This window comes from Streptomyces sp. IBSNAI002 (assembly GCF_052244475.1).
Taxonomy (GTDB): Bacteria; Actinomycetota; Actinomycetes; order Streptomycetales; family Streptomycetaceae; genus Streptomyces.
This window is the reverse complement of the sequence record NZ_JBQPXG010000002.1, coordinates 507,135-563,496: the sequence shown is the minus strand read 5'-3', so window position 1 is coordinate 563,496 and position 56,362 is coordinate 507,135. Positions and strand designations below refer to the sequence as shown.

The 56,362-nt window shown below is 73.4% G+C and carries 50 protein-coding genes and 1 pseudogene (2 of these 51 only partly in view); 21 read left to right on the top strand and 30 right to left on the bottom strand.

From position 1 onward, the window contains the following. The 4 genes from ACTVZO_RS02930 to ACTVZO_RS02915 form a co-directional block, all read right to left on the bottom strand. Positions 1-732 carry the 5' portion of an ABC transporter permease gene (locus tag ACTVZO_RS02930; protein ID WP_443296820.1) on the bottom strand. 318 nt of this gene lie to the left of the window's left edge, so 732 of the gene's 1,050 nt are visible here — the first part of the coding sequence; its start codon is at positions 730-732; its stop codon lies beyond the left edge, outside the window. Continuing rightward, positions 729-2,291 (bottom strand): sugar ABC transporter ATP-binding protein, encoded by a 1,563-nt coding sequence (locus ACTVZO_RS02925; protein WP_443296819.1) that lies wholly within the window; start codon positions 2,289-2,291, stop codon positions 729-731. Before ACTVZO_RS02925 ends, ACTVZO_RS02930 begins: the two co-directional genes overlap by 4 nt. Before the next feature lie 105 nt (positions 2,292-2,396). Then, positions 2,397-5,204, bottom strand: a complete 2,808-nt coding sequence (locus tag ACTVZO_RS02920) for a SpoIIE family protein phosphatase (protein ID WP_443296818.1) — start codon at positions 5,202-5,204, stop codon at positions 2,397-2,399. Between the two features lie 79 nt (positions 5,205-5,283). Further along, positions 5,284-6,267 carry a cyclase family protein gene (locus ACTVZO_RS02915; RefSeq protein WP_443296817.1) on the bottom strand — a complete coding sequence of 328 codons (984 nt, stop codon included), beginning with the start codon at positions 6,265-6,267 and terminating at the stop codon, positions 5,284-5,286. 292 nt (positions 6,268-6,559) lie between these two features. Between ACTVZO_RS02915 and ACTVZO_RS02910 the strand changes: the two genes are divergently transcribed. Next, positions 6,560-7,912 carry a phytase gene (locus ACTVZO_RS02910; protein ID WP_443296816.1) on the top strand — a complete coding sequence of 451 codons (1,353 nt, stop codon included), beginning with the start codon at positions 6,560-6,562 and terminating at the stop codon, positions 7,910-7,912. 34 nt (positions 7,913-7,946) lie between these two features. On the opposite strand, the gene ACTVZO_RS02905 is transcribed toward ACTVZO_RS02910, so the two are convergent. Beyond that, positions 7,947-9,410: an MFS transporter gene (locus ACTVZO_RS02905; RefSeq protein WP_443296815.1), complete on the bottom strand. Its 1,464-nt coding sequence runs from the start codon at positions 9,408-9,410 to the stop codon at positions 7,947-7,949. A 225-nt stretch (positions 9,411-9,635) separates the two neighbouring features. Between ACTVZO_RS02905 and ACTVZO_RS02900 the strand changes: the two genes are divergently transcribed. After that, on the top strand, positions 9,636-10,892 hold the full coding sequence (locus ACTVZO_RS02900) for a serine hydrolase domain-containing protein (RefSeq protein ID WP_443296814.1): 1,257 nt from the start codon (positions 9,636-9,638) through the stop codon (positions 10,890-10,892). Positions 10,893-10,905: 13 nt separating this feature from the next. On the opposite strand, the gene ACTVZO_RS02895 is transcribed toward ACTVZO_RS02900, so the two are convergent. The 4 genes from ACTVZO_RS02895 to ACTVZO_RS02880 form a co-directional block, all read right to left on the bottom strand. Beyond that, positions 10,906-11,625, bottom strand: coding sequence for a hypothetical protein (locus ACTVZO_RS02895; protein WP_443296813.1), 720 nt, complete (start codon positions 11,623-11,625; stop codon positions 10,906-10,908). After that, on the bottom strand, positions 11,622-13,886 hold the full coding sequence (locus tag ACTVZO_RS02890) for an MMPL family transporter (RefSeq protein ID WP_443296812.1): 2,265 nt from the start codon (positions 13,884-13,886) through the stop codon (positions 11,622-11,624). The genes ACTVZO_RS02895 and ACTVZO_RS02890 overlap by 4 nt, the downstream gene beginning before the upstream one ends. A gap of 99 nt (positions 13,887-13,985) precedes the next feature. Further along, positions 13,986-15,374 carry a HAMP domain-containing sensor histidine kinase gene (locus tag ACTVZO_RS02885; protein ID WP_443296811.1) on the bottom strand — a complete coding sequence of 463 codons (1,389 nt, stop codon included), beginning with the start codon at positions 15,372-15,374 and terminating at the stop codon, positions 13,986-13,988. Further along, positions 15,371-16,081 carry a response regulator transcription factor gene (locus tag ACTVZO_RS02880; RefSeq protein WP_443296810.1) on the bottom strand — a complete coding sequence of 237 codons (711 nt, stop codon included), beginning with the start codon at positions 16,079-16,081 and terminating at the stop codon, positions 15,371-15,373. The genes ACTVZO_RS02885 and ACTVZO_RS02880 overlap by 4 nt, the downstream gene beginning before the upstream one ends. Positions 16,082-16,279: 198 nt before the next feature. Between ACTVZO_RS02880 and ACTVZO_RS02875 the strand changes: the two genes are divergently transcribed. Genes ACTVZO_RS02875 through ACTVZO_RS02865 form a run of 3 tightly spaced genes read left to right on the top strand, consistent with a single transcriptional unit; the run spans position 16,280 to position 20,187 of the window. Beyond that, a complete protein-coding gene (locus tag ACTVZO_RS02875; protein WP_443296809.1) occupies positions 16,280-17,140 on the top strand; it encodes an ABC transporter ATP-binding protein in 861 nt (286 codons plus the stop codon). Continuing rightward, on the top strand, positions 17,137-18,117 hold the full coding sequence (locus ACTVZO_RS02870) for an iron-siderophore ABC transporter substrate-binding protein (RefSeq protein ID WP_443296808.1): 981 nt from the start codon (positions 17,137-17,139) through the stop codon (positions 18,115-18,117). The genes ACTVZO_RS02875 and ACTVZO_RS02870 overlap by 4 nt, the downstream gene beginning before the upstream one ends. A gap of 3 nt (positions 18,118-18,120) precedes the next feature. Further along, the gene (locus tag ACTVZO_RS02865; protein WP_443296807.1) at positions 18,121-20,187 is read left to right on the top strand and encodes an iron ABC transporter permease; all 2,067 of its coding nucleotides are present in this window, start codon (positions 18,121-18,123) and stop codon (positions 20,185-20,187) included. Between the two features lie 100 nt (positions 20,188-20,287). Here the strand turns inward: ACTVZO_RS02865 and ACTVZO_RS02860 are convergent, their stop codons facing one another. Further along, positions 20,288-20,611, bottom strand: coding sequence for a putative quinol monooxygenase (locus ACTVZO_RS02860; RefSeq protein WP_443296806.1), 324 nt, complete (start codon positions 20,609-20,611; stop codon positions 20,288-20,290). A 282-nt stretch (positions 20,612-20,893) separates the two neighbouring features. Between ACTVZO_RS02860 and ACTVZO_RS02855 the strand changes: the two genes are divergently transcribed. Beyond that, on the top strand, positions 20,894-22,108 hold the full coding sequence (locus tag ACTVZO_RS02855) for a S8 family serine peptidase (protein WP_443296805.1): 1,215 nt from the start codon (positions 20,894-20,896) through the stop codon (positions 22,106-22,108). Positions 22,109-22,183: 75 nt separating this feature from the next. Here ACTVZO_RS02855 and ACTVZO_RS02850 read toward each other — a convergent pair whose 3' ends face one another. The 6 genes from ACTVZO_RS02850 to ACTVZO_RS02825 all read right to left on the bottom strand — a co-directional run bounded on the left by ACTVZO_RS02850 (position 22,184) and on the right by ACTVZO_RS02825 (position 31,065). Beyond that, the gene (locus tag ACTVZO_RS02850; protein WP_443296804.1) at positions 22,184-23,164 is read right to left on the bottom strand and encodes an ABC transporter substrate-binding protein; all 981 of its coding nucleotides are present in this window, start codon (positions 23,162-23,164) and stop codon (positions 22,184-22,186) included. A 1-nt stretch (position 23,165) separates the two neighbouring features. Then, positions 23,166-25,244, bottom strand: coding sequence for an ABC transporter permease subunit (locus ACTVZO_RS02845; protein WP_443296803.1), 2,079 nt, complete (start codon positions 25,242-25,244; stop codon positions 23,166-23,168). A gap of 58 nt (positions 25,245-25,302) precedes the next feature. Continuing rightward, positions 25,303-26,445, bottom strand: a complete 1,143-nt coding sequence (locus ACTVZO_RS02840) for a quaternary amine ABC transporter ATP-binding protein (protein WP_443296802.1) — start codon at positions 26,443-26,445, stop codon at positions 25,303-25,305. After that, on the bottom strand, positions 26,442-28,001 hold the full coding sequence (locus ACTVZO_RS02835) for a GMC family oxidoreductase (RefSeq protein ID WP_443296801.1): 1,560 nt from the start codon (positions 27,999-28,001) through the stop codon (positions 26,442-26,444). Before ACTVZO_RS02835 ends, ACTVZO_RS02840 begins: the two co-directional genes overlap by 4 nt. Before the next feature lie 15 nt (positions 28,002-28,016). Continuing rightward, a complete protein-coding gene (locus tag ACTVZO_RS02830; protein WP_443296800.1) occupies positions 28,017-29,501 on the bottom strand; it encodes an aldehyde dehydrogenase family protein in 1,485 nt (494 codons plus the stop codon). Positions 29,502-29,748: 247 nt separating this feature from the next. Next, on the bottom strand, positions 29,749-31,065 hold the full coding sequence (locus ACTVZO_RS02825) for a ClC family H(+)/Cl(-) exchange transporter (protein WP_443296799.1): 1,317 nt from the start codon (positions 31,063-31,065) through the stop codon (positions 29,749-29,751). A 311-nt stretch (positions 31,066-31,376) separates the two neighbouring features. On the opposite strand from ACTVZO_RS02825, the gene ACTVZO_RS02820 reads away from it, so the two are divergent. After that, positions 31,377-32,483, top strand: coding sequence for a sugar ABC transporter substrate-binding protein (locus tag ACTVZO_RS02820; protein WP_443296798.1), 1,107 nt, complete (start codon positions 31,377-31,379; stop codon positions 32,481-32,483). A gap of 29 nt (positions 32,484-32,512) precedes the next feature. On the opposite strand, the gene ACTVZO_RS02815 is transcribed toward ACTVZO_RS02820, so the two are convergent. Next, positions 32,513-33,019, bottom strand: coding sequence for a DinB family protein (locus ACTVZO_RS02815; protein WP_443296797.1), 507 nt, complete (start codon positions 33,017-33,019; stop codon positions 32,513-32,515). A gap of 42 nt (positions 33,020-33,061) precedes the next feature. After that, entirely contained in the window at positions 33,062-33,676 is a 615-nt protein-coding gene (locus ACTVZO_RS02810; RefSeq protein ID WP_443296796.1) for a TetR/AcrR family transcriptional regulator, read from the bottom strand. Between the two features lie 167 nt (positions 33,677-33,843). Here ACTVZO_RS02810 and ACTVZO_RS02805 point away from each other — a divergent pair. Next, a pseudogene (locus ACTVZO_RS02805) lies at positions 33,844-35,302 on the top strand (amidase). Positions 35,303-35,551: 249 nt separating this feature from the next. Here ACTVZO_RS02805 and ACTVZO_RS02800 read toward each other — a convergent pair. Continuing rightward, positions 35,552-36,049, bottom strand: a complete 498-nt coding sequence (locus tag ACTVZO_RS02800) for a DUF5990 family protein (RefSeq protein WP_443296795.1) — start codon at positions 36,047-36,049, stop codon at positions 35,552-35,554. A gap of 196 nt (positions 36,050-36,245) precedes the next feature. Here ACTVZO_RS02800 and cseB point away from each other — a divergent pair, with 196 nt between their 5' ends. The 6 genes from cseB (at position 36,246) to ACTVZO_RS02770 (ending at position 43,784) form a co-directional block, all read left to right on the top strand. Next, on the top strand, positions 36,246-37,001 hold the full coding sequence (gene cseB / locus ACTVZO_RS02795; RefSeq protein WP_443296794.1) for a two-component system response regulator CseB: 756 nt from the start codon (positions 36,246-36,248) through the stop codon (positions 36,999-37,001). Continuing rightward, positions 36,998-38,332, top strand: a complete 1,335-nt coding sequence (locus ACTVZO_RS02790) for a sensor histidine kinase (RefSeq protein ID WP_443296793.1) — start codon at positions 36,998-37,000, stop codon at positions 38,330-38,332. The genes cseB and ACTVZO_RS02790 overlap by 4 nt, the downstream gene beginning before the upstream one ends. Positions 38,333-38,498: 166 nt before the next feature. Further along, on the top strand, positions 38,499-39,281 hold the full coding sequence (locus tag ACTVZO_RS02785; RefSeq protein WP_443303029.1) for an ABC transporter ATP-binding protein: 783 nt from the start codon (positions 38,499-38,501) through the stop codon (positions 39,279-39,281). A gap of 126 nt (positions 39,282-39,407) precedes the next feature. Then, positions 39,408-41,954, top strand: a complete 2,547-nt coding sequence (locus ACTVZO_RS02780; RefSeq protein ID WP_443296792.1) for an ABC transporter permease — start codon at positions 39,408-39,410, stop codon at positions 41,952-41,954. 69 nt (positions 41,955-42,023) lie between these two features. Further along, positions 42,024-42,536 (top strand): hypothetical protein, encoded by a 513-nt coding sequence (locus ACTVZO_RS02775; RefSeq protein WP_443296791.1) that lies wholly within the window; start codon positions 42,024-42,026, stop codon positions 42,534-42,536. Positions 42,537-42,701: 165 nt separating this feature from the next. Further along, entirely contained in the window at positions 42,702-43,784 is a 1,083-nt protein-coding gene (locus ACTVZO_RS02770; protein WP_443296790.1) for a DUF5954 family protein, read from the top strand. Here the strand turns inward: ACTVZO_RS02770 and ACTVZO_RS02765 are convergent. Beyond that, on the bottom strand, positions 43,768-44,592 hold the full coding sequence (locus ACTVZO_RS02765) for a DUF817 domain-containing protein (protein WP_443296789.1): 825 nt from the start codon (positions 44,590-44,592) through the stop codon (positions 43,768-43,770). The genes ACTVZO_RS02770 and ACTVZO_RS02765 overlap by 17 nt on opposite strands. A 150-nt stretch (positions 44,593-44,742) precedes the next feature. On the opposite strand from ACTVZO_RS02765, the gene ACTVZO_RS02760 reads away from it, so the two are divergent. Beyond that, on the top strand, positions 44,743-44,928 hold the full coding sequence (locus ACTVZO_RS02760; protein ID WP_443296788.1) for a hypothetical protein: 186 nt from the start codon (positions 44,743-44,745) through the stop codon (positions 44,926-44,928). A gap of 154 nt (positions 44,929-45,082) precedes the next feature. After that, complete coding sequence (locus ACTVZO_RS02755) at positions 45,083-45,730, top strand: DUF4232 domain-containing protein (protein WP_443296787.1); 648 nt, start codon at positions 45,083-45,085, stop codon at positions 45,728-45,730. A gap of 29 nt (positions 45,731-45,759) precedes the next feature. Here ACTVZO_RS02755 and ACTVZO_RS02750 read toward each other — a convergent pair whose 3' ends face one another. Together ACTVZO_RS02750 and ACTVZO_RS02745 are read right to left on the bottom strand one after the other, a co-directional pair. Next, entirely contained in the window at positions 45,760-46,491 is a 732-nt protein-coding gene (locus tag ACTVZO_RS02750) for a dioxygenase family protein (RefSeq protein ID WP_443296786.1), read from the bottom strand. A 197-nt stretch (positions 46,492-46,688) separates the two neighbouring features. Continuing rightward, on the bottom strand, positions 46,689-46,874 hold the full coding sequence (locus ACTVZO_RS02745; protein ID WP_443296785.1) for a CsbD family protein: 186 nt from the start codon (positions 46,872-46,874) through the stop codon (positions 46,689-46,691). A gap of 171 nt (positions 46,875-47,045) precedes the next feature. Here ACTVZO_RS02745 and ACTVZO_RS02740 point away from each other — a divergent pair, with 171 nt between their 5' ends. Genes ACTVZO_RS02740 through ACTVZO_RS02730 form a run of 3 tightly spaced genes read left to right on the top strand, consistent with a single transcriptional unit; the run spans position 47,046 to position 48,976 of the window. Then, positions 47,046-47,201: a DUF6131 family protein gene (locus ACTVZO_RS02740; protein WP_443296784.1), complete on the top strand. Its 156-nt coding sequence runs from the start codon at positions 47,046-47,048 to the stop codon at positions 47,199-47,201. Between the two features lie 22 nt (positions 47,202-47,223). Continuing rightward, positions 47,224-48,510 carry a PP2C family protein-serine/threonine phosphatase gene (locus ACTVZO_RS02735; protein WP_443296783.1) on the top strand — a complete coding sequence of 429 codons (1,287 nt, stop codon included), beginning with the start codon at positions 47,224-47,226 and terminating at the stop codon, positions 48,508-48,510. A 43-nt stretch (positions 48,511-48,553) separates the two neighbouring features. After that, positions 48,554-48,976 carry a CBS domain-containing protein gene (locus ACTVZO_RS02730; protein WP_443296782.1) on the top strand — a complete coding sequence of 141 codons (423 nt, stop codon included), beginning with the start codon at positions 48,554-48,556 and terminating at the stop codon, positions 48,974-48,976. A 42-nt stretch (positions 48,977-49,018) separates the two neighbouring features. Here the strand turns inward: ACTVZO_RS02730 and ACTVZO_RS02725 are convergent, their stop codons facing one another. From ACTVZO_RS02725 to ACTVZO_RS02700, 6 genes are all read right to left on the bottom strand, one after another. Further along, entirely contained in the window at positions 49,019-49,390 is a 372-nt protein-coding gene (locus ACTVZO_RS02725) for a low affinity iron permease family protein (RefSeq protein ID WP_443296781.1), read from the bottom strand. Between the two features lie 39 nt (positions 49,391-49,429). After that, positions 49,430-49,969, bottom strand: coding sequence for a hypothetical protein (locus tag ACTVZO_RS02720; RefSeq protein ID WP_443296780.1), 540 nt, complete (start codon positions 49,967-49,969; stop codon positions 49,430-49,432). A gap of 6 nt (positions 49,970-49,975) precedes the next feature. Next, on the bottom strand, positions 49,976-50,512 hold the full coding sequence (locus tag ACTVZO_RS02715; RefSeq protein ID WP_443296779.1) for a hypothetical protein: 537 nt from the start codon (positions 50,510-50,512) through the stop codon (positions 49,976-49,978). A 70-nt stretch (positions 50,513-50,582) separates the two neighbouring features. Continuing rightward, entirely contained in the window at positions 50,583-51,314 is a 732-nt protein-coding gene (locus ACTVZO_RS02710) for a metallophosphoesterase family protein (RefSeq protein WP_443296778.1), read from the bottom strand. Beyond that, the gene (locus ACTVZO_RS02705; protein ID WP_443296777.1) at positions 51,311-51,574 is read right to left on the bottom strand and encodes a hypothetical protein; all 264 of its coding nucleotides are present in this window, start codon (positions 51,572-51,574) and stop codon (positions 51,311-51,313) included. Before ACTVZO_RS02705 ends, ACTVZO_RS02710 begins: the two co-directional genes overlap by 4 nt. Further along, a complete protein-coding gene (locus ACTVZO_RS02700; RefSeq protein WP_443296776.1) occupies positions 51,571-52,221 on the bottom strand; it encodes a nucleotidyltransferase family protein in 651 nt (216 codons plus the stop codon). Before ACTVZO_RS02700 ends, ACTVZO_RS02705 begins: the two co-directional genes overlap by 4 nt. A gap of 241 nt (positions 52,222-52,462) precedes the next feature. Here ACTVZO_RS02700 and ACTVZO_RS02695 point away from each other — a divergent pair, with 241 nt between their 5' ends. Together ACTVZO_RS02695 and ACTVZO_RS02690 are read left to right on the top strand one after the other, a co-directional pair. Beyond that, positions 52,463-53,155, top strand: a complete 693-nt coding sequence (locus ACTVZO_RS02695) for an HAD family hydrolase (protein WP_443303028.1) — start codon at positions 52,463-52,465, stop codon at positions 53,153-53,155. After that, positions 53,152-54,774 carry a phospholipase D family protein gene (locus ACTVZO_RS02690; protein WP_443296775.1) on the top strand — a complete coding sequence of 541 codons (1,623 nt, stop codon included), beginning with the start codon at positions 53,152-53,154 and terminating at the stop codon, positions 54,772-54,774. The genes ACTVZO_RS02695 and ACTVZO_RS02690 overlap by 4 nt, the downstream gene beginning before the upstream one ends. 49 nt (positions 54,775-54,823) lie before the next feature. On the opposite strand, the gene ACTVZO_RS02685 is transcribed toward ACTVZO_RS02690, so the two are convergent. After that, positions 54,824-55,327 carry a hemerythrin domain-containing protein gene (locus ACTVZO_RS02685; RefSeq protein WP_443296774.1) on the bottom strand — a complete coding sequence of 168 codons (504 nt, stop codon included), beginning with the start codon at positions 55,325-55,327 and terminating at the stop codon, positions 54,824-54,826. Between the two features lie 115 nt (positions 55,328-55,442). Next, positions 55,443-56,362: the end of a catalase/peroxidase HPI gene (gene katG / locus ACTVZO_RS02680; RefSeq protein WP_443296773.1), read on the bottom strand. The gene runs 1,270 nt beyond the window's last position; the window shows 920 of its 2,190 coding nt (coding positions 1,271-2,190); its start codon lies beyond the right edge, outside the window; it ends in the stop codon at positions 55,443-55,445.

The window sequence follows — 56,362 nt, the reverse complement described above, 5'->3', positions numbered from 1 at the left end:
GCCGACGACCAGGCCCGATCCGGCGAAGGCGTAGACGGAGTAGGTACGGGTGGGGATGCCGATGATGCCGGCGGCGCGCGGGTTGGAGCCGATGACGTACAGGTACCGGCCGAGCGGCAGCCGTTCCAGTACCAGCCACAGCACCCCGGCGACGGCGAGCACGTAGAAGGCGGGCACCGGGAGGCCGAGGAAGCGGGAGTCGTACAGCCCGGTGAAGGCGGCGGGCAGCCCGTCCGGACCGGGCACGATCCGGCTGCCGTCGGTGATCCAGCCGGTGACGGCGTACATCATGCTGCCGGTGCCGAGCGTGGCGATGAAGGAGGTGATCTGCCCGAACTCGACGATCACGCCGTTGAGCGCGCCGGCCAACGCCCCTCCGCACACCACCACGAGGCAGGCGAGCGGCCAGGACCAGCCTTCGTTCACGATCAGTTGCAGCACCAGGACGTGCGCCAGGCCCAGACCGTAGCCGAGGGACAGGTCGAACCGGCCGGTGGCGATCGGGATGGTCGCGGCGAGCGCCAGGATCGCGGGGATCGCCTGGTTGGAGAGGATCGAGGAGACGTTGTCCCGGGTGGGGAAGGTCTGCGGCAGGGCGAGGGAGAACACCAGGAAGAGCAGGGCGCCGAGCACCGGGAGACCGTAGGCGCCGATGTGGTGCCCGCGGAGGCCGCCCGGGAGGGACCGGGGCGCGCGGGAGGGCGGAGGTGAGGGGGAGGGGGAGGGGGTCATCGGCTCGTCGCAGCTCCGGTGATGGGGGGCATGGCCGAGGCGGTCCGGGTGAGTTCGGCGACGGTCAGGGCGGCCCCGGACAGCTCGGCGGCCACGGTCCCGCGGACGAACACCAGGGCGCGGTGGCACAGGCCCGCGACCTCTTCGAAGTCGGTGGACAGCAGCAGGACCGCCAGGCCGGAGGCCACCGCCTCGTCGAGCAGCCGGTGGATCGTGGCCTTGGCTCCGACGTCCACGCTGGCGGTCGGCTCCTCGAGGACGAGCAGGCGCAGTCTCCCCCCGAGGCCCCCGAGCCACCGTCCGACCATGACCTTCTGCTGGTTGCCGCCCGACAGGGTGGCGATCGGCACCTCGCCGTCGCGGGGGTGTACGGAGAACCGGTCGATCAGGGCCGCGGCCTCGGCGCGCTCGCGCCCCGGCCTGATCCACTGCCATGCCGGCAGACCGGCCGCCCGGGGGTTGGCCAGGAAGTTCTCCCGTACGGTCAGTTCGGCGGCGCACCCCTCTTCCTGACGGTTGCCCGCCACGAAGCCGACGCCGGAGCCGAGAGCATCGGCGACCGTGTGCGGGCGGTACGGGCGCCCGTCCAGCAGTGCCCGCCCGGAGAGGACCGGCCGGGCGCCGGCGAGCGCGCGGCCCAGCTCCATGTGTCCGGCGCCGGTCAGTCCGACCATGCCGAGGATCTCGCCCCCGCGCAGTTCCAGGCCGACCGGTCCGGTGGATCCGGTCCGCACCCCGTCGAGGCTCAGAAGGGGCGGGCCGCCGGCCGGGGGCGGCGCGCCCGGCGCCCGGGCGGCCGGTTCGTGGCCGACGATGGCGTGCACCAGACGGGCCGGGCTGTGACCGGCGAGTGGACCCCGGTCGGCGATGCGGCCGTCGCGCAGGACGGCGAAGGTGTCCGCGACCTCGTACACCTCGTCGAGGCGGTGGCTGACGTAGAGGATGCCGTGCCCCCGGTCGCGCAGGGCGTGCAGGACGCCGAACAGCCGGGCGCAGTCCGCGGCGGGGAGGGTGGCGGTCGGCTCGTCGAGGACGATGAGCTCGGCCCGTGTCGCGAGCGCGCGGGCGATGGCGACGAGTGAGCGCTCGGCGGGGGCGAGGTCGGCGATGCGGGCGTCGGCGTCCAGATGGCCGGCGACGGTCTCCAGGGCCCCGGCGCAGCGCTGCCGGGTCCGCCGCCAGGAGATCAGCCCGGAGCGGCGCGGGTAGCCGGTGCCCAGGGCGATGTTCTCGGCGACCGTCATCCATTCGACGAGACCGAGGTCCTGGTGGATGAAGGACATGTTCCGGGTGGCGGCGTGGGAGCCGAGCGGGTGCCCGTCCACCGTCACCTCGCCCTCGTCGGCGTGGTGGACCCCTGCGAGCACCTTGATGAGGGTGGACTTTCCGGCGCCGTTGGGACCGAGCAGGGCGAGGACGCCACCCCGGTGGATGTCGAGGTCGACCGAGGCCAGGGCGCGGGTGCCGCCGAACCGTTTGCCCAGACCGCGGATGCGGACGAGGGGTTCCGTGCCGGAGCGGGAGGCCGGACCCGTCGAGGTGTCGGGAGCGTCATGCACAGACTTCTCCGGGGGTCGGCCTCCGAGTTCTTCCCGACGGCATGGGGGATTCTACGGCGGCGTACGGCGCATTTCCGGTATATCGGTCGGAGGCGCCGGTCCAGGTCACGCCGCAGCGAGGGCGCACTCGGCCCAGATGACCTTGCCCTCGTCGGTGTAGCGGGTGCCCCAGGCCTGGGCGAGCTGCGCGACGAGGAACAGGCCGCGGCCGCCCTCGTCGGTGATGGCCGCATGGCGCATGCGCGGGGCCGTGCTGCTGGTGTCGAACACCTCGCAGATCAGGGTGCGGTCGTGGATGAGACGGACCCGGATGGGCCCGGCGCCGTAGCGGACCGCGTTGGTGACCAGCTCGCTGAGCAGCAGTTCCATGGCGAACGCGGCCTCGTCCAGGCCCCACCGGCCCAGTTGGTCCACGGCGGCGTTGCGCACCTCGGAGACCCGGGCCGGGTCGGCGGGCAGGTCCCAGGCGGCGATCCGGTCGGGGCGTACGGCGTGGGTGCGGGCCACGAGGAGCGCGATGTCGTCCGCGGGGTGCTCGGGGGCCATGGCGTCGACGACCGCCTGGCAGGTGTCCTCGGGGGCGCGGTCCGGGTGGGCCAGGATGCGCCGCAGTTCGTCGAGGGCCACGTCGATGTCCCGGTGGCGGTCTTCGACGAGCCCGTCGGTGAACAGGACCAGCTGGCTGCCCTCGGGGAGGTGGAAGGAGACCGATTCGAAGGGCAGGCCGCCGAGGCCGAGCGGGGGTCCGGCGGGCAGCTCGAGGAAGGTCACGGTGCCGTCGGACCGGACCAGCGCGGGCGGCGGGTGGCCGGCGCGCGCCATGGTGCACTCCTGCGAGGTCGGGTCGTAGATGGCGTACAGGAAGGTGGCGCCGACGATGCCGGTGCTGCCGGCGCCGGCCCGGTCCCCGCCCTCCTCGCGGTCGAGGCGCACCATCAGGTTGTCCAGGTGGGTGAGGAGTTCGTCGGGGGCGAGTTCGAGTTCGGCGAAGTTGCGGGCGGCGGTGCGCAGCCGGCCCATGGTGGCGGCGGCGTGCAGTCCGTGGCCGACGACATCGCCGACGAGCAGGGCGACGCGGGTGCCGGCGAGGGGGATGACGTCGAACCAGTCGCCGCCCACCCCGTGCTCCGCGGGCAGATAGCGGTGGGCGACCTCGACGGCGTCCTGTTCGGGGAGGCCCCGCGGCAGCAGACTGCGTTGCAGGGACAGGGCGAGGGTGTGTTCACGGGTGTAGCGGCGGGCGTTGTCGATGCACAGGGCGGCGCGGGCGGCGAGTTCCTGGGCCAGGGAGCGGTCGTCGTCCCCGTACGGGGCGGGGTCCTGCGCACGGTAGAAGGCGGCGATGCCCAGGAGGACGCCGCGGGAGAGCAGGGGGACGGTGACGAGGGAGTGGATGCCGTGGGCGAGCAGCAGCTCGGCGTGCTCGGGGTCCTGCGCGATCCAGCCGAAGGCGGCCTTCAGGTCGGGTTCCAGCACGGGCTGACCGGTGCTCAGACAGCGCATGTGGGGGGTGGTCGGGCGGAGGCTGACCTGCTCGCCCACCGGGTAGAAGGGGCAGTCCTCGCGGATGCCGTGGACCACCGTGCGGTGCATCTCGGTGGTGGGGTTGGCGGACTCCTCGCCTCGCAGCACCGCCTCGGGCATGTCGATGGTGACGAAGTCGGCCAGGCGCGGCACCGCGATCTCGGCGAGCTCCCATGCGGTGCGGCCCACGTCCAGGGTGGTGCCGATGAGGTTGCTGGCCTCGGCGAGCAGCTCCAGGCGGCGCCGTGCCGCGACGGCGTACTTGCCCACCTCCGGCTCGCCCACCAGCACCAGGCCCCGGACCATGCCGCCCGCGGAGCCGTCGGTACCGGGTGCGGGGGGTGGTGCGGCGGCAGCGGTGGCCGGGGCCGCTCCCGGGCCCGCGGCGCGGGGCGCGGCGTCGGCGTGGGCGTGGGGAGGGGCGTGGGGATGGGGAGGGGCGTGGGGAGGGGCGGGGGCGTGCCGCTCCGACTCGTCGGGGAGGAGCACCTCGATGACGATGCCCTCCACCCCGGTCGTGCTCGTCACGGGCCGGCTCACGAGGGTGACCGAGCGGCCGCGGGACAGCGGTACCTCGGTGGCGGCCCGCCGGGCCGAGGACATCAGCTCCGTGGCCCGCTCCTTGAGCGTCATCTGGTCGCTCTGCTCCAGCTCGCTCTGGAGCAGCTCGTCCATGCCGATCGGGTACCCGTTCCGGGCGTCATCGCCGCTCCGGGCGCGGCTCTCGGCGTCCAGGTAGGCGTGCAGCAGCCCGCGCTCGCGCGCCGAACTCTGGTCCATCAGCCGTCTTTCGATGGCCTCGGCCGCCTTGCGCACCACGGGGACCAGGGCCGGGTCGGCGTCGGTGTAGGGATAGCCGAGGCACAGGACTCCCTCGATGTGCCCGTTGAGCTGGTCGCGCAGGGGGATCGCGGTACACGCGCTCGACTGGGAGCGCTCGGCGAAGTGCTCGGCGCCGTAGACCTGGCAGAGCTGCCGCTCCGCCAGGGTGAGCCCGATGCCGTTCGTCCCCGCGTACTGCTCGGCGAAGACGAAACCGGGGACGCTCTGGATCGCGGACAGGTGCCTGAGCATCGACTTGTCGCCGAAGCGGCGTTCGAGCACGGTGCCGAACCCGTCGGCGAGGCAGATGTTCATCTGGCTGCCCGAGAAGATGGACGCGAGCCGGTCGAGCACGGGCCGGGCGGCGCGGACGAGCCTGCTCTCGGGGTCGAAGTCCTGGGTGAAGGGGAGCTCGGACTGGTCCGGCGACAGGCCCAGCAGACGGCTGCGCTGCCAGGAGCTCAGGATGGGGCTCCGCACGCTCCCCTCGACCGCTTCGACCGACTCGCCGTGCAGGAACCGGTCACGGGAACCTGCGGGGCCGATGCGGTCGCCGACGACCCCCATCTACACCACTTCCCCTCACCGGAACGCTCTCGATCGCCCGATTTGAGTATATTCCTCACCTTTGTGGGTGTGGGCGGCCTCATAGGACCGCCACCGGGTTGACGGGCGAGCCCGTACCGCCCGGGACGTCCAGCGGCGTCACGACGAGCAGGAACGCGTACCGGCCCGCCCCGGCGCAGGCTGCGGAGAGCCGCTCGAGGTCGAGGTTGTCCAGCAGCGGCACGCCCATCGCGGCGATCGCCAGTGCGTGGACGGGGGAGTGCAGGCCCTCGACCGGTGACGGCCGTACGTCGCTGTCCCCGTCCCCGCCGAGCAGGGCGATGCCCCGCTCCGCCAGCAGAGGTACGGCGTCCACGTGCCAGCCCGCGCTCGCCGCCGAGGGGTCCCAGGGCCCGGTCTCCCGGCGGCGCCGGCAGGCACCGGAGCGCAGCAGGACCGCGTCGCCCTCCCCGATCGTCACGCCGAGGGCCCGCTCCGCGGCGAGGAGGTCCGGCGCGTGCACCGCGTGCCCCGGCTCGAGCCACGGGAGCCCGAGGACGGCGGGCAGGTCCAGGAGCACCCCCCTGGTGACCAGGGGGCCGAGCTCAGACACCGCGCCGAAGCGGGCGCCCGCGGCATCCACGGCCTCGCGCGCCGCGTGCCCGTCGAACAGGCGCCCTCGGTAGGCGACGTGTGACAGCGCGTCCAGGTGGCTCACGCCCTTGCCGTGGTAGTCGACGGCGAGGAAGTCCTTGTAGACGGAGGGCTCCGGGGCCTCCACGTCACCGAGCTCCGACATGTAGTGCAAGGCGGGCTTCGCGTTGTCCGGCCCGGGACGGGTGTCCCAGGGCCGCCCCATCGGGACGACCGTGCCGGACCGGACCAGGGCGGTGGCCCTCCGTACGTGGTCCGCCGTCACCCTGTTCCAGGCGCCGCGGCCGGCCGCGGCCCACCGGCCCCAGCCGCGGACCGACGCGAAGAGCGCGTCGAACTCCTCGCGCGAGACGGCGGCCCCGGGCGCGGGACCGGCCGGCGGGCCGGCAGCCGGCGGGGGAGTGGGGACACCGGCGGGGCTGTCCGTCATGTCTGCTCAGCGCTCCAAGGTTCGTCGGCAGGCCGGCCGGGCCGCCGGGGCGCGCCGCGGCTCCCGGCGCAGCATCCTGCAAGGGTGACGTCGCAGCATCCTGCCGGGTGCCGCCGCCGCGCCCGGCACGTCCGCGGTTCGGCGCGCCGGTCCTCCGGATGCCGTCCTCCCACGGGGGTTCACCGCCTGCTCATACGGTCGTCATATCGCCTCCATGTCGACTACCCGCGAGTAGGCCAGGGTGGCGGCGGCCCGCCGGCCCTTCGGCCCGACTCCATGACCAGGAGGCAGCATGAGCGTGAGTGTGAGCGTGACCCGGAGCAGGAGGACCCCCTTCATCGCCGCGGCGACGATCGCGGCCCTCGGAATGATCGCCGTACCGGCGCAGGCACACGCGGACCGGGGCGCGGCCCCGGCGCTGCCCGAGGTGTCCGCCTCGGCCGAGACGCCGTCGCTCTTCGACGACGAGGCGGGCGGCAACGCCAACGCCGACGACCCGGCGATCTGGCGGAACGCCTCCGACCCCGACCGCAGCCTGGTCATCGCCACCGCCAAGGAGGGCGGCCTGCGGGTGTACGACCTGGACGGCCGCCAGGTCCAGAGCCTGCCCGCGCCGCCGCCCCCGCGGGACGGGGACAAGCCCGGCCGTTTCAACAACGTCGACCTGGTCACCGGGCTGCGCTTCCCCGACGGCCGCCACGACGTGGCCGTCGTCTCCGACCGGGGCCGCGACCAGCTGCGGTTCTACCGGATCGACCCCGGGCGCCGCGCCGGGCCGCTCGTCGACGTCACCGACGAGGCGGCCGCCCCGCTGGTCTTCTCCTCCGGCCAGGACGAGGTCGGCGAGCAGCGCACCGCATACGGCCTGGCCGCCTACACCGACCGGCGGGGCGGCCGCTCGTTCGCGGTCACCAGCCGGCGTCACGACACCCGGCTCGCGCTCGCCGAACTCGCGCCGGACGCGCGCGGAAAGGTCGGCTACCGCCTCGTCCGGACCCTCACCCTGCCCTCCTCCTTCACCCTGCCCGACGGCGCCCGGTGGACCCCGTGCGGTGAACCCGGTGAGCTTCCCCAGGTGGAGGGCATGGTCGTCGACCCCGACAGCGGCGACCTGTACGCGGGCCAGGAGGACGTGGGCATCTGGAAGCTCGACGCCGACCTGCGCTCCCCGGCCCGCCTGATCGAGAAGGTCCGCTCCTACGGCGTGCCCGGCACCTGGAACCCGGAGACTGAGGAGTGCGACGCGGGCACCGACCCGGGCTTCGGCGGCCGGCACCTCAGCGCCGACGTGGAGGGCCTGACGATCTGGCGCGACCCCGAGGACCCCCGCCGCGACGGCTACCTCATCGCCTCCGGCCAGGGCGACGACACCTTCGCCGTCTTCGACCGCGGCCACCGCAACGCCTTCGTCCGCGGGTTCCGGGTCACCGCGGGCGCCGCGCCCGGCGCACCGGACGGCTCCGAGGTCTGTGACGGCGCCGCCGTCACCAGCGCCCCGCTGGGACGGAGGTTCCCGAACGGCCTGCTGGTCGTCCAGGACGGTTCCAACACCCCGGAATCCGCCGGACCCGACGGGCAGCCCCGTACGGACACCGACTTCAAGTTCGTCGACTGGGGCAGGCTCCAGCGCGCCGCGCGCCTCTGACCCCGGCTGACCGGCCGTCCGGCTGACCGGCCCGTCAGCAGCGGCGCGTCTGGTAGGGAACGGGCGCGGGCGGCGGGCCGGACGGCGTCGGGCACCGGCGCAGGGCGAACAGGAAGGTCAGCGCGATCCCGCCCGCCACGAAGAAGAGCGCGGCCGAGATCCCGTCGGCGGTGGCGGTGCGGAGCGGCTCGCCGGTCAGCCCGTCGAGGCCTGCCGTCGCGATCAGGACGAGGACGGCCAGGCCGACCGCCGCCCCCGCTCCCGATCCGGTCGAGGCAATGCCGGAGGCGATGCCCTGCTGCCGGTCGGGGACACCGGTGGCGGCCGCGATGAACATGGTGGTGAAGACCACCCCGTCACCGATGCCGAGCGCCACCAGCCCGGGGAGGAGTCCGGTGTAGGTGCCGTCCGGCGTGACGGCGAGGCCCAGTCCGACGGCACCGAGCGCGCCGACGGCCAGGGCCGCGGCCAGGGTCGGCCGCAGGCCGAACCGCGTCACGAGCCGGCCCGCGGTGGCCGAGCCGGCCACCACCACCGCCGTGGGGATGAGGAATCCGGCGCCCGTCCGCAGGGCGTCGTACCCCAGCACCTCCTGGAAGTAGACCGACAGGAAGTAGAGCACCGAGCCGAAGGTCGCCATGAACATGAACGCGATGACGACGCCGGTGACCAGATGCGGGTTGGCGAGCAGTCCCGGCGGCATGAGCGGGTCGCTGCTGCGCCGCTCGATGCAGACGAACGCCGCGATCAGCACCGGGCCCGCCACCGCGCTCGCCAGGACGCCGGGCGAAAGCCAGCCCAGTCCGGGGCCCTGCACGAGGGCGAACACGATGAGCGTGACACCGAGCGTCACGCTGAGCGCACCGGGCAGGTCGAAGGTGCGGCCCTTCTCTCGTGCGCCGTCCCGGGGGATCAGCACGAAGGCGAGCAGCAGCGCCGGGACGGCCAGGGCGACGTTGAACAGGAAGACCGCCTCCCAGCCGAAGGCCTGGGTCAGCAGACCGCCGAGCAGCACACCGATGACGAGGCCGGCCGCGCCCGCTCCTCCCCAGATCCCCAGGGCGCGGTTGCGGGCCGGTCCTTCGGCGAAGGCGGTGTTGATGAGGGCCAGGGTGGTGGGGAAGACGAGGGCGCCGCCCAGACCCTGGAACGCGCGGGCGGTCAGGAGCAGTCCGGGCCCGGTGGCGAGGGCGCCCGCGAGGGAGGCCCCGGCGTACAGGGCGAGGCCGGTGACCAGGATCCGGCGCCGCCCGAGCAGGTCGGCGGCGCGCCCCCCGAACAGCAGGAAGCCGGCCGAGGCGACCGCGTAGGCGCTGATGACCGACTGGAGCGTCCGCGCGGAATAGCCGAGGTCGCGGGCGATGTCGGGCAGGGCCACGACCACGATGTACTGGTCGAGGGAGACGATCAGCATCGCGAAGGACAGCAGCGCGAGCATCGCCGTCTCACGGTTCCGGCCGAGGCGGCCGGGCGCGGACGAGCTGTCTGAGGGTCGCACGGCAGAACTCCTGACGATCGCTCACGTCTGGGCTTGCGGCCTGACCCTATACAGCGGGGCCGCACCGGCCCCGTCAGCGACCCACGCTCCGCGTCGGGGCCGGCCGCGCCGGCCCGGGCCGCTCGCCGCCCCCGTCGCTCGCCGCCCGGCCCCGGTCGCCCGTCGGGGCGGGGGTTCCTAGGATGGAGGAACAGCCTCGGGGACGGTGATCAGGGGTGATGCGCCATGCGCAGCTTCCGGGCGTTCCCCGCGCTGGCGGCCGCCTCCGTGCTCCTGACCGCTCTGTGTGCGGGGCAGGCTCCCGCGACGGTGCCGCAGGGCCGGGTGGACGTCGACGCCGCCACGGCCGAGCGGCTGGACGACGCGATCAGCGCGGCCATGAGGAAGGCGGGCATCCCCGGGGTCAGCGTCGGGCTGTGGTTCGACGGCCGGGGCTCCTACCAGCGCTCCTTCGGCGTCTCCGACACCACCACCAAGATCCCCATGAAGACCGACCTGTTCACCCGGATCGGCAGCGTCACCAAGACCTTCACCGTCACCGGCGTGCTCCAGCTCGTCGACGAGGGGAAGCTGGGCCTGGACGACCCCGTCTCCAGGCACCTCGACGGCGTGCCGGGCGGCGACCGGATCACCATCCGCCAGCTCGCCGACATGCGCAGCGGGCTCTTCAACTACACCGAGGACAAGGAGTGGCTCGCCGCGTTCCAGGCCGCCCCGACCCGCTCCTGGACCCCGCGGGAGCTGCTGAAGATCGCCTTCCGGCACTCCGCCGAGTTCCCGCCCGGCAGCCGCTGGGAGTACTCCAACACCAACACCGTGCTCCTCGGCCTGCTGGTCGAGAAGCTCAGCGGGCAGAGCCTCTCCGCCTACCTGCGCGAACACGTCCTCGACCCGGCCGGCCTTGACGACACCGCGTTCCCGACCGGCGCCGGGATCCGGAGACCGTACGCCCACGGCTACACCGACTTCACCCCCGACGGGAAGGTCGCCGACGCCTCCCTGTGGAACCCCTCCTGGGGCTGGGCCGCCGGTGCGATGACCTCCACCCTGGACGACCTGCGCACCTGGGTCCCCGTGCTGACCAGTGGGAAGCTGCCCGACGGCGAGCGGCTGCTGGAGGCGGGGACCCAGGCAGACAGGATGCGCGCCCTGCCGACGGGCCACCCCGGCGTCGGCTACGGGCTGGGCATCGCCAACATCAACGGCTGGGTCGGCCACAACGGTGAGCTGCCTGGGTACGAGACGATCGCGGCCCGGCTCGCGCAGCACGCCGCGGTCCTCGTCGTCATCGTCAACTCCGACATCGACAAGGGCACGGGCAGCCTGAGCACCCTCATCGGCAAGACCGTCACCGAGATCGCCACCCCCGACCACCCGTGGTCCCTGCCGGCCGCGGCGCAGCCGAACGCGACGCCCGACGCCACCCCGCCCGCGGCCGGAACCCGTACGCCGGCGACGTCTCCGCAGCCGTCCGGCCCCTGACCGGACGGCTCCGTCACACGCCGCCGGGCAGGGCGCTCGGGCCGCCCGCCAGGGCGACGTGCACGCCGTCCGCAGCGACCTGTACGGAGGTGGCCTCGAGCCCGAGCGGGTACTCCCGCGCCCCCGGATCCGGATCGAGACCGCCGTCGCCCAGGCCGAGCCTGCTCGTCGGGACGGAGCGGCCGAAGAGGGTGAACCCGTCGACGGCCAGGGTCACCTTCCCCTCCGCGAGTACCGGACGCAGCGTCAGCCGGCCCGCGCCGCCCGGGCCGACGGCGGCGACGACGGTGCCCGCGGCCGGATCGGTGGTGACGGCGCTCACCGGGACGGAGGGCGCGGCGTCGCGGATCGCCGCCGCGATGGACTGTGTGGAGGCGGTCACCTGCGCATGGGTGCTGCCGACGGTGGCCTTCCCGCCGAGCCGGACCTCGTCGAGCCGCGCCGTGACACGGAGGTGGGCGAGGCGTCCGAGGCGGGCGTCGTCGCTGCTGATGTCGAGCCGCGGGATGCTCTCGCGCGCCAGGTCCCACAGGACGGACCCGTCGGCCGTGCGGACCGCCACGCCGCTGCCGAGGCCCGGCGCGGCCGCGGCCACGCGGTGGTGGAGCACGGTCCGGGCCGTGAACTCGGCCGCTCCCGCGGCGAGTACGGCCACCAAGGCCACGGCGGCCGTGACCGTGAGGACGAGGTGACGGCGCAGGGCCGCCCGGGTCTTCTCGAGGCGCTGCTTCATCGGCTGTCCTCCCGGGCGGGGACGGGGGAGGGTGACGAGGCGGGGTCCGGTGGCCTGTCGGGCTCTGTGGGCCCGGTGGCCGGGGCGGCCGGGGGCCCTTCCGGGTCCAGGTGCGGGAGGAGGCGGTCCAGCCAACCGGGGAGCCACCAGTTGGCGCGCCCGAAGAGGTACATGGACGCGGGGACCAGGAGCAGGCGGACCACGGTGGCGTCGATGATGACGCTGACGCCCAGGCCCAGCGCGAGCATCTTGACGGCGACGTTCGTGGAGAGCAGGAACGCCAGGAACACGCTGGTCATGATCAGCGCCGCGCAGGTGATGACGCGGGCGGTGGAGGCCAGGCCGGTGGCGACGGCGAGGTGGTTGTCGCCGCGGTGCAGCCACGTCTCGCGGATCCGGGAGAGCAGGAAGACCTCGTAGTCCATGGACAGCCCGAAGACGATCGCGAACATCATCATCGGCACGTACGACTCGACGGGCACCTGCTCGGTCACGCCGAACAGCGAGCCGCCCCAGCCCCATTGGAAGACCGCGACGACCACGCCGTAGGCGGCGGCGATGGAGAACAGGTTGAGCACGGCGGCCTTGAGCGCGATCAGCGGGCTGCGGAAGACGGTGAGCAGCAGCAGGAACGCGGCGGTGACGACCACGCCGATGATCAGGGGCAGTTTGGCGGCGAGGGTGTCGGTGAAGGTCTGGGTGGCGGCGGCCGTGCCGGTGACGTAGCCGGTGGCTCCCGTGCCGGACAGCGCTCGCGGCACCGTGTCGTCCCGCAAGGTGTGGATCAGGTCGGCGGTCCCCTCGTCCTGCGGGCCGGTGGTGGGGGTGACCGTGGCGATGAGCAGGACGTGGTCGGGGCTGGCGACCGGGGGAGTCACGGAGGCGACGCCGGGTACGGCGGCCAGCGAGCGCTGGAGCGAGGCGGCCAGGGCCTGGCGTTGCCCTTCGTCGGCGACCTGCTTGCTGTCGAGGTGGGTCACGACCGTCAGGGGGGCGTTGGCGCCCGGCCCGAAGCCCTCGGTGACCAGGTCGTGGGCGCGGCGGTCGGTCCGGCTGGTGGACTGGGCTCCGGCGTCGACGTGCCCGAGCCGCATGGAGGCGAGCGGTACGGAGAGGACGCCGAGCAGCAGCAGGCCGCCGACCAGGACGAGCCACGGGCGCCGGCTGACCCTCACGGCCCAGCGGTGCCAGACGTCCGACTCGCCGGTGGGTTCGGCGACCGGCGTACGCACGTGGAGGCGGTCGATGCGCCGCCCGAGCAGACCCAGCAGCGCGGGAGTCAGCGTCACGGACGCGGCGGCGGCCACGACGACGCTGAGCCCGGCCGCGACGCCGAGGGTGCCGATGAAGCCGACGCCGGAGACGCAGAGCCCGCCCAGGGCCATGGCGACCGTGGCGGCGGCGACCAGTACGGCACGGCCGCTGGTGGCGACCGTACGCCCGACCGCTTCGGCGGGCTCCGTGCCGGCGTGCAGCAGGGCCCGGTAGCGGGTGGCCAGGAAGAGCGCGTAGTCGATGCCGACTCCCAGGCCCATCATCGAGGCCAGGGTCGGGGACGCCTGGGCGAAGCCGAACTGTCCGGCGAGCAGTCCGAGACCGGCCAGGCTGACGGCCAGGCCGAGGACCGCCGTCAGCAGCGGCAGTCCGGTGGCCGCGACGCTGCCGAAGCCGACCAGCAGCACGAGCACGGCGACGCCCAGGCCGATGGCCTCGGAGGTGCGGTCGGCGGACTTCGGGGTGGCGAGCTGCCCGAGCGGGGCGCCGTACTCGACGGTGAGGTGCTCGGCGCGCAGCGGCTCCACGGCGGCGTCGACACCGGCGAGGTAGGAGGGGTCGAAGGTGGCCGGGTTGCCGTCGAAGCGGACGGTGATCCGGGCGATGTCCCCGTTCGCGGAGACCGCGCCGGGCGTGCTGAGCGGATCGGCCACCGACAGGACGTCCGGCAGCCGGCCCAGGTCGGCGACCGCGGCGTCGATCGCGGCCCGGTGGCCGTCCACCGGGCCCTGTCCGGACCGGATCACGACGGGGGCCGCGGTGCCCCCGGATCCGCTGGTGTGTGCGTCGAGCAGGTCGGCGCCGGTCTGGGTGCTGGTACCGGGGAGCGAGAAGCTGTCCGCGTAGCTGCCGCCCCAGGTGTGGTCGGCCAGCCCGATCCCGGCGAGGGCGAGGACCCAGACGGCGACGACCCGCCACGCGTGCCGGGCGCACCAGCGCCCGCTGCGGTGGAGGAGACCCGGCCCTTCGGTCGATGGAGTGTTCATGGGGCTCACTCTGTGCGGCGCGTGTAAGGGGTCCGTTGGCACATTGTTCGGGGAATGTACGGGCGCCGCGCGCCGGCGGGGGGCCGGGGGTCCGCGGCCTCAGGCGCCGTCGGGTGCGGGCGGGAGGCCGACGGTGAAGCAGGCCCCGCCTTCCGGGCCGTGCCCTTCGACGCGGAGGACGCCGCCGAGGCGGCCGGTCAGGCGGCGGGCGATGGCCAGGCCCAGGCCGCTGCCGACCGGGCGGGTGTCCCGGTAGCGCTCGTGGAGGGCGCCCTGGTCGAAGGCGACGCGTACGTCGTCCTCGGTGAGGCCGGGCCCGCCGTCGCGGACCTGGAGCTCGGCCCCGCCTCCCGCCGCCGCGCGGACGGCGAGGACGACGGGTGCGCCCTCGGGGGTGACCCGCAGGGCGTTCTGCACCAGGCCGTCGATCAGCTGCCGGACCCGGAAGGCGTCCGTCTCCACGAGGACGGGCCGCTCGGGCCGTTCGACCCGCAGTTGAACGCCCTGCCGCGCGCACGGGCCGGTCCAGAAGGCCGCGGCCCCGGCGAGCAGCGCGCCGAGATCGGCCGGGGCCAGGTCGAGGCGGAAGTCGTCCGCCTCCAGCCGGGCCAGGTCCAGCAGGTCCCCCAGGAACCGGTCCAGGCGGCGGGTCTCGTCGGCCAGGATGGCGCCGACCTCCGGCATCGCGTCCGGCTCGATCAGGCCGTCGGCGAGCGCCTCGGCGTAGCCCTGCAGCGCGGTCAGGGGGGTGCGCAGGTCGTGCGAGACGGAAAGCAGGAACTCCCGCTGCCGGTTCTCGCTGCGGGCCAGCGCCCCGTCCAGGGCGTTGAGGGCGCGCCCGATGTCGGCGGTCTCCCGCGGGCCGTCGACCGGGGCCGGTACGCCCCGTTCGCCGTCGGCCAGCCGGTGCGCGATCCGGGCGGCCGTCACGAGCGGACGGGCGATGCGGCGGGCCAGGAGCGCTCCGGCCAGCGCCGCGCCGAGCATGCCGACGACCAGCGGCACGACCACGTTGCGGCGGATCCGGTTCGTGTTCTCGGTGACGACCGCGTACGGCTCGGTCAGCACGACCCCGCCTCCGCGCACGCCGGGCTGCCCCACCAGCAGGACGTCCCGGCCGCCCAGGAGGCCGGTGGTGGAGACCGGTCTCCCCGCCAGCAGGGCCGACTTCGACTCCCGGTCGACGGCCGGGGTGGCCGTTCCGCTGACCGTGCCGTCCGGGGCGATCACCGCGAGCTGCACGCTGTTCGGCCCGCCGAGGACCTGGGCGCCGTGGAAGAGGGCTTCGGACAGGGCGGGCAGGCGGCTGAGCACCGTCGCCTGCCGCGTCAGTTGGTCGCGTTCCCGCTGCTCCGCGCCGTGGGCGGCGGTCTGCCAGGCGATCAGCCCGGTCAGCGCCACCGCGAGCGCCGCCACCACGGTGGTCAGCACCACGATGTTGCGCGCGAGGGAGCCGCGGCGCGGGCCGCCGGGGCGGGGGAGGCTCACCTGCCGGCGGCCGTCGCGCTGTAGCCGACGCCGCGGACCGTACGGATCGGGCTCGCGTCACCGAGCTTCGCGCGCAGCTGGGAGACGAACACGTCGACCATGCGGGTGTCGCGGTAGCCGGGGTAGCCCCACACCTGGGCGAGCAGCTGCTCCCGGGTGAAGACCTGGCCGAGGTGCCGGAGCAGGTGGGCGAGCAGGTTGAACTCGGTGGCGGTGAGCTCGACGGGCTCGCCGTCGACGCGCACGGTGCGGCCGGCCTGGTCGACGCTGAGCCGGCCGAGGCCCTCGGGTGTCCGACCGGGCGGGTGGCCGGGCAGCCGGCCGGGCGGCCCGGCCGCGCGGCGCAGTACGGTCTTGACCCGGGCCACCAGCTCGCGCGGAGAGAACGGCTTGGTCAGGTAGTCGTCGGCGCCCAGCTCCAGGCCGAGGATCCGGTCGGCCTCCTCGCCGCGCGCGGTGACCAGCAGTACCGGCGTCCAGTCGCCGGCGTCGCGCAGGGCACGGCAGAAGGCGATGCCGTCCATGCCCGGCAGACCGATGTCCAGCACGATCGCCACCGGGTGCATCCGCCGCGCGGCCGCGAGCCCGGCGGTCCCGTCGGCCTCGACGTGGACGCCGAAGCCCTCGCGCCCCAAGTAGAGCCTCTGCACATCGGAGATGTGGCGCTCGTCCTCGACGATCAGCACGAGGCCCCTGGACTCCGTCATCACTGCCTCTCACATGCGGCGAACCGCGTCGATGCTAACCGCACCGGTCCGCCGAGCACGGGGACGCGCCAACACCCGTACATTCCCCGAACAATGCACCCGCCGACGGACGGAGTGCACGGTGGCTGATTTACGCTCTTGCGCATGAGTGCAGGCCAGTGGTTTGCCAATCGGTAAGGGTAGGCTAACCTTCCGGTCGTGCACGTAGTTGAAAAGACCACCGACGCCACGCGTCCCCAGGGTCATGAGCTTTCCGCCAAGGGTGTCACCGTGGCGTACGACGGCGTCGACGTCGTACACGACGCCTCGTTGACACTGCTGCCCGGCGAAGTGACCGCCCTGGTCGGGCCGAACGGCAGCGGCAAGTCGACGCTGCTGCGCACGATCGCGCGCCTGCAGCGGCCCCGGACCGCCACGCTCGTCATCGACGGGGACACCGACGGCCTCGCCCTGAGCCCCCGTGAGTTCTCGCGCCGGGTCGCCCTGCTCACCCAAGGGCGCCCCACGCCGAGCGGGCTGACCGTACGCGACCTCGTCGAGTTCGGCCGCTACCCCTACCGGGGACGCTGGGGCCGGGACGACCCGGGCGGCCGGGAAGCGGTGGACCGGGCGCTCGCCCTGACGGGCGTCACGGACCTCGCGGACCGCGGCGCCGAGCACCTGTCCGGCGGACAGCTCCAGCGCGTGTGGCTGGCCGGCTGCCTCGCACAGGAGACGGGGGTGCTGCTGCTCGACGAGCCGACGACCTACCTCGACCTGCGGTACCAGGTCGAACTCCTCGACCTCATGAGGGACCTGGCGGACGACCACGGCATCGCCGTCGGGGTCGTCCTCCACGACCTCGACCAGGCCGCCGCCGTCGCCGACCGGATCGTCCTGCTCCACTCGGGACGGGTCATCGCCGACGGCGACCCCGCGGACGTACTGACGCCGCAGCGGCTCACCGACACCTACGGGATCCGCATCCACGTCGAAACGGACCCCCTCACCGGCCTGCTGCGCACCCGCGCGATAGGCCGACACCACGCACGAAGCGAAAGGCTCAGCACCACCTCATGAGACGACTCCTCCTCACCGCGGCGGCCGCCACCGCCGCGGCCCTCACCCTGACCGCCTGCGGGACCACCGAGCCCGCCAAGGACGACACCAAGAAGATTGCCGAGCGCATCACCCTCACCGATGACACCGGTGTGAAGGTGGAGCTCGACGGACCCGCCAAGAACGTCGTCGGGACCGAGTGGAACGTCGTCGAGAGCCTCATATCGCTGGGCGTCGACCCGGTCGGCGTCTCCGACGTCAAGGGCTACAAGACGTGGAACACCGCCGTCCCGCTCAAGAACGAGCCCAAGGACGTCGGCACCCGCGGTGAGCCGAGCATGGACAGCATCGCCTCGCTGAAGCCGGACCTCATCCTGGCCACCACCGACCTGCCGCCGGCCGCCATCGAGCAGATGCGCAAGGTCGCCCCGGTCCTGACGGTGCACGCCGCCGCCGCCAAGGACCCGATCGGGCAGATGACGAAGAACCTCGACATCATCGCCCAGGCTACCGGCACCACCCAGCAGTCCGAGAAGCTCAAGGGCCAGTTCCAGGCGAAGGTCGAGGAGGGTCGCAAGGCCCTCGCCGACGCCGGCCGCGCCGGCGCCCCGATCGCCTTCGCGGACGGGTACGTCATCTCCAACCAGGTCTCGGTCCGCCCCTACACCAGCGGTTCGCTGCTCGGCGGGGTCAACGAGAAGCTCGGCCTGAAGAACGCCTGGACGGTCCAGGGCGACGAGGCCTACGGCCTCGGCACCACCGACGTCGAGGGCCTCACCAAGCTGCCCGAGGACGTCGAGTTCGCCTACATCGCCAACGACGGCGACAAGGACAGCACGCCGTTCACCGGCGCCCTGGCCCAGGACAAGGTGTGGACCACCCTGCCGTTCGTGACCAAGGGCAACGTGCACCGTCTGCCCGACGGCATCTGGATGTTCGGCGGTCCCGAGTCGATGAACAAGTACATCGACGCGCTCGTCGCCGCCCTGAAGAAGTAACCGATGGCCGTCACCGCAACCCGCCCCGCCACCCGGCCCTCGGCGGCCGCGTCCCGGACGGGCGCGGCCGCGGTGACGGCCGCGATGGTCCTCCTCGTCACGGTCCTCGCGATCGTCGACATCACGCAGGGCACGGCGGACGTCGGCGGCCCGGAGGTCTGGAAGGCGCTCACCGGCCGGTCCGATCCGGCCGACTCGTCCGTCCTCATCGCCTCCCGGCTGCCGCGCGTGACCGCCGGCCTGCTCGTCGGCGCCCTCCTCGGCATGGCGGGCGCCGCCCTGCAGGCGGTCAGCCGCAACGTCCTCGCCGCACCCGACACCCTCGCCGTCAACGCGGGCTCCTACTTCGCCCTCGGCGTCATCACCGTCACGGGCGTCTCGCTCCCGATCCTGGCCTCCTCCGGCGCCGCCTTCGTCGGCGGCCTCGCGGCGGCCGCCGTCGTCCTCGGACTGTCCGGCCTGGGCACCGGCACCGTCCGGCTCGTCCTCGCGGGCAGCGCCCTCACCCTCGGCCTCACCGCCCTCACCGAGGGCCTGCTCCTGCTGTTCCCGCAGGAGACCGAGGGCGTCTACCACTGGAACCAGGGCAGCATCGCCCAGCACGGCTTCGACGGCGTGCTCCAGGTGGCGCCGATCGGCGTCGTCGGCCTCGTCGGGCTGCTGCTCCTCGCCCGCCGGGTCGACGCCCTCGCCCTCGGCGACGACGCCGCGCGCGGCCTCGGCGTCCCGGTCCGCGCCACGCGGGTCACCGCCGTCGTCCTGGCCGCCCTGCTCTCCACGGCCGCCGTCACCCTCGCCGGACCCGTCGGGTTCGTCGGACTGTGCGCGCCGGCCCTCGTCCGCCCGCTCGTCCGCCGGTTCCGCGCCTTCGCCCGCTCGCGGGTGAGCCTGCCGGTCGCGGGCCTCACCGGCGCTGCCCTGGTGATCGGCTCCGACGTGACTCTGCGCGCCCTCGTGCCGGCGGACGTGGCGGTCGCCGTGCCGACCGGCGTCGTCACCAGCCTCGTCGGCGCCCTGTTCCTGGTCGTCATGGCCGTACGGGTCCGGGACACGGCCGGGGCCACCGCGACCGACCGGCTGCGCATCAGGAGCAGGTCCGTCTTCCTCACCACGACGGCCGTCCTGGTGGCGGTGCTCGTGGGCGTCGTCATCGCCGCCGTCCTGGTGGGCGACAGCAAGCTGTTGCTCGGCGACGTGGTGAACTGGGCCCAGGGACGCGCCGGCCGGACCGTCACCTTCGTCCTCGACACCCGCGTGCCCCGGGTCCTCGCCGCCCTGCTCGCCGGAGCGGCCCTCGCCCTGGCCGGCACCCTCGTCCAGTCCGTGACCCGCAACCCCCTCGCCGAACCGGGCGTCCTGGGCGTCTCCGGGGGTGCGGCGCTCGGCGCCGTGCTCCTCGTGACGACGGTCCCGATGGCCGGCACGTGGAGCGTGGCCGGTGCGGCCTTCGCGGGCGCCGCGGCCGCCTCCGTCCTCGTGTTCGGACTGGCCGCCCGGGGCGGGTTCCAGCAGAACCGGCTGGTCCTCGTCGGGTTCGGCACGCACACCGCGGCAGCGGCCCTGGTGAGCCTGCTCATCATCCTCACCGACCCGTTCAACGCGACGAAGGCGCTGACCTGGCTGTCCGGTTCCACCTACGGCAGGTCCCTGTCCGACGTGGTGCCCCTCGCGATCGTGCTCGTCGTGGGCATCGCGATCGCGGTGACGCGGCGCACCGAACTCGACCTCGTGTCGCTCGACGAGGACACCCCGAGGCTGCTCGGACTGAGCCTGGGACGCGGGCGCCTGGGCTTCCTGGCCCTCGCCGTCCTGCTCAGCGCGACGGCCGTGGCCGCGGCCGGCACGATCGGCTTCGTGGGGCTCGTGGCACCGCACGCGGCCCGTGCGCTCGTGGGCCGGCAGCACGTGCGGGTGGTTCCCGTCGCGGTGCTCCTCGGCGCGGTCCTCGTCTGCGCCGCGGACCTGGTGGGCCGGACCGTCATCGCTCCGGCCCAGCTCGGCGCCGGCCTGATGACCGCGGTCATCGGCACGCCGTACTTCCTCTACCTGCTGATCCGCAGCCGCCGGTAGGCGGCGGGAAACCGGCCCCGCACCCCGAATCGGGGCGGGGCCGGTCCGCACCGCACGAACTGGACCGGGCCCGGCGCCCGGTCCAGCGGCATGTGGGGGGTCAGTCGATCTGCAGCTCGCCCATCCGGCTCCAGCCGGTCGCGCCCGCGATGGTGGTGCTGACGATGTCGGGAGTGCGGGCGATCAAGGGGCGCATGGTCTCCAGGGCGGTGCGGAAGTGCTCGGAGGTCACGTGCGCCTCCGCCGCGTCGTCCTGGAACGCCTCGGTCAGGACGTAGACGTCCGGCTCCTCCAGGCTGCGGGACCACTCGAACCACAGGTTGCCGGGCTCCGCGCGGGTGGCGCGGGTGAACTCGGCGACCATCTCGGGCCACTGGTCGACGTGTTCGGGCTTGACGGTAAATTTCACCACAATGAAGATCATTCGACCATTGTAGGCATGCCGCCGCCCCCGGCGTGTGTTCGCGAATGCACCGTCGCGTGACGTGAATGTGTGGGTGATTCGAAGAGTGTGGTCATTCCGAGGTGCCCGCGCGGAGGTCTCTTTAAGAAAGCTTGTTGAAGAACGCTGACGGGCGGGGCGGCCTTGAATCAACTCCGGTAATCGGTCAGGGTTTCGAGCTGTCACCCGGAGATCCTTCGGCTCCCGGGTGGCCGCGCAACACGCTTTGACGCCCCACACGTCAACACGAGGAGCACTCTCTCCATGTCAACTCACAAGCACGCACGCACCCGTTCACGCGGCTTCAAGGTCCTTGCAGTGGCCACCGGAGTCGCCACTGCAACCGGTGTCTGCATGCTGCTGCCCTCTCTCGCCGGTGCGAGCACCCCGGCCGAGGGAACGGTGTACGGGCTCGGCGCACCCGGTGCGCTCAGCGGCAGCTACATCGTCATCCTCGACAAGGACGCCGACCGGCAGGCGCTCGTCAAGAAGTACGGCGGCGAGCTCAAGCGCACCTACTCGTCCGCCGTCAACGGCTTCTCCGCGGCAGGGCTTTCGGAGACGGCCGCCAAGCGCCTCGCCGCCGACCCGGCCGTGGGCAAGGTGGTCCAGAACAAGAAGTTCTCCATCAGCACCACCCAGCCCAACCCCCCGTCCTGGGGCCTCGACCGCATCGACCAGACGGCCACCGCGGGGGACAAGAAGTACACGTACCCCGACGCGGGCGGCGAGGGCGTCACCGCGTACGTCATCGACACCGGAGTGCGCGTCAGCCACAAGGACTTCGGCGGGCGGGCCACCCACGGATTCGACGCCGTGGACAACGACGAGACCGCGGACGACGGCAACGGGCACGGCACGCACGTGGCCGGGACCATCGCGGGCACCTCCCACGGGGTGGCCAAGAAGGCCAAGGTCGTCGCCGTCCGGGTGCTCGACGACAACGGGTCGGGCACCACCGAGCAGGTCGTCGCGGGCATCGACTGGGTGACGCAGCACCACAGCGGGCCCTCGGTCGCCAACATGAGCCTCGGCGGCGGCGCCGACGAGGCCCTCGACGAGGCCGTGCGCCGCTCCATAGCCGCCGGAGTCACCTTCGGCGTGGCGGCGGGCAACGAGTCATCCGACGCCGGCCAGGGCTCCCCCTCGCGGGTCCCCGAGGCCATCACCGTGGCCTCCAGCGCGGCCGACGACTCCCAGTCCTCGTTCTCCAACTTCGGCCGGATCGTGGACCTCTACGCACCGGGCTCGGACATCACCTCCGCCTGGAACGACAGCGACAGCGGTACGAAGACCATCTCCGGCACCTCCATGGCGACCCCGCACGTGGTCGGAGCCGCGGCCCTCTACCTGGCCGGGCACAAGGACGCGTCGCCCGCGCAGGTCGCGCAGGCCCTGACCACGGGGGCGACCCCGGGGAAGATCACCAACCCGAGCAGCGGCACCCCGAACAAGCTGCTGAAGGTATCCGCGCAGTAGGCACCACCCGCAACGCGCAGGAGCCGCCACACCAGAGGGGGGTGTGGCGGCTCCGGCCGTCGGTCGGCGCCGCGGTCAGCGCACCCAGGGCTCCCACACCTGCCGGTTGCGCTCCACCCACTTCTTCGCCGCCTGCTCCGGCGCCAGCTTCTCCTCGGCGATCATCAGCGCCACCTCGTTCTGCTCCTCGACGCCCCAGTGGAACCGCTCGAGGAACTCGGCCGCCTTCCCGCCCGTCTGCGCGAACTGCGTGTTCAGGTACTTCTGCAACGGGGTGTGGGGATAGGCGCAGGCCACCCGCTCGGGATCCGCGTCGCAGCCCTCCTCGTACGCGGGCAGCTTCACCTCCGTCATGGGAACCCGTTCGAAGAGCCACTGCGGCTTGTACCAGTAGGTGAGGAACGGCTTGCGCTCCTTCGCGAACTGCCTGATCTGCGTGATCTGCGCGGCCTCGGAGCCGGCGAACACCACCTCGAAGTCCAGGTCCAGGTTCTTCACCAGAGCCTTGTCGTTCGTCACGTACGAGGGGGAGCCGTCCAGCAGCTGGCCCTTGCCCCCGCTCTCGGCGGTGCGCAGCAGACCGGCGTACTTGTCGAGGTTCTTCCAGTCGGTGACGTCCGGATGCTCCTCGGCGAAGTACGTCGGGACGTACCAGCCGATGTGGCCGGTCACCCCCAGCTCGCCGCCGGCGGTGATGGTCTTCTTGTCCTGGACGTACCGCTTCTCCTGCTCGGGGTGGCCCCAGTCCTCCAGGATCGCGTCGACCCGCCCCTGGCTGAGCGCGTCCCACGCCGGGACCTCGTCCACCTGGACGGTGTCGACCCGGTAGCCCAGTTCGTGTTCCAGCAGGTAGGCGGCGACGGCGGTGTTCGCCTGGGCGCCGACCCAGGACTGCACGGAGAGCGTGACGGTCTTCGCGCCCTCCGCGGCGGCGTACGGGGAGGTCTGGCGGGTCATGTCGGCCGCACCGCACCCGGTGAGCACGGCCAGGGCGGTGACGGCGGCGAACGCGCCGAGGCGGCGACGGCCGCGACGGCCGCGACGGTTGACGTCCATGTCAGGCCTCCTTCGCGGGCTGGGTGATCCGGTCGAGCATCAGACCGAGACAGACGATCGCGGCGCCGGCCACCAGACCGGTCGCCAGGTCGCCCTGGGCGAGGCCGAGCACGACCTGGTAGCCGAGGGCGCCCCCGCCGACGAGGCCGCCGATGATGACGACGGCCAGCACCAGCACCACCGCCTGGTTCAGGGCCAGCAGCAACGCCGGCCGGGCCAGGGGCAGCTGGACCTGCCGCAGCTGCTGCGAGCCGGTGGCGCCGAGCGAACGGGCCGACTCCAGGGCCGCCGGGCTCACCTCGCGCAGCCCGTCGGCGGTGATGCGTACGACGGCGGGCAGCGCGTACACGACGGCGGCGGCCGCGGCCGGGGCACGCCCGACACCGAACAGCGCGACCACCGGGATGAGGTAGACGAACTGCGGCATGGTCTGGCACACGTCGAGCACCGGCCGCAGCAGACGCTGCGCGCGGCCGCTGCGGGCGGCGCCGACACCGATCGCGAAACCGAGGACGAGGGTGACCGCGACGGCGGCCAGCACCTGCGACAGGGTGTCGAGGGACGGCTCCCACACGCCGAGCACGCCGATGGCGGCCAGGGCGAGCACGCCGGTCAGCGCGGTGCGCCAGGTGCCGGCCAGCAGCCCGAGCGCGGCCACCACGAGCAGGAGCAGCCACCAGGGGGTGGCCTGCAGGCCGGCGCGCAGGGGGTCGAGGACCCAGCCGGTGAAACGGGCCGCCCAGTCGGCGGTGCCGCCGACCACGGGCACCCCGGAGTAGAGGTGGTCGGTCATCCAGCCGACCGCCCGGTTGACCGGCTCCGCGATCGGCACGGTCCAGGACCCGGGCCACAGCGACGTACCCGCCATCCGGCCCGCGACGGCGGCGGCGACGGCCGTCAGGACGGTGAGCAGCCGCCCGTACCAGCCCTCGAACACCCGCCGCAGCAGCGGCTGCCGGTGGGAGGGGACCGGGGCGGCGCCCAGCCGGGCGCCCGCCGCGTCGGCGGTGCGGTCCAAGACCACCGCGAGCAGCACGATGGGGATGCCGGCGGCGAGGGCCGCACCGACGTCGACCGAGGCGAGGGCCTGGTAGACCCGGTCGCCGAGGCCGCCCGCGCCGATCACCGAGGCGATGACGGCCATCGACAGCGCCATCATGATGGCCTGGTTGACGCCGAGCAGGATCTGCCGGCGGGCCAGCGGGAGCCGGGCGCTCAGCAGCCGCTGCCGGCCCGTCGCACCCAGCGAGGCCGAGGCCTCCAGCACCCCGGCATCGGCGTCGCGCAGGCCCAGTGCCGTGAGCCGGGCCATCGGCGGCGCCGCGTACACGACGGTGGCGAGGACGGCGGCCGGTACGCCGATCCCGAAGACCAGCACCATCGGCAGCAGGTACGCGAAGGCCGGCAGCACCTGCATGGTGTCGAGTACGGGGCGCAGCGCGCGGCCGGCCCGCGGGGACAGCCCGGCGGCGAGGCCGAGGAGGCCGCCGACGGCGACGGACGCCGCGACGGCCACGACCATCAGGGCGAGGGTCTGCATCGTCGGCACCCACATGCCGAGCAGCCCGCACGCGGCGAACGCGGCCACGCAGGTCACGGCGAGCCGCAAGCCCGCCAGCCGCAGGGCGACGAGGCCGGCCAGGGCCGTGACGCCGGTCCAGCCCGCGGCGAGCAGGATCACGTACACCGCACGGACGGACACCACCACGGCATTGCTGACGTGCCCGAAGAAGTAGAGGAAGACCGGATGGCCGTCGCGGTTGTCGATGATCCAGTCACCGGCCCGGCCGAGCGGCCCGGACAGGTCGACGGAGAGCGCGGCGGGCCAGCTCCCGGCGCCCGGGAACGCGATCGCGAGCGGGAGCAGGACCAGCGCGGCGACGGCAAGGGGCAGGACCCGGCGGCCGGCGCGGTGGTCGAGCAGCAGGGACGCGAGGCGCCGGCGCGGCGAGGATCCGGCTGCGGTACCGGCTCCGGCGGACCCCGCAAGACCGGGCCGCCCGCCGCCGGACCGCGGCTCCGGGGATCCCGGCCGGGCCCGGCGTCCGGGTTTGTGCACAGGTCTGGTCGTCGTGCTCATCAGCGCCACCTCCCCGGGCCGGGAACGGCTCCGCGGACTCGGGCGTGGGCAGGGCGCGTCATGCCGCCACCCTCCGGCCGGCCGCGGCCGGCAGACCGGCCACCACCGCGAGCAGTCCCGCGTCGTCGACGACACCCAGGCAGCGGCCGTCGTCGACGACGCGCGCCGGACCGCCGCTGCGGGCGACGGCCTCGATCGCCTCCACGACCGTGGTCGCGGGGGTCAGCGCCGGGCCCTGGCCGGCCTCGCCGTCCGTCGCGGGACGCATCGCGCTGCGCACGGTGAGCACCTGCTCGCGCGGCACGTCGCGGACGAAGTCCCGTACGTAGTCGTCGGCGGGGGAGCCCACGATCTCCTCCGGGGTGCCGAGCTGCACGATGCGGCCGTCGCGCATCAGAGCGATCCGGTCGCCGAGGCGCAGCGCCTCGGACAGGTCGTGCGTGATGAAGACCATGGTGCGGCCCTCCTCGTGGTGGAGCCGGGCCACCTCGCCCTGCATCTCCCGGCGGATCAGCGGGTCGAGGGCGCTGAACGGCTCGTCGAACAACAGCACTTCCGGGTCGGCCGCCAGGGCGCGCGCCAGGCCCACCCGCTGCTGCTGGCCGCCGGACAGCTGTCCGGGCCGGCGGGCCTCCAGGCCTTCGAGGCCGACCTTGGCGACCATCTCGGCGGCCTTGGCGCGCCGGTCGGTGCGGCCCATGCCCTGGATCTCCAGACCGTAGGCGACGTTGTCCAGGACGGTGCGGTGCGGCAGCAGGCCGAAGTGCTGGAAGACCATGGAGGCACGGTGGCGGCGCAGTTCCCGCAGCCGGGCCGCGTCCATGGCGAGGACGTCCTCGCCGTCGATCGCGAGCGATCCCGCCGTCGGCTCGATCAGCCGGGTCATGCAGCGGACCAGCGTGGACTTGCCCGAACCGGACAGGCCCATCACGACGAAGACCTCGCCCTTGCGGACGTCGAAGCCGACATCGCGGACCGCGGCCGTACAGCCGGTGCGTTCGCGCAGTTCGGCGGCGGGCAGCGCGGCGTCCTCGGAGCCCGGCACCAGGGCGGCCCTGCGCCGCGGACCGAAGACCTTCCACAGGCCCCGTACGGAGAACACGGGCGCCTCGGCGTCCGGACCGGGCCCGGCCGCGCCACCGGCGCCCGCCGCGTCGGTACCGGCCCCCGCCGCGGCGGAGCCGGTGCGAGCCGCGGTCACCGGAGCTCACCGCCGAGCAGTTCGGAGGCCTTCTCGCCGACCATGAGCACTCCGATCATCGGGTTGACCGCGGGCATCGTCGGAAAGACGGACGCGTCCGCGATCCGGATGCCGTCCAGGCCGCGCACCTTCAAGTCCGGTCCCACAACGGCCCTTTCGTCGTCGGGGGCGCCCATCTTGCAGGTGCCCGCCGGGTGGTAGACGGTGTGCGCCACGGAGCGGGCGTACACGCTCAGCGCCTCGTCGTCGGTGACCTCGGGGCCCGGGCACACCTCGCGCTTGAGCCAGCCGGCCAGCGGCTCGGCCGCCGCGATCTCGCGGGCCAGCTTGATGCCGTCCACCAGGGTGCGGGCGTCGTAGTCGTCCTCGTCCGTGAAGTACCGGAAATCGAGGGCGGGTTTGACCTCCGGGTCCGCGCTGGTGAGGTAGAGGCGGCCGCGGCTGCGCGGCTTGGGGATGTTCGGGGTCAACGAGACGCCGTGCGCGGGGCGTTCGTAGCCGATCCGCTCCGGATTGTCGGTGAACGGGATCTGGTAGAAGTGGAACATCAGGTCGGGCCCCGGGGAGTCGGGGTCGCGCCGGACGAACAGTCCCGCGTCGCTGTCCATCGCCGAGTTCTCCGGGATCGGGCCGTCCGTCTCCCAGACGATCACGGATTCCGGATGGTCGAGGAGGTTCTCGCCGACGCCCGGCAGATCGTGGACCGGGGGTATGCCGAGCGCCTCCAGGTCCGCGCGGGGTCCTATGCCGGAGTGCAGCAGCAGGCGCGGGGTGTCCACGGCGCCCGCGCACACCACCACCTCGCGGCGGGCGGTGACCAGCGACCGGGTGCCGTCCGCGGCCCGGACGTGGACGCCGCGCACCCGGGTGCCGTCCAGCTCCAGGCGGTACGCCCAGGTCTCGAGCAGGATCCGCAGGTTGGGCCGCTCGTCCATCACCGGGTGCAGGTACGCCACCGAGGCCGACGACCGCTTGTTGGTCTCCGGGTGGTAGGCGAGGTCGAAGAACCCCGCGCCCTCGTGGAAGGGCTTCCGGTTGAAGCCGTCCACGTGCGGCACGCCCAGCCCCGTCTGCGCGGCGTCCACGAAGTCGCGGGCGATCGCGTTACGGTCCGTCTCGCCGACCGGCACGATGTTGTTGAGGAGCCGGTCGAAGTACGGGTCCATGGCGGCCCCGTGCCATCCCTCGGCGCCCGCTTCCGACCACTCGTCCCAGTCGGACGGCAGCGGCTTGAAGGCGATCAGGGTGTTGTGCGAGGAGCAGCCGCCCAGGACGCGGGCCCGGCTGTGCCGGATGTGCGAGTTGCCGCGCGGCTGCTCGGTGGTGGGGTAGTCGTAGTCGAGCTCGCCGCCGAGCAGGCCCATCCAGCGGCGCAGGGTGAGCACGTCGGGCCGGTCGACGTCGCTGGGCCCGCCCTCGATGACGGCGACGGTGACGCCGGGGTCCTCGGTCAGGCGGGAGGCGATCACGGAGCCGGCGGTCCCGCCGCCGACGACGACGTAGTCGTACTCGTCCGCGTGTTCGTGCCGGTGGGTGGTGGTCGTGTTCTCGGTCATGTCTCTCCTGCCTCCTCAGCCCGCGAACCAGCGCACGGGGCGCGGAGCGAGGTTCTGGTACACGTGCTTGGTCTCGCGGTACTCGGCCAGGCCCGACGGGCCGAGCTCGCGTCCGATGCCGGACTTCCCGAAGCCGCCCCATTCGGCCTGCGGCAGGTACGGGTGGAAGTCGTTGATCCAGACGGTGCCGTGGCGCAGCCGGCCCGCCACCCGGCGGGCACGGCCCTGGTCGGCGGTCCAGACGCCGCCGGCGAGCCCGTACTCGGTGTCGTTGGCGAGCGCGACGGCCTCGTTCTCGGTACGGAAGGTCTCGACCGTCAGGACCGGGCCGAAGACCTCCTCGCGCACCACGCGCATGCTGCGGTGGCAGCGGTCGAGGACCGTCGGGCGGTAGAAGTAGCCGGGTCCTTCGGGCCGTTCGCCCCCGGCGCGCAGAACGGCGCCCTCGGCGAGCGCGGAGGCGACGTACGACTCGGTCCGCTCCAGCTGGGCGGCGGACACCAGCGGGCCGCACTCGACACCCGGGTCGGTGCCGCGCCCGATGCGGATCTTCTCGGCGCGGCGGGCGAGTTCGGCCACGAAGCGCTCGCGCAGCGACTCCTCGAGGATCAGGCGCGAGCCGGCCGAGCACACCTGGCCGCTGTGCATGAAAGCGGCGTTGAGGGCCTGGTCGACGGCGGTGTCGAAGCCCTCCTCGGTGGCGCAGGCGTCGGCGAAGACGACGTTGGGGTTCTTGCCGCCGAGTTCGAGGGCGACCTTCTTGACCGTGTCGGCGGCCGCGCGCATGACCTTCGTACCGCTGGTGAGGCCGCCGGTGAAGGACACCAGGTCCACGTCGGGATGGGCGGCGAGCCGCGCGCCGACCGGATCACCGGCTCCGGTCACCAGGTTGGCGACTCCGGCGGGCAGGCCCGCCTCCGCCAGCAGCTCGACGAGGGCGACCGTGCTCAGCGGAGTGATCTCACTCGGCTTGAGCACGAAGGTGTTGCCCGCCGCCAGCGCCGGTGCGATCTTCCAGCTCGCCTGGAGCAGGGGGTAGTTCCACGGGGTGATCAGAGCGCACACGCCGACCGGCTCGTGGACGACGACACTGTGGACGTCGGGGGAGCCGGCGTCCACGACGCGGCCCGCGCCCTCACCGATGACGAGGTCGGCGAAGTAGCGGAAGGCGTCGACGACGCAGTCCACGTCCACGCGTCCCTCTTCCAGCGTCTTGCCCGCGTCCCGGCTCTCCAGCAGGCCGATGCGCTCGCGGTCCCGCTCCAGCAGGTCGGCCGTGCGGCGCAGCAGCGCCGCACGCGCGGCGACCGGGGTGCCCGGCCACGGCCCACCGTCGAAGGCGGCCCGTGCGGCGCGCACGGCCGCGTCCACGTCGGCGGTACCGCCCTCCGCGACCACGGCCAGGACGGAGGCGTCCGCCGGGTCCAGGATCTCCCTGGCCGCTCCAGAGGCCGCGGAACGCCATGTCCCGGCTGTGTAGATGGTCTTCTGCTCCGACACGACGCTCCGTACCTCCGGGTACCTGCGGGTCGTCACCCCGGCGGACCGGCGGTGACCTGGCAATTTCCGCGCATGCCCCCTGCCCCGGAAGTCATGTCCTATCCGTCACCGGAAGTGACTGGAGTCACGTGCGTCCCCTGCGTGGATGCCGGTGCCGCAGGCCGCGGCGCGCCGTGGAACCGGGCTAGGGCCTGTCGTCAAACTCCCGTCTGCCCCGCGGGCGACGACGGGAGTTTGACGACAGGCCCTAGGGGAGCCCCGTCATGCGCTCCCGCAGGCTGTCGTAGACCGGCGTGCTCTTCATCCGGTCGGCGGTGAGCGTCGCGGCGAAGCAGGCGAGGAGGAGCGGAACGAGCAGCGCGGTGGACCCCGTGATCTCGACGGTGAGCACGATCCCGGTGATCGGCGCCCGGACCACTGCGGAGAACAGCGCCGCCATCCCGGTGACCGCGAAGGCCACGGCGGCGGAGTCCCCGTCCGGGAGGAGCGGCAGCGCCAGCCCGTGCGCGAAGGCCCCCCACAGTGCCCCCAGTGCCAGCAGGGGGGCGAAGAGCCCGCCCGGGGCGCCGGTCGCGTAGCTGAGAGGACCGGCGAGGAACCGGACCACGAGGTACCCCGCGAGTACGGCGACCGCCGGGATGTCGCCGCCCAGCAGCCGCTCGTTCACCCGCTCCCCGCCGCCGCCCAGCAGCGGGTCGATGCACAGCAGCAGGCCGACGACGGCCCCGATCGCGGCCGCGCGCACGACCGGTCCGACCCGTCTCACTCCGTCACAGAAGGCCAGCATGCCGACGAGGAGACGGTTGTAGCCCGCGCCCAGGGCGCCGGTCGCCGCGCCGAACAGCAGGAAGGCGGGCAGGAGCGCGACGGAGGGGTCGGCCACGTCCGGGACCGGGAAGACGGGCCGGCTTCCGACGATGAGCCGGGAGCACCCGACGGCCGTGGCCGTGCCGATCAGCGTGAGGAGCACCAGGCGCGGCCTGACCACCTTGGTCACTTCCTCGCAGACGAACAGGATGCCGCCGAGCGGTGCGGTGAAGGCCACGGCGAGTCCGGCCCCCGCCAGCGAGGTGTGCAGCAGCGTGACGTCCGGCGCGCTCATCCGGGTACGGCGCCCCGCCTCCGCCCCGATCACCGCACCCATGTGCACGGTCGGGCCCTCCCGCCCGAGCAGCAGGCCCGAGCCCATGGCGATGACACCGCCCACGAACCTGGCCGGCACCAGCCACAGCGATTGCGGCGTCCGTTCCTTCAGCCACACGGCCTCGACGTCCTGGATGCCGCTCCCGGCGGCCGAGGGCACCTTCAGGGCGATCGCGCAGGCGACCGCGGCGCCCGCCGCCGTGACCGCCACCGGCAGCAGCAGGGCGGGGCCGCCCAGCCGCTCCGAAGCGGCCAATAGCGAGCCGTACAGCTCCTCGGCCCGTTCGAGGCACCAGCGGAAGCTCCCGCCGAGCAGCCCGACGAGGCAGCCCGCGAGCGCCGCGACGAGGTACGCGGACGGGCGGCGACGGGGCGCCCGGGTCGCTCGGGGAGCACGGGGAGCACGGGGAGCTCGGGGCATGCACAGACCTCCGCCGGGCCTCGGGTTGCGTCCGTCCGAGACTGGCCCGCCGTCGACACGCCGCCCGGGACATCGCGGTGGCCGCGCCGAAACCTTCCCCGACTGGGCCAACGGCGAGGTTCTCCGCGGGCCCGCCGCCCGGGATCTGCTCACTTCACAAGTCGAACGGAGTGGCGAGATGCTGCGCGGCAGAGAGCGATGGCAACGTTGCCATCTCGTTAATACTTCACTTCTTGACGAGGGTGGTGCTGCCCAGTTGACTGCGTCTACTTCGGCCGCACGGGTACGGCCTCGTCAGGGAGGTTCATCTCGTGAACGCATATCTGGGTCGTGCCGTGGCTGCGGTCGCCGTTTCGGCGGTCACCCTCTCGCTCGCCGCCTGCGGCGGCACGGAGGACGCCGACGCCGACTCCGGGGGCGCTGCCAGAGGTGACGCGATCAAGGTCGGCCTGCTGCTCCCGGAGAACCAGACCGCGCGCTACGAGAAGTTCGACAAGCCGCTCATCGAGAAGGAGGTCGCCCGGCTCACGCGCGGCAAGGGCCAGGTCGTCTACGCGAACGCCAAGCAGGACGCGGCCACCCAGAGCTCCCAGGTCGACGCGATGATCGCCGAGAACGTGGACGTCCTCGTCATCGACGCGGTGGACTCCAAGGCGATAGCCGGCGCGGTCACGAAGGCCAAGGGGGCTGGCATCCCGGTCGTGGCCTACGACCGCCTCGCCGAGGGCCCGATCGACGCCTACACCTCCTTCGACAACGAGGACGTCGGCAAGGTCCAGGGCCAGGCGCTGCTGGCGGCGCTGGGCGACAAGGCCAAGGACGGCCAGATCGTCGTGATGAACGGCTCGGTCACCGACCCGAACGCCAAGCTCTTCAAGTCCGGCGCGCACTCCGTCCTCGACGGCAAGGTGAACATCGGCAAGGAGTACGACACGGTCGACTGGAAGCCGGAGAACGCCAACGCCAACATGGCGGCCGCCCTCTCGGCGCTCGGCAAGGGCAAGATCGCCGGCGTGTACTCGGCCAACGACGGCATGGCGGGCGGCATCATCACCGCCCTCAAGGCGGCCGGCGTGTCCACCCTGCCCCCGGTCACCGGCCAGGACGCCGAACTCGCCGGAGTCCAGCGCATCGTCGCGGGCGAGCAGCACATGACGGTCTACAAGCGGTACGCCCCCGAGGCCGCGGCCGCCGCGGAGATGGCCGTCGCCCTCGCCAAGGGCGAGAGGATCGACGGGATCATCAACCAGCTCGTCGACAGCCCGACCACCAAGCGCGTGCCCTCGGTCCTCGTCCCGGGCATCGCCCTGACCAAGGCCAACGTCAAGGCCACCGTGGTCGACGACGGCGTCTACACGATCGCCGAGATCTGCACGGACAAGCTCAGGCCCGCCTGCGACGAACTCGGCCTGAAGTAGCCGGGCCGCGGCCTGGCCGGGGCCAGGCCCTAGTCGCCGGTCGTGCCGTCGAGCATCTCGCGCAGTATGTCCAGGTGGCCGTTGTGGCGGGCCGTTTCCTCGGTGAGGTGGAGGAGGATCCAGCGCAGGTCGACGTGGAGGCCGTTGCGGACGGCTCGCTTGGCCTGGACCTCCAGGCCGTTCCCGGCGGCGAGTTCGCGGTAGCGGGCGCTCTGTTCGGCGTATTCGTCGAGCAGCCGCGGGAGCGGGAAGTCGACGGCGATCCGCATTTCGCGGTCGGGGTCCTCCTCGGTCCAGGGGCCCCGGTCCTCCTCGCCGAGGAAGACCACCTGGAACCAGTAGTACTCGACCCAGCGGAGGTGGTTGATCAATCCGCTCATGGTCATCAGCGGCGAGCCCGGCAGGAGGGCCTTGTTGGCGTTCTCCGCGGAGACGCCGTCGCACTTGGCGCGGGCGGTGTCCCGCGCGTAGTCGAGGAAGGTGGTGAGCTGGGTGCGCTCGTCCCACGCGGGCGGTGTGTCGTCGGTTCTGGTCATCGCGCGAAGCGTCGCCGATCACCGCGACCGGTGTCGAGGCATTTATCGGCGCCGCCCAGCCGTCCGCTCCCACAGGTGGGCCAGGTGGGCGTGGAGCACCTCCCCGGCCGCCTGCGGGGTGAGGTGGCCGACCAGGACGTGGGCCGTGAGCCCGTCCGCGAGGGCCAGTAGCGTACGGGCCTCCAGGCGCGGGTCGAGGGGTACGTCCCCCTCGGCGTCCGCACCGGCCTCGGCCACGAGACCGGTGAACGCGTCCTCCAGGGCCGCGTAGTTCTCCTTCAGCGTCTTGGCGAGAACCTCGCTGACCGCGGCCTGCGCGACGAACGCGAGCCAGACCCGGGCCTCGGCCCGGTGTTCGTCGCGCAGCAGCGAGATCTCGGTGGCCGCGTGGCCCAGCGCCGTGGCGGCCGACTGCGCCGGGCTCCCGACGAGCCGCGCCCGCACGCGCTCGCCGATGCGCTCGCCGATGTGTCCCAGGGCGAACACGAGCATCTCTTCCTTGGTGCGGAAGCACCGCTGCACGGCGCCCATGGACACGTCCGCCCGCGCCGCGACGTCACGGAGGGTCACGCCCTCCAGCCCCCGTTCGTCCGCGAGCCGGCAGACCGCCTCCGCGACGAGGCGGCGCCGGCCCTCGTGATCCACCTGCCTGGGCATACCCGGTGCCTCCCTGTGCGCACGCTCCCGCCGACGCGCCACGCCTTAATGCGATGCGCTCGTATCGATTCCCAGGTTACAGTTCCGATGCAAGTGCATCGGAACGACGTGGGGGCCCGCAGATGGAGCAGACGGAGCACACGGACCGGATGGACCAGCCGGAGCGCATGGCGCAGACCGGGCAGGGGGCGGAGCCGGCAGGCGGCACCGGTGACCGGCACGCCCTCTGGCGCCTGTCGGCCGTCGCCCAGGCCGAGGCGGTGCGCCGCGCGGAGATCTCGGCCGTCGAACTGGTCGACAGCCACCTGGACCGCATCGCCGAGGTCAACCCCCGGGTGAACGCGGTCACGCAGCTCATGGCGGAGCGCGCGCGAGGCCGCCGTACGCACCGACCGGCGGGGGGCGGCCGGCGAGAGGCTCGGGCCGCTGGCGGGCGTGCCGTTCACGGTGAAGGAGACCACCCCGGTCGAGGGCGTGCCGACCACGTTCGGCGTCGAACGCTTCCGCTCACTGGTGGCATCCGCCGACGCGCCGCCGGTGTCCCGCCTGCGCGCGGCCGGAGCCATCCCCATCGGCCACGCCAACATCCCCACGCTCGTACTGGCGGGCATGCACACGCGCAGCGAACTGTTCGGCGACACCGTCAACCCCTGGGACGGCACCCGCACTCCGGGCGGCAGCAGCGGCGGCGACGCGGTGGCCGTCGCCACCGGCATGGCCGCGCTCGGGCTCGGCAACGACTCCGGCGGATCGATCCGCGTCCCGGCCCAGTTCAACGGTGTGGCGGGACTGAAACCGACGACCGGGCGCTTCCCGGCCGACCACCGCGTCCTCGGCCCGGAGGACCCCGGCCCCGCGTCCCAGATGCTGGTGACCGACGGCCCGCTGGCCCGGACCGTCGGCGACCTGAGGCTGGCGTACGAGGTACTGGCCGGCGCCGACCCCCGCGACCCCAGGGCCGTGCCGGTACCCGCGTACACCGAGCCGCTCCCCGGGCCCGTGAAGGTCGCGGTGGTGACGGACCCCGGCGGGCACGGCGTCCACCCCACCGTCCGGCGCGCCGTCGAGGACGCGGCCGCCGCCCTGCGCGACGCCGGCTACGAGGTGTGCGAGGTGCAGGACGTACCGAGGCTGGACGAAGCCCTGGAGGCGTACGGCCGGATCACCGTCACCGAGTTCGCCCCCACCTGGCCAGCGGTGCGCACCCTGCTCGGCCAGGGCGGCGACCGCTACATCGCCATGGCCATGGAGCGGACCCCGCCGGCCGACGCGGCCGGCCTCGTGAAGCTGATGGGCACCTGGATGAACATCCGCCGCTCGTGGGCCGGATTCCTCGACGAGTACCCGCTGCTGCTCGGCCCGTCGTTCACCGAGCCGCCGGTGGAGCCGGGACTGGAGTCGCGCGACCGGGCGGGCCGCGACCGGGTGGCCTCGGGCATGCGGCTGTGCACGGTGACCAGCTTCGTGGGCGTCCCGGCGGTGGCCGTACCGACCGGACTGGCCGACGGCCTTCCCTGCGGAGTGCAGATCGTCGGCCGCGCCTTCCGCGAGGACCTGTGCCTGGACGCGGCCCAGGCGGTCGAAGACCGCCTCGGAGTCCTGACCCCGGTCACCCCCCGCGGATGACCCCGGCGCGGCCCACACCGCACCACGGTTGAGGGGCGTCGGAGCGCCTGAGCGGTGGTTCGGTCCCGTTGCGGAAAGCTGCCGTGAGGGGGCCGCTCCGCTCGACACCCGGAGGGCGGCCGCCGGAAGCTGGCCGAGGCGGTGGCCGTGCACACCGAGGTCTCCTTCGTCCCGCTGTACGAGGACCAGCCGGTCTTCGGCGATGCCGCCCCGGAGCGGTTCCTCGCCCTGCTGGCCGGATCCGGGTGATCAGCCGGCGGATTCCGCGGTCCAGACGATCCGGGGCGGCACGACCCGGCCGCACAGCGGCTTGCCGCACGCGTCCGTCAGCCCCAGACGCCCGACCAGCAGCCCCCTGCCCACGGCCGCCCCGAGCACCTGGTCCGGAACGGCGTCGAGCATCAGCTTGGCCCGCCGGAACATGGTGAAGGCGCCCGAGCCGTCGACCGCTCCCCACGACAGGTAGACGAACCTGCCGCCGGGCCGTCCCTGTACGTAGGGCCCCTTCACGTCGGTCCCTGTCCCGGTCGCTGCCCCGGTCGGGGCGGCAGCCGTGCACTCCAGGGTCCAGGTGGCGCGCGCCGCGTCACCGGGCTGCGGGTCGAGGAGCTCGGCCGGGCGGTCGCGCCGCTGGACGGCGACGTGGACGTTGCGGTGGTCCGGCTCCCCGCCGTCGGCGGGACCCCCTGGAGGGCAGGTGAGGCCGGGCAGTTCGACGGCGTCGATGCGGATCTGCACGGGGGGCATCCTCCCCTCGCTCCGCGGGTTTGTATCGGGCGGGTATCGGCGAGCGCTGGGTTGTCCATCGGATCCGTGCGACGGGCGCGAGGCGGTCGCCGCGCCCGCTGTCTGGCATATCGTTCATTTCAGGTGGCCGCCGCACCGGGAGAACGCGCGCAACCGCCCACGTCGCACGACCGCACCGAACAGGAGTCATCCGCCCGTGTCCCCGTCCGCCCCGCCTCCGGCCCCTCCGGGACCCGTCCGCGTCCTGCTGGTCGAGGACGACGACCTCATGCGCCGGTCCTTCACCGTCGCCCTGGAGCGCTACGGCTACCGGATGAAGAGCGCGGCCGACGGACTGGAGGGCCTCGAGCTCTTCCGCGAAGAGGACTTCGACCTGCTGGTCCTGGACGTGATGCTGCCCGGCCTCGACGGGATCGGCCTGTGCCGCAGAATCCGGGAGACCAGCCTGGTGCCCGTCCTGATGATGTCGGCCCGCGGGGACGGCCTCGACGTCGTCGCCGGTCTGGAGGCCGGGGCCGACGACTACGTGGTCAAGCCCGTGGACACCTACGTACTCGTGGCCCGCATCCGCTCGCTGCTGCGCCGGGCCACCTACGCGCCGGCGCCGGCGCAGGCTCCGACGCCCGCGCCCGCCCCCGGGCACGAGCAGCCGGCAGGCTCGGAGGCCGAGGTGCTGGTCTTCGGGGACCTGACCATCGACACCGGAGGCCTGGAGGTCTTCGTCTCCGGAAGCCCGGTGGCGCTGACCCCGACCGAACTGAAGCTCCTGCTGCAGTTCGCCGCCCGCCCCGGCATCGTGCTGGAACGGCACACCCTCCTGCGCGACGTGTGGGACTACGGCTGGGACGGCGACAGCAGGGTCGTGGACCTGTGCGTGCAGCGGCTGCGCGGCAAACTCGGCCGGGACCGGATCGAGACGGTCCGCGGCTTCGGCTACAAGCTCAGGCGTTGAGACCGGTGCGCTCCCCGCTCCGGCCGCGGCGGGCCCGCGTGCCCCTGCGCTGGAAGATCGCCACCCTGGCCGCGGCCACGGCCTGCCTGGTCGCGGTGGTGGTGGGCCTGCTGGTGCACGTGTGGACCGCGCACGAGATCCGCTACCGGGCCGAACGGCAGGCCTTCGACGGCGTGACCTCGGCCATGGACGTCTACCGGCGCACCGGGACCCTCCCGAGCGACGCCCGGCTCGATCCGGCCGAGCTCCCCTTCGCCCTGCGCAACCCGACCGACGGCGAGCGGCACGTCTCCTACGGCGGAAGCCTCCCCGGGAGCATGGACCCGACCGTCTGGGGCGCCCAGCGGGTCGGCGGCCCGGGCAGCCCCGTACTGGCCGTCCGGGTCACCATCCACGCGGACTTCCGCGACCTGTACCGGCTCGACAAGACCATGGCGGTGGCCTCGCTCATCGCCCTGGCGACGATCACGCCCCTGGCGTTCTACGGAGCCGGGCTGCTCGGGCGTCGCCTGCGGCGGGTGTCCGAGACCGCGACCCGGATCTCCGCCGGGGACCTGGACGCCCGTACCGGGCCCACCAGGGGGCGCGACGAGGTCGCGGACATCGCCGCCACCGTGGACCTCATGGCCGACAGCCTCAGCCGTCGGCTGCGCACCGAACGCCGGTTCACCGCGGACGTGGCCCACGAGCTGCGCACCCCCGTCGGCGGCCTGCTGGCCGCCGTGGACCTGCTGCCGTCCGGTGAGACGGAGGACCTGCTGCGGGCCCGGGTGCGCGACCTGCGCGGCCTGGTCGAGGACCTGCTGGAGATCTCCCGGCTCGACGCCGGGGCCGAAGAGCCGGTCCGCACCCATGTCCCGCTCGCCGCGGTCGTCGCCGAGGCGGTGGCGCGCACCGGCCTCGACACCGAGGTCATCGTCGCCGGCCCACGGGGCACGGACCCGCCCGGCATCGCAGAGAGCGCCGAGCACGCCGGTTGCACAGACAACGCGGACGCCGCGGAGCCCGCGGTGACCGTGGAGACCGATCCGCGCCGCCTCGAACGGATCGTCGGCAACCTCGTCGTCAACGCCCACCGCCACGGCGCCTCCCCGGTGCGGGTCACCGTCGAGGGCCGTACGGTCGTCGTCCGCGACCACGGCCCCGGATTCCCCGCGGACCTGCTGATCGACGGCCCCCGCCGCTTCCACACGGGCGCGAAGGAGCGCGGCTCGGGCCACGGCCTCGGCCTGACCATCGCCCAGGGCCAGGCCCGGGTCCTCGGCGCCGAACTGCGCCTGGACAACGCACCGGACGGCGGCGCCGTCGCCACCCTGCGCCTGCCGGGCTGACCAAGCCGCCCGGCAGCCCCCGTACGTACGCCCCCTACGCAACTGCTGCGAACCGGCGCGGATACCGATACACCGTGGCCCAGGGCCCCGATACGTTCCCCGGACACCCTTCGGAGTGCACCCACTGGCACCCGAAGAGGAGTCCCCCGTGTCCGTCGACCCCCTTGTGACCGCCGACCCGCTCGGCCCGCACGCTCGGCACGCGTCGTCCGGGATCGCGGCCGCCGCCGTCGGCCTGTCGAAGGCCTACGGCAGCGGCGACACCCGCGTCGTCGCCCTGGACCGTGTCAGCATCGACTTCCGGGAAGGCGAGTTCACCGCGATCATGGGTCCCTCGGGCTGCGGCAAGTCCACCCTCATGCACTGCGCCGCCGGGCTCGACTCGGCCGACTCCGGATCCGTACGCATCGGCACCACCGAACTGAGCGGGCTGGACGACCGGCAGCTGACCCAGCTGCGCCGGGACCGGATCGGCTTCGTCTTCCAGGCGTTCAACCTGCTGCCGACGCTGACCGCGCTGGAGAACATCACCCTCCCGCTCACCATCGCCGGACGCCGGCCCGACCGGCAGTGGCTGGACCACGTGGTCTCCATGGTCGGCCTCTCCCAGCGCCTCGGCCACCGGCCCGGACAGCTGTCCGGCGGACAGCAGCAGCGCGTCGCGGTGGCCCGCGCCCTGGTCTCCCGCCCCGCGATCGTCTTCGGCGACGAGCCCACCGGCAACCTCGACTCCCGCGCCGGAGCGGAGATCCTCGGCTTCCTGCGCGACTCCGTACGGGAGCTGGGCCAGACCGTGGTCATGGTCACCCACGACCCCGTCGCCGCCGGGTACGCCGACCGCGTGGTCTTCCTCTCCGACGGCCGCCTGGTCGACGAGATGACGCAGCCCGCCGCGGACCGGGTGCTGGACCGGATGAAGGCCTTCGACACCCGGGCCCGCACCAGCTGACCCGCCCGCCCAGCTGACCGCCGGCACCCCCGGCACCCCCGGCACCCCGGCCCCGACCGGCCCCATCAGCCCCCAGCCACCGGCTCGCTCCAGCCGAGCCCGCCTCCTCCGAGGAACCGCACACCCATGTTCCGTACCGCCCTGCGCAACGTGCTCGCGCACAAGGCCCGCCTGCTCATGACCGCGTTCGCGGTCATGCTCGGCGTCACGTTCATCTCCGGCAGCCTCGTCTACGGCGACAGCCTCAGCCGCGCCGCAACGGCCCGGGTGACCGAAGGCTATGAACGCATCGCCGTCAGCGTCTCCCCAGAGAACTCCCGCGCCGCCGGTGCCGGCGCCGGGCCCGCCGGCATCGACGCCGGCACGGTGGGCGTCCTCGCCAAGGTCTCCGGAGTCGCCGCCGCCACGGGCCGCGTCGACGGGTTCGCCGCCGTCGCCGACCGCGAGGGCCGGCTGCTCGGCCACGGCACGTCCCACCGGGGCGGGAACTTCGCCCCCGGAGCGGACGGCAAGGACCCCGCCTACCGTTTCACCCAGGGCTCGGGACCGACCGCCGACGACGCGGTCGCCCTCGACGAGACCACCGCCGCGAAGGGCGGCTACCGCATCGGTGACACCGTGCGCGTCGGCACGAACCAGGGCGCCTCCTCGTACACCCTCAGCGGAATCTTCCGTACCGTCGGGACCACGCGCACCTCCGAGGGCAGCCTGACCCTGTACGCCGACGCCACCGCCCAGCGGCTCTTCCTCCAGCCCGGCCACTACGCGAACGTCGAGCTCACGGCCGCTCCCGGCACCGGCGCGCAGCAGCTCCTCAGCCGTGTCGAAGAGGTGCTGCCCCAGGGCACCAGTGCGGCCACCGGAGCCCAGCTCGCCCGGATCCAGGTCAACCTCGCCACCAGCGACAGCGACACGATGAGCCAGATCCTGCTGGGCTTCGCCGCGGTCGCGCTGTTCGTCGCCACCTTCCTCATCTCCAACACCTTCACCATGCTCGTCGCCCGGCGCACCAGGGAACTGGCCCTGATGCGCGCCGTGGGCGCCACGCGCAAGCAGGTGCGGCGCATCCTGCTGACGGAGACCCTGCTGGTCGGCGCGACCGCCTCCGCGGCCGGCCTCGTCCTCGGCACCGGGGTCGCGGCCCTGCTCCAGACGCTCTTCGGCGCCGCCGACACCCCGGCCGCCCCGCTCGTCCTCGCCCCGGGCACCGTGATCACGTCCCTGCTGGTCGGCACGGCCCTGCCCATGATCGCCGGCTGGCTTCCGATCCGCCGGGCCATGTCCATCCCGCCCGTCGCCGCGCTCAGCGCCGCCGAACTCACCCCTCCCGCGCGCGCCGGCTCCCTGCGGACCGGCCTCGGCGCGGCGCTCGTCCTCACCGGCACGGCCGCCACGGTGTACGGGGCCCTGACCGCGGGACGGGACGCCCGGATGGTCATCGGCCTCGGCGCGGTCCTCGCCCTCGCCGGGGTGATCGGTCTGATCCCGCTGCTGTCCCGGCCGTTCGTGGCACTGCTCCGGCCGCTGCTGACCCGCATCAGCCCGGTGTACGGGAACCTCGCCGCCCGCAACACCGTGCGCGACCCGCGCCGCACCGGCGCCACCGCCGCCGCGCTCGCCATCGCCCTCGCCCTCGCCTCGGGGCTGTCCATCCTCGGCGCCTCCGCCACCCAGTACCTCGACCGCGCCACCACCCACGACTTCACCGCCGACTACCTGGTGAAGCCCGCTGAGAACGCCGTACGGATGACCCCCGCCACCGCCGCGGCCCTGGAGAAGCTGCCCGGCGCGGCCGTCAGCCCGCTCAACCAGTCCACCGAATACCGCCTGGCCGGCACCTCCTCCGTACTCACCGGCGTCAACCCCGCCACCATCGGACGGCTGCTGCGCTACGACGTGATCGAGGGTTCCCTCGACAGCCTCGCCGACGGCCGGATCGCCGTGGCCGAATTCAAGGCCGAGGCGGCAGGCTGGCACGTCGGCCAGACCCTCCCGCTCCAGCGCCGGGACGGGCAGCACGGCAGCGTCACCATCGGCGCCGTCTACCGGGCGGACGAGCAGAGCAACCTGCTGCCGAGCATCACCGCCCCCGACTCCCTCGTCGCCCGATACGACACCGCCCCGCACACCGACGGGATCCTCGTCGCCACGGACGGCGGACCGGGCCCGGCCGCCCGCGGCAGCATCATCCGGGCCCTCGGCGACAACCCCGTCCTGGCCGTCCGCGACGAGGCGGAGATCCGGGCCGGGGACAGCGGCCCCATCGGCGACCAGCTCAACGTGTTCTACGCCCTGCTCAGCATGGCCTTGGCGATCGCCGCGCTGGGCATCGCCAACACCCTCGCGATGTCCGTCCTGGAACGCCGCAAGGAGATCGGCACCCTGCGCGCCCTCGGTGTGGACCGCACGGCCGTGACCCGGATGATCCACCTGGAGGCCCTGATCCTCGGCGGGCTCGGCGCGGCCTTGGGCACGGCCCTGGGCGTGTTCCTGGGCTGGGCGCTCAGCCGCACCCTCCAGGAGAACGTCGTCGGCTACACGCTCGTCCTGCCCTGGGGCCGTCTCGCCCTGGGCGTGCTCATCGCCCTGGCGGGCGCGCTGCTCGCCTCACTGTGGCCGGCCCGCAGGGCCGCCCGCGTCGACATCCCCGCCGCGACGGCGGCGCAGACCTGACCCGGCCGCGCCCCGCCAGGCGCCCGGCCGGACGGGTGTGGCTCAATGGTCCCCGAGGGAAGGGGCCGTGTGAACGAGGCAGACCGAGCACCCATCGAGGACACGCGCTTCGGCGGGATCACCGTCCGGCAGGACGGCCAGAACCGGATCGAGGTGGCGGGGGAGGGGATCCCGCACGTCGTCCTGGAGCGTGACCCGGAGGCGGAGGCGGACCCGCACATCGCCATCGGCACGCGCGACCCGGCCCGGCTCCGCATGCTGGTCGACGGCCGGGAAGCCGGGTTGCACCCGGGCAAGGGCCGGCTGAGCAGGCGCTCGTACCGGGTGGACGTCCGCCACGACGGGGCGGACTACCGGCTGGTCCCGGACTCGGTCCCCGGCAGCCGGCTCACCCGGGACGGCGTGCACCTGGGTGACTTCTCCTCCGACGGGGGCGAGACGGTCATCGCCGAATGGAAGGACGGGGCCGATACCCGGCCGGCGGACGCCGCCATCGGCTACGCCCTCGCCTCGGCCTTCGGTACGGGCGGCCAGCCCATGTGGATGATGGTCGTCGACGCAGTGACCGACGCGCTTCCGTAGAGGGGGCTCCCGCAGGCGGGAGCCCCCTCCCGGACCGTATCCCCGCGGACGCCGCCCGGCGGGCGAATCGGCGAATCCGGGACGGCTTCGCACCGCGGTCGCCAAGATGAGGGCATGGACCGTGGGGTAGTGGGGCCGGGCGGATCGCGGCCGATGGTGGTAAGGGTGCCGGTCGAGCCGGTGGAAGCCGCGATGGAGGCCGATGCGGTCGACGCCGTGCGCCGGGCGGGCGATGTGGTCGTGCGCGGCCCGCTGTTCGGGGTGGCCGAGCAGGGGCCCGCGGACGGGCCGCGGTGGCGGATGGTGATCGCGGTGACGGCCGGCTGCCCGCAACAGGCACGGGACTCGCTGAACTCGTGCCTCTGGTTCCGCGCGAAGGACGAGGCGCAGGACCGGGCGGAGCGGCGTGCGCTGCTGGCGGCGGTGGCCCGGCTGGAGACCGAGCGGGTCGACGACCTCGAAGCGGCCGGGACCCGGTACCGGGTCGTGCGCGCCGAGGAGTACGCCGCCTCCGGCCCCGGCGGCATCGAACAGCCGCGCCCGACCGATCCGGAGCCGCCCGTACCCGACTGGGACCGGGCCACCAAGGGCCCGGAGATCGACGACGGCCTGGTCCTCGACCCGGACGCGCCGGTCACCCCCACCCAGGCCGCCGAACAGCTGGCGCTGCGCGAACTGTGCTACTCGGGCGAACGCTTCCCCGAAGACGTGCGCGAGGACTCGAGGCGGGCGTTGGACACGCACCCGGACGTGCTGGTGCTTCCCGCGACGTTCACGGTGGCGGAGCAGACCGACGGTGGCTGGAGGCCGGTCAGCGGCCCGCACGAGTCGCCGCACGCCGCCCGCAGGTCGCTGGACTTCGCGCTGACCTGGATGTGGCCGCGGATGCGCGGACTGATCCCCGAAGACGCCGCCCCGCAGACCGACGCCCGCACCCGTGCCCGCGCCGCGGACGGCCCGGCCGCACCCGGCGCCGACACGGCACCCGGCGCCGAGACCGCGGCCGCGGCCGACCGAGCTGCCGCGCGGCTGGCCGCGTACGCCGAGGCCGCCGACACGCTCCGGGCCGGACGCGTCAACCGGCTGGAGTTCCAGGGCAGCGTGTACCAGATCGTCCGCACCCGTCGGCTGCTGCGCTGGGGCCCCGACGGGCCCGAGGGGCCGCGGCCTTCCGACGTCAACAGCCAGGACCCCGCCCGCATCCACCTCACGCTCGACGAGGACGGCAACGTCATCCCCGAAGACTGACGCGGAGCCCGGCGCGGCGCGACCGGGTCCGGTGGTGGACGGCGGCCCCGAGCACGCACAGCACGCTGACCAGCAGCGCCCATGCGCCGAACTTCTGCAGCGACACCGGCTCCCAGCCGTCCAGTTGGTACGGATACCGCCAGGCGCCGGCGTAGGTGGCGATGTTCTCCGCCAGCCAGAGGAAGAAGCCGATCAGGACGAAGCTCAGCGGCATCGGCATCCAGTAGGAGTGCTTGCCCACCGTGTAGTGCACCCGGGCGGGGGCGGTCACCGCGACGAGCAGGGCGGCCAGCGGCCAGCGCAGGTCCGGCAGCCAGTGGTGGCTGATGAAGTTCACGTACAGCGCGCCGGCCGCCACCGCGGTCGCGGCCGGGCGGTAGCCCGTCAGCTCCAGCCTGAGCAGCCGCCACACGGCGCAGATGTAGCTGCCGACCGCCGCGTACAGGAAGCCCCCGTACAGGGGGACACCCCCGAACTTCAGCACCGCGTCCTCCGGATACGACCAGGAGCCGAGGGCCACCTTCACGTACTCGAAGACCAGGCCCAGCAGGTGGCAGCCGGCGATCACCACGAGGTCCCGGCCGCGCTCCCAGCCGGTCAGGCGGAAGACCACGCTCAGCAGCACCCCGTAGCCGAACAGCAGGTCGTAGCGGGCCACGGGCAGTTCGGGGAGCAGTCCGGACACGCCCACCCCGGCGAGCAGGGTCACGGCGAACGCGCAGGCCGCGGCCTGGAGCAGGCCGAAACGGACCAGCTGGCGCAGGGCGTGGGCCGCGCGGTGTACGGGGGCGGATCTCGGGACGGGCATGTCCTTCAGGATGCCCGCGGGGGTGCGGGTGGTTCTGCCCGGGGCCGAAGCTCTGGAGTTGCTCAAAGCCGGATTGGCGCGCGGGCCGGGGCGGGCATCTCCCTCACACGGCAGGACGGAACACAAGGAACGGAACGGGGGGCTGGACACATGGAGTACCTGGTGATCGCGGGGATCGTCTTCTTCGTGCTGCTCATCGCCGCGGTGCGCGGGGCGGGACAGCAGTCGCGGAGGGGGCGCCGGCGCGGATCGTCGTCGAGCGGTGACGGCGGCGGTGGCGGCTGCGGGTCGTCGTGCGGCGGCTCGTCGTGCGGGGGTGGCGGCGGAGGCGACTGACACCGAGGCCCCATCCGGCGTACGCGCGGGCGCACGTCATGGTGGCGTCACGGAACCGCCACAGCGTGGCGCTCCCGGGAACCCGGGCGGGGCACGACGCTGTGTCCCGCAGCGAGTGCCGGTGCGGGACCGGTCGTGAACCTCGGGAGCGCCCATGCAGTACACGACAGCCGTCGGCCGGTCCGCGGCGGCGCTGGTGGCGATGGTGGCGGTCTCCGCCCTGATGGCGGGCTGCACACCGGCCGGCGCCGACGGCGCGATCGCCGAGCCGTCGGCTCCGCCGGTGGCCTCGCTGCCGACGGGGCCGCCGCCGGCCGCCACGCCCACGGCGACCGGAGGCGGTACGGGTGGTGGGCCGAAGGCCTGCACGATCGACCAGATCGAGGTCTCCGAAGCCCACCAGGCCGAGGTCCGGCCGCCCGGCACGGGGACGGGGGCCGCCATCGTCCCGGTCACCAACACCTCGACGCAGCCGTGCACGCTCCGCGGATTCCCGACGGTCGCCGGTGCCGGCCAGGGCTCGCCCGACAAGAACCACCCGCTCACCGTCACCCACAGCGGCCCGGCCGCCACCGTGTCCCTGGCCCCGGGCGGCCGCGCCTGGACCAAGCTCACCTTCGTCAACGTCCAGGGCGAGGCCGACGGCTACTGCGCATCCGGCGCCACGCCCGCCGCCTTCCCCACGCTCGTCCTCGGGGTGCCCGGCGCGGGCTCGCACCAGATCGCCATGGACGACGGCGTGTTCGCCGCGTGCGACGACAAGGCGGCCGTCACGGCCTTCTCGCCGACCAAGCCCTCCTGACGACGGCACGGTCCACAAGTACCCTGCCGTCAGGCGATTCCCACGGTGTACGCGGCGCGGTAGCCGTTGCCGTCGGGCGTGGGGGCCAGGGTCATGGTGGCCCCGGTGGAGTTGTAGCGGCTGTCCCGGCCGTTGGGGTGCTCGGGCGCCGAGCGGCGGGCGTAGGGCTGGCCCGCGTACACCTTCAGCAGGAGGTCTTCGGGGAAGAAGAACTGAGAGGTCGTCTCGGTACGGGTGTCCGGGCGCACCTTGAAGTGGATGTGCGGGGCCAGCCCCGCGTACCAGCCGGGCACGATCGTCCGGAACACGCACCGGCCGGCGGCGTCGGTGACCTGCGTGCCGCGCAGGAAGGTGGCCCCGCCGGTGGAGTAGGTGCCCGAGGCGTCGGCCTGCCACACGTCGACGGCGGCGGCCTCGACCGGTCGGCAGCCCTCCGAGACCCGCACCACCGTCAGGTCCAGCCGGAACGGCAGCCCGCCCCGGCCCTCGGTGATGTCCGACCGCACCCGGTCCAGGTCCAGGTAGTAGGGGCCCGCCCCCGCTTCGGTGGTGAGGACACAGGATGGGCTGCTGTTGTTGCTGCTGCTGCTGCTGCTGCTGCCCGCCGGCCGGGGCGGGGAGGCCGGGGCCGACGGCTGCCCGGCCGCTCCCCGGGTGCCGGCCGGGCCGGCGCAGGCCGAGGTCAGCAGGGCGGCCCCGGCCGATCCGGCGGCCAGCAGGACGGCACGGCGGCTGGTGCGGGAGGCGTCGTTCTCGGCCATGCGAACCCCTCACAGGTGGCCCTGGGCGCCGTCGCGCGCGGACGGCCGGACTGGGCCCCACCGTGCCGGACGGCGCGGTTCCGGGCCGGCACCGACACTCCGCGTTCCCCCGGTCGGGCAAGCGCACGACCTGTCCGAACGGCGCGCCGCACGAAGGCCGTCTCCGGACACCTGTCCGGAGACGGCCTTCGCCCGCGCTACTTGTCCATGGTGTCCTTGATCGTGTCCTTGATCTTCTCCTTGGCCCCGCGGGCGTCGCCCTTGGCCTGCTCGGCGCGTCCCTTGGCGGTGAGGCGTTCATTGCCGACGGCACGGCCCACGGCTTCCTTGGCCTTGCCCGTCGCCTGTTCCTTCTTGGCCCGCATCTTCTCTTCGCCCGACACGATGTCACTCCCATCGGCTTGGAATCGGTCCTTCGCAGCGTCTAACCGGTTCCGGGCGTCCCAAACTTTCCGGACTTCCGCCGATAACGGCCGCGCAGGCGGGTAGACGCCGTCTGCGGCCCTGCTGCGGGGCAAATCGTTCCGCAGCCTTCCGCGGGATTGAGGGACATCATGCTCGTCCTTGGAATCATCTTGCTGCTCGTCGGTTGGCTGACCGGCATCGGCATCCTGTGGACCATCGGCATCGTCCTGGTCGTCGTGGGCGCCGTCCTGTGGATCCTGGGTTCGGTCGGGCACGCGGTCGGCGGCCGACGCCACTACTGGTGACGGCCCCGACGGGTGACCCGTCGTGGAGGGTGTGGAAGCCGCGAACCCGCTGGGTCCGCTCCTGGAGGTGTCCCAGCGAGCCGCCCCCGGTGAGCTGCCCGAGGTGGTGCAGGACGCCGTCCGGGAGCTGGGGCTGCTCGACGCGGTGATCTTCCTCGCGGACCTCCAGCAGGGAACGCTCACCCCCCTCGCCGAAGGGCGGGCAGAAGCACGGGCGCAAGGGCACGCCGCAGGCCGGCCGGCGGCCCCCGGCGCGCGCGGGCCGGCCGCCCGTGCCGGAGGGGAGTGCCTCCCGGTGGACGGCACCCTCGCCGGCTGGGCGTACCGGACCGGAGCCACACAACTGACGTCCGGGCCCGAGCTGGTGATGTGGATCCCGCTCGTGGACGGCGTGGAGCGGATCGGCGTACTGCGGCTGACCGCCCCGTCGCTGGACGCCGCCAGACTCGACCAGTGCCGGGCGCTCGCGGCGCTGGTCGCGAAGATCGTCATGTCGAAGGCCGGGTTCGGCGACACCATCCTGCACACCGTCCGCACGCAACCCATGAGCCTCCAGGCCGAGATGGCCTGGGCCTTCATGCCGCCGCGGACCATCGGCACGCACGACGTCACCTCCAGCGCGGTACTGGAGCCCGCGTACGAGATCGGCGGCGACGCCTTCGACCACGGCCTCACCGCCGACACCCTGCACATGACGGTCCTCGACGCCATGGGGCACGATCTGGCCTCGGGGCTGTGCGCGGCGGTGGCGCTGGCGGGCTGCCGGTCCGCCCGGCGCGCCGGGGGCGACCTCACCGACATCACCGCGACGGTGGACGACGCCCTGCGCCAGTGGCTGCCCGACCGGCTGCTCACCGGAGTCTTCGCCGACCTCGACACGCAGACGGGCGGCCTCGCCTGGGTCAACTGCGGCCACCCCGTACCGCTCCTCATCCGCGGCCACCACGTCGTGGCCGACGCGCTCCACCGCGAGGTGCAGCTCCCGCTCGGCATCAGCCCCCGCCACGCCCCGCGCGTACGGAGCACCGTCCACCACGCCCAGCTGGAGCCCGGCGACCGGATCCTGATCCACACCGACGGCGTCACCGAAGCCCGCTCGGAGACCGGCGAGCAGTTCGGCGAAGAACGCCTGATCGACACGGTCGTACGGGCCACCGCCGCCGGAGAGGCCGCCCCCGAAGCCCTGCGCCGCCTGGTGCGGGCCATCCTCGACCACCACCACGGCCACCTCAAGGACGACGCGACGATCCTCCTCGCGGAATGGCACCCCCCTTCCGAGCAGGCGCTTACCGAGCGGCGGGGCGGGTAGGCGCCCGGCAGGAACCGCTTCGCTTCCAGCAGCGGGAGGAGCCATGACCCGACGCGTCCACGAGGTGATGACCGAGAATCCGGTGACCGTCGAAAGACTGACGTCGCTGGCAGAAGCCGCACGGGTGATGCGGGACGCCTCCATCGGGGACGTCCTCATCGTCGACGAGGGCCGGCTGCGCGGCATCGTGACCGACCGGGACCTGGTCATTCGCGGCATGGCCGAGAACCGGGACCCCGCCGACACGACCGTGTACGCGATCTGCAGCACGGGACCGGTCACCGTCAGGCCCGACGACGGCGTCGACCAGGCCATGGACCTCATGCGCCGGCACGCACTGCGACGGCTCCCCGTCCAGACGGCGGACGGGGAGCTCGTCGGCGTCGTCACCCTGGGCGATCTCACGGTGGAACGGGACCCGGGGTCGGCCCTCGCGGCCATCGCGGCCGCCGAACCCGACAGCTGAACCGTTCCCGGCCATTCCCGCCCCTCGCCTCTTCCTCCTCGCCTACTCCTGCTCCTCGATCCCGATGGCCTTCTCCAGGTCCCGCTGCGCCTTGCCCCGGCCGCCCTCCTGCTGTTCCAGGAGGGCGGCGGCGATGGCGTCCAGCTTGCGCTGGATCGCGTGCTCGGCCCGGCGCTCCGAGTTCTTCAGCAGGGCGAGCAGCAGCAGGGACACCGCTGCCATGGCGTCCCCGGCCAGGAGCTGCCAGGTCGTCGGCAGGTGGAGCAGGTGCACGGTGAGGAATCCCGCCACCAACAGGAGACACAGGAAGGAGAAGAGCGCGGAGCTCGTGAAGTTGGAGGCGAGCTCGGCCAGCTTCTCGAAGCGGCCGAGTCGCCCTGGTCCGCCCTTCTTCGCCGGATGCTCGAACGTCATGCCCGGCGCCTGCCCCGTGGCGGCCCGCCGAACCTCATGTCAGGTCCGCAGCAGCCGGCCGAAGAAGGACCGGTAGCGTTGCAGGGCCAGCCGCAGGTCCTCGGTGGCCACCTGTTCGCCCTGCTGCCACTGGCTCTCCAGGTCCCTCTTGTGGTCGGAGAAGGTCGCGGCGAGGGTCTGCATGACCTCGGCGACCAGGCCGTCGGCGTCGCGCACCGCACCCTGCGGGTCGTCCACGAACCGGGCCTGGATCTCGCCCCAGGTCTTCTGGTACCCCTCGGCCTCCTGCGCCGGGAGCAGCGATTCGTCCGCCGCCGTCTCCGCAGGGACTGACGCGGACCGCTCCCCGGCCGTGCCCTCCCCGTACGCGGTCTCCCCGTACGCGGTCTCCCCGTACGCGGTCTCCTCCGCGTCGGTGACGTCCGCCTCTCGCCGCATCTCGTCGCGGTCCTCCTCCCGCACGTCGCCGGCGGTCGCCTCACCCGGGTACAGCGGCGGTTGCCCGCCGCCCCCGGGGTGGGCCAGCTGTTCCGTGGTCAAGCGCTGCTCGTCGCTCCGCTGTTCGTCGTCCCTCTGCATTTCGGGTCACCTCGTCGTCCCGACCAGTTCGTCGAAGAGCGCGCGGTAGTGCACCATGGCACCGCGCAACTCCTCCGTGGTTGCCTGCCCGCTGCTGCTGCGGATGTTGACCTCGTGCGCTGCGCGGTAGTGCTCCAGGGTCCGCCCGTGTTCGACGGACAGTTCGCGCACCTGCTGCTCGTATCCCTCGGTGGGGTAGCCGCGGTCCCGCATCAGGCGGGTGACCAGCTCGTCCGCCTGCGCGACCGCGCCTTCCGGCCGGTCGACGAAGCGCTGCTGGACGCTGGTCCACGCGTCGGCGTAGCGGTGCCGCTCCGCCGCGGGGAGTTCCCTGATGTCGAGGTTGTCGTGCCGGGCCTCGCGGTCCCGCAGCTCGGCGTCGGCAGCGTGCTTGCTGCCGGTGTGTTCCACGGTCCGCTCGTATTCCGGACCGAACCGCTCCTGCAGCCGGCGCCGCCGCTGGTACATCCACGCGGCGATGCCGGCGAGGACCAGTACGACGACGACCGGGATCAGGACGGCGAGAAGTGTGCTGGTGGACATGGAATCCTCCGCAGGCCGTCTCCGTTGTTCCGGTGTTCGACGCCTCCGCGCCTGCCCTCATCCGGCCCGCTCAAACCGGCGGCACCGTCAGGTGGTAGAGGGCGAAGGCGCGGTCGATCACGGGCATGGCGACGTTGCGGACCCGCACCCCGCCCGCCGTCATGCCGTGTTCCGTGCCGAGGTGGGCGTGCCCGTGGACGGCGAGGTCGGCGCCCGCCTCGTCCACGGCCTCGGCCAGGAGGTAGCTCCCGAGGAACGGATAGATCTCCAGCGGCTCGCCCGCGAGCGTGTCCGGCACCGGCGAGAAGTGCGTCAGCGCGATCCGCAGCACACTGCCGTCGGCGCTCAGCTCCCGCAATGCCCGGCCGAGCCCCTCCGCGCAGGTCCGGGTGTAGCGGACGAAGGCCTTCATCTCCGGTTCGCCGAACTCGCTCGCGCTGCGCCCCGCGAAGCCTCCGCAGAACCCCTTGGTCCCCGCGACACCGACCCTCGTACCGCCGATGTCGAGGACCACGCCCTCGCCCTCCAGGACGTGGACGCCCTCCGCGGCCAGCTCCCGGACGACGAGGTCCTGTTGATCGCTCTGGTAGTCGTGGTTGCCGAGGACGGCGACCACGGGCAGCGGCAGCCCGGACACCTCGCGGGCCACCACCCGCCCCTCCTCCGGCGTGCCGTGCCGGGTCAGGTCCCCGGCCAGCAGCAGCAGGTCCGCGCAGTCGCCGAGCGTGTCGAAGGCCGGGCGCAGCATGCCCGCGCTGCCGGGACCGAGGTGGATGTCGCCCACGGCCGCGACGCGGATCACGACAGCTCCTCGGCATGGTCGGGAGGCCCCGCACGGTTCACGGTGAGATCCTCCTGCCAGTCCACGCCCGCCAGTTCCTGCGCCGCGATGCGCAGGACGGCCGCCCGGGTGTCCGCCCCCGAGACGTGCCCCCTGACCAACGCCCCGGCCCCGCGCACTTCTACGCGTACGCCGAGCTCGGAGACGTCCTCCCGCGCCAGGCGGCCGCGAAGGCGCTCCACGCGGTACTCGATGTACTCGACGCTGTCGGGCGAGGTCATGGCGCCGCCTCCCGGGAGTCGATGACGCGCAGCCGTTCCAGGAGGTACAGGAAGGCGTCGGGCAGGGGGTCGGCCCGGTGGGTCCGGTCGAGCCGGTCCCAGTCGATCTGCTCCCTCAGCATCCGGGCCATGGGCAGCAGGTCGCCGAAGTCGCAGTAGTGCTCGCACAGCGCGGCCAGGCGGCTGTCCATGAGGTCGGTCGGGGAGAGCACCGGCATCCACACGGAGTCCACCGACTTCACGGCCGCCCGGTCGAGGAGCTCGGTGCTGACCGGCTTCCGGGCGAGCTCGAAGATCAGATCGATGTCCTCCCCGCCCGAGCTGCCCTTGACCAGCCAGTCCTCCGGCGCCCTGCGCAGGGATATCCCGCCGGCCTCCAGCGCCTGGATCACCGCGTCGGCGTCCTCGTGCCGCACGCAGAAGTCGGTGTCGTGCTGGAAGCGGGCCGGCACCCCGTGCGCGTACGCGGCCACGCTGCCGGCCAGGGCGAAGGGCTGCCCGGACTGCTTGAGCAGCGCCGCCACGTGCTTGGTGACCTCCAGGATCGCCTGCGTGTGGTCCTTCGGCAGCCGGCCGCCGGACAGGGCCGGCGGGCTGAGGCTCTCCGGGGGAGGCAGACCCCCCGGGGCGGGAGGATGACTGGTCATCGGGGCCTCGCTCACTCACGGCGGGCACGCCGTGCGCGCCCGGGACGGGCCGGGGGCCCTGCCGGGCTCGACCGGGGCCCGGCCGTCATGGCAGGCGCCTAACCGTTTCGTACGCTCCGAAACCCCGTCGGCGCGGCGGGGGAGTGGGCGCGGGTCCGGCGGGTAGACGCCGGGCGTGAGCCCGCCCGCGGACCAAGGTTCCCCTGTGAGCCGGGCCGCGGACGACACCCTGGAGGCGGAGATGAACCGCGCCGCGCTGTTCGACGTCGACGGCACCCTCGCCGACACCAACCACCTGCACGTCGCCTGCTGGTGGGAGGCGCTGCGGCAGGCGGGCCACCGGGTGGCGACGCACGACATACACCGGGCGATCGGCCTTCCGGGCGGGGACCTGCTCGCCCGGCTGCTCGGCGACGACCGGGACCCGGGCGGGGACGACGCGCTCGGCGCGGCGCACGACACCCTCTACGGCACCTACTTCGACCGGTTGCCCGGCCTCGACTCCGCCGCCGCACTGCTGCGCGCGCTCGACCGCCGGGGCTGGCGGGTCGTCCTGGTCACTTCCGCGAGCGGCGCCGAGCTCGCCGCGCTGAGGAAGGCCATCGACGCCGACGACGTCATCACCGCCGCCACCAGCGCCGACGACGTCAACGAGGGGAAACCGGCTCCGGAACCGGTGATCCGCGGCCTCGGCTTCGCCGACGCGGCGCGGCACGAGGCCGTCTTCGTCGGCGACACCGTGTGGGACATGGAGGCCGCCAGCCGCGCCGGGGTCACCTGCGTCGGCCTGCTGAGCGGCGGGATCCCCCGCCACGACCTCGAAGAGGCGGGGGCCCGTGCGGTGTACCGCCACCCGGCCGACCTGCTGGCCGGGCTCGACCACAGCCCGTTCGCGGACCCACCGGGCCCGCCGGCCCCGAGGACGACACCGTGACGCGCGCGGACTGGCTGCTCACCGCGGGTGAACGGGGCAACCCCGCGACGCGCCTCGACGAGCGCCACCCGGACGGCTCGGCCTGGACCGGGGGGAACCGCGCACGTGCCCTGGTCCACGGCGCCGCGTACTTCGCCGAGCTCCTGGCCCGGATCCGCGCGATGCGCGCGGGCGACCTGCTGCTGTTCACCGACTGGCGAGGCGACCCCGACGAGCGGCTCGCCGGGCCCGGTACCGAGATCGGCACCGTCCTGAGCCGGGCGGCGGAGCGCGGTGTCGTCGTCAAGGGGCTGCTGTGGCGTTCGCACCTGGACGGCCTCCGCTTCAGCGAACAGGAGAACCGCCACCTCGGCGAGGAGATCGCCGAAGCCGGCGGCGAATGCCTGCTCGACCTGCGGGTGCGGCCCGGCGGGTCACATCACCAGAAGCTGGTCGTCCTGCGCCACCCGGGCCGCCCGGAGCTGGACGTCGCGTACGTCGGCGGCATCGACCTCTGCCACAACCGCAACGACGACGCCACCCACCGGGGAGACCGCCAGTCGCTGCCCATGGCCGCCGCGTACGGCCCGCACCCGCCGTGGCACGACGTCCAGCTCGCGCTGCGGGGACCGGCCGTCGGCGACGTCGAAACCGTCTTCCGCGAACGCTGGCAGGACCCGGCGCCGCTCGGCCGCAGCCCCCTCGTCCGCCTCCAGGAGCTCCTGCACCGCGAGGACACCAGCGCGGACCCCCTGCCCCCGCAGGCCGCCGATCCCCGGCCCCGCGGCCCGCACACCGTGCAGGTGCTGCGCACGTATCCGAACCGCCTGCTCCACGGATACCCGTTCGCACCCGACGGCGAGCGCAGCATCGCGCGGGGCTACCTCAAAGCACTGCGGCGGGCCCGCGCCCTGGTCTACCTCGAAGACCAGTACCTGTGGTCCCCGCGGGTGGTCGAGTCCTTCGCGCAGGCGCTGAGCGTGAACCGGCGGCTGCGGCTGATCGGGGTCATCCCGCTGGTCCCCGAGCAGGACGGCCGGCTCACCCTGCCGATGAACCTGATCGGGCGGATCACCGCCCTGGACGAACTGCGCCGCGCCGGCGGCGACCGCGTCGCGGTGTACGGCCTGGAGAACCGTGCAGGAACCCCCGTCTACGTGCACGCCAAGGTGTGCGTCATCGACGACGTGTGGGCCTCCGTGGGCTCCGACAACATCAACCTCCGCTCGTGGACCCACGATTCGGAACTCAGCTGCGCCGTGCTCGACCAGAGCCGCGACCCCCGCGAGCCGGCCGACCCGGGCGGGCTCGGCGACGGCGCCCGCGTCTTCGCCCGCGAACTGCGCCTGGAGCTCATGCGCGAGCACCTGGACGCGGAAGCCCCGGACCGCGCGGACCGGCGGGCACGGGACCCCCTGTGCGACCCGGTGAGCGCGTTCGACCGGTTCGCGGAGACCGCCGCCGCCCTGGACGCCTGGCACGAGGACGGCGGCCGCGGGCCGCGCCCGCCCGGCCGGCTGCGCCGGTACGTCCCACCGGACCTGCCCACGCCGAAGAGGCTGCTCGCGACCCCGCTGCACCACGTCCTGGTCGACCCGGACGGCCGCCCGATGGGACTGCGGCGCCGCAACGCGTTCTGAAGGCGCCTCCAGAAGCCGCCGCCGGGAGTCCCGGGCCGCCGGTCAGCCGTCAGCCCTTCCCCACGATCCTGCGCACGTTCTCGATGCTGCCGCAGCCCGACGCGAGCTGTTTCTCGCGCTCCCGCAGGAAGGCCGCGCCCAGCTCGGCCCGACGCTCGTCGGGGACGCCTTCCCGGGCCCCGTTGAGGATCGTCCGCTCCTCCTCGTCCAGGTGGTGGGAGACCGCCTTGACCAGATCCTCCAGCCGCGAGTCCCACTCGTCGGAGCCGACGTCGTCCACTTCCAGCAGCGCCAGCAGCGCCTCGTTGCCCTCGGCGTGCTCCTCCTCGCCGTGCTCCACTTCCTCGTTGTCGACGTCCTTGAAGCGCTTGAGCGCTCCGTAGACCTCGTTCTCCTCCGCCTCTCCGTGCGCGATGAGCAGGGCCGCGAACTTCTCCCGTGCTCCCGCGCGGTCCGCCTCGATGCTCCGCATGCGGCGGAACAGCTCCTCCATGGTGCGGTGGTCCTTGAGGATCACCTCGACGACGTCCTGTTCCTTCGCCGCGCCTGCCATACCCTTCGCCTCCTCTGCCGGGGTTCCGGCCTACGGGGCGGCTGCCCCCGCTCCGCCCGTTCATGCGACGCCGCCGGCCCCGGCCGGCCGGTGGCAGCCGGCCGGGACGCCGGACTCAGACGAGGTCGAACCGGTCCAGGGTCATGACCTTGTCCCACGCCGCCACGAAATCCGCCACGAACTTCTCTCCCGCGTCCTGGGACGCGTAGACCTCCGAGACGGCCCGGAGCTGGGAGTTCGAACCGAAGACGAGGTCGACCGCGGTGGCGGTCCACTTGAGCTGGCCCGAGGCGGGCTCCAGGCCCTCGAACACGTTCTCGGCCGAGGCCGACGCCTTCCACTCCGTGCCCATGTCGAGCAGGTTGACGAAGAAGTCGTTGGTCAGTGCCTCCGGCCGGCGGGTGAGGACACCGTGCGGGGACTGCTTGAATCCGGTGTTCAGGGCCCGCATGCCGCCGATGAGGACCGTCATCTCGGGCACGGTCAGCGTCAGCATGTTGGCGCGGTCCAGCAGGAGCGTCTCCGGCGACAACTTCTCACCCGCCGGAAGGTAGTTGCGGAAACCGTCTGCCCGCGGTTCCAGCACGGAGAACGACTCCACGTCCGTCTGCTCCTGCGAGGCGTCCGTGCGGCCCGGCGCGAACGGGACCGTGACGTCGTGCCCGGCGTTCTTCGCGGCCCGCTCGACGGCCGCGCACCCGCCCAGGACGATCAGGTCGGCGAGCGAGACCTTCTTCCCGCCGCTCTGCGATCCGTTGAACTCCTCCCGGATCCCGTCGAGGGTCCGCACGGTCTCGGCCACCTCGGGCGAGGCGTTGACCGCCCAGTCCTTCTGCGGCGCGAGACGGATCCGGGCCCCGTTGGCCCCGCCCCGCTTGTCGGTGCCGCGGAAACTCGCCGCCGCCGCCCACGCGGTGCCGGCCAGCTGGGACAGGGACAGCCCCGAGGCGAGGATCCGGGCCTTGAGGTCGGCGGTCTCCGCGCCCCCCACCAGCTCGTGATCGACCGCGGGGACCGGGTCCTGCCACAGCTGCG

Coding starts and splice junctions, on each gene's coding strand:
- ACTVZO_RS02870 (WP_443296808.1), top strand. CDS start 17,137: ATGAGACGACTCCTCCTCACCGCGGCGGCCGCCACCGCCGCGGCCCTC.
- ACTVZO_RS02760 (WP_443296788.1), top strand. CDS start 44,743: ATGGAGTACCTGGTGATCGCGGGGATCGTCTTCTTCGTGCTGCTCATC.
- ACTVZO_RS02815 (WP_443296797.1), bottom strand. CDS start 33,019: ATGACCAGAACCGACGACACACCGCCCGCGTGGGACGAGCGCACCCAG.
- ACTVZO_RS02880 (WP_443296810.1), bottom strand. CDS start 16,081: ATGACGGAGTCCAGGGGCCTCGTGCTGATCGTCGAGGACGAGCGCCAC.
- ACTVZO_RS02890 (WP_443296812.1), bottom strand. CDS start 13,886: ATGAACACTCCATCGACCGAAGGGCCGGGTCTCCTCCACCGCAGCGGG.
- ACTVZO_RS02730 (WP_443296782.1), top strand. CDS start 48,554: ATGACCCGACGCGTCCACGAGGTGATGACCGAGAATCCGGTGACCGTC.
- ACTVZO_RS02685 (WP_443296774.1), bottom strand. CDS start 55,327: ATGGCAGGCGCGGCGAAGGAACAGGACGTCGTCGAGGTGATCCTCAAG.
- ACTVZO_RS02705 (WP_443296777.1), bottom strand. CDS start 51,574: ATGACCTCGCCCGACAGCGTCGAGTACATCGAGTACCGCGTGGAGCGC.
- ACTVZO_RS02750 (WP_443296786.1), bottom strand. CDS start 46,491: ATGGCCGAGAACGACGCCTCCCGCACCAGCCGCCGTGCCGTCCTGCTG.
- ACTVZO_RS02855 (WP_443296805.1), top strand. CDS start 20,894: ATGTCAACTCACAAGCACGCACGCACCCGTTCACGCGGCTTCAAGGTC.
- ACTVZO_RS02860 (WP_443296806.1), bottom strand. CDS start 20,611: ATGATCTTCATTGTGGTGAAATTTACCGTCAAGCCCGAACACGTCGAC.
- ACTVZO_RS02695 (WP_443303028.1), top strand. CDS start 52,463: ATGAACCGCGCCGCGCTGTTCGACGTCGACGGCACCCTCGCCGACACC.
- ACTVZO_RS02725 (WP_443296781.1), bottom strand. CDS start 49,390: ATGACGTTCGAGCATCCGGCGAAGAAGGGCGGACCAGGGCGACTCGGC.
- ACTVZO_RS02825 (WP_443296799.1), bottom strand. CDS start 31,065: ATGCCCCGAGCTCCCCGTGCTCCCCGTGCTCCCCGAGCGACCCGGGCG.
- ACTVZO_RS02800 (WP_443296795.1), bottom strand. CDS start 36,049: ATGCCCCCCGTGCAGATCCGCATCGACGCCGTCGAACTGCCCGGCCTC.
- ACTVZO_RS02720 (WP_443296780.1), bottom strand. CDS start 49,969: ATGCAGAGGGACGACGAACAGCGGAGCGACGAGCAGCGCTTGACCACG.
- ACTVZO_RS02910 (WP_443296816.1), top strand. CDS start 6,560: ATGAGCGTGAGTGTGAGCGTGACCCGGAGCAGGAGGACCCCCTTCATC.
- ACTVZO_RS02765 (WP_443296789.1), bottom strand. CDS start 44,592: ATGCCCGTCCCGAGATCCGCCCCCGTACACCGCGCGGCCCACGCCCTG.
- ACTVZO_RS02715 (WP_443296779.1), bottom strand. CDS start 50,512: ATGTCCACCAGCACACTTCTCGCCGTCCTGATCCCGGTCGTCGTCGTA.
- ACTVZO_RS02740 (WP_443296784.1), top strand. CDS start 47,046: ATGCTCGTCCTTGGAATCATCTTGCTGCTCGTCGGTTGGCTGACCGGC.
- ACTVZO_RS02845 (WP_443296803.1), bottom strand. CDS start 25,244: ATGAGCACGACGACCAGACCTGTGCACAAACCCGGACGCCGGGCCCGG.
- ACTVZO_RS02900 (WP_443296814.1), top strand. CDS start 9,636: ATGCGCAGCTTCCGGGCGTTCCCCGCGCTGGCGGCCGCCTCCGTGCTC.
- ACTVZO_RS02835 (WP_443296801.1), bottom strand. CDS start 28,001: ATGACCGAGAACACGACCACCACCCACCGGCACGAACACGCGGACGAG.
- ACTVZO_RS02755 (WP_443296787.1), top strand. CDS start 45,083: ATGCAGTACACGACAGCCGTCGGCCGGTCCGCGGCGGCGCTGGTGGCG.
- ACTVZO_RS02700 (WP_443296776.1), bottom strand. CDS start 52,221: ATGACCAGTCATCCTCCCGCCCCGGGGGGTCTGCCTCCCCCGGAGAGC.
- ACTVZO_RS02895 (WP_443296813.1), bottom strand. CDS start 11,625: ATGAAGCAGCGCCTCGAGAAGACCCGGGCGGCCCTGCGCCGTCACCTC.
- ACTVZO_RS02915 (WP_443296817.1), bottom strand. CDS start 6,267: ATGACGGACAGCCCCGCCGGTGTCCCCACTCCCCCGCCGGCTGCCGGC.
- ACTVZO_RS02810 (WP_443296796.1), bottom strand. CDS start 33,676: ATGCCCAGGCAGGTGGATCACGAGGGCCGGCGCCGCCTCGTCGCGGAG.
- ACTVZO_RS02850 (WP_443296804.1), bottom strand. CDS start 23,164: ATGGACGTCAACCGTCGCGGCCGTCGCGGCCGTCGCCGCCTCGGCGCG.
- ACTVZO_RS02865 (WP_443296807.1), top strand. CDS start 18,121: ATGGCCGTCACCGCAACCCGCCCCGCCACCCGGCCCTCGGCGGCCGCG.
- ACTVZO_RS02920 (WP_443296818.1), bottom strand. CDS start 5,204: ATGGGGGTCGTCGGCGACCGCATCGGCCCCGCAGGTTCCCGTGACCGG.
- ACTVZO_RS02780 (WP_443296792.1), top strand. CDS start 39,408: ATGTTCCGTACCGCCCTGCGCAACGTGCTCGCGCACAAGGCCCGCCTG.